Origin of the sequence: Prevotella sp. AM23-5 (assembly GCF_003473645.1) — a bacterium.
Lineage (GTDB): Bacteria > Bacteroidota > Bacteroidia > Bacteroidales > Bacteroidaceae > Prevotella > Prevotella copri_A.
In genome coordinates this window covers 1-56,734 of sequence record NZ_QUCG01000020.1, presented here as the reverse complement: position 1 = coordinate 56,734, position 56,734 = coordinate 1, and the positions used below count along the sequence as shown (strand labels likewise).

Below are 56,734 nucleotides of genomic sequence, written 5' to 3'. Positions count from 1 at the left end.
CTTTAGACTAAGTTGCCTTCTCCTTATATATTAATAGTCTTTTCTGCAGATTATTATTGTTGTTTCTGAGAATTCTCCTTTCACACTTAAGTAGCTAACTATAAGCACACTACAACAATTGTGAAAGGAGAATGAGATTAGTATTTCATTTTGATGGTAATCACTGCTTTGTGCAATTTACCACCCTTATTATATACCATGGTAGGCTTGATGGTATAAGTTTTGCCCTTCTCTGTAGCACCAGGCTTATGACCTACAGTCAATCCATAAGCACCAGAATTATACTCGAAGTAAATCTTGGTACCATCGCCCCATGTACCTGCCGAACCATCTTCTGCTATCCAGAAACCGATACCGTTGGCAGAATAAGCATAAGAGATAGAGCCATTAGGATTGGTCAAGCCCACAGCTATCTTGCCCTCGGCAGGACCATTGAATCCATCAGCCTTTACTGTGGCATCATCCAAGGTGGCGGCAGCTATCTCTGATGGTTGCATCTTGAAGGCTACGGCTATCTTCTGCATCACACCCTCGTTCAAGAGATTGAAGGTATGCAGAGGATAGCTTTCGCTGCTTGCGTCAAGACTAACCTCAAGTGAAGTCTCCACGTCAGTAGGGTCGCCTTCCGGTATCGTCACGTTACCCAGCAAGTCTGTACCCGAGAACTTCACACGATAAGGCCATTGCTCATCATTGGTCTCATCATCATCCCAGGCATTGCGATTATACTTATCAGGAGCAGCCAGCACACAAAGGTACAAACGCTCGGTATTGACAGGAACTTCGTAGGTTGCCGTGCCTTTCTTGCCTGTATGCATCTCGCCATAATGCGACTTGCCATCCTTGGTGATAGCCACAAAACCATAACGATAATTCTGCTGAGTATTGCTCTGTGAATTATACTTGGTCACAGTACTCTTGGCATTACCATCTCCATCTACCACAGTACCAGGATCAGCAGCTGCCAAAGCAGAGCCAGGAGCCAAACCCTCAAGCGTAGCACTTACCTTGCCCGAAGCAGGAACATTCAGCGGGATGAGATTGAAACCTGTTGTACCCGGGCAGTTAGTATAAGCCACCTGATAATAGCCATCGTTCTTATACAGTTTGGTAGAATAGTTGATGGCAGCCTCCTTCTTATATTGATGCACAGCCTTGAAATCATAATCAGCACAATGAGCACTATACGCATACAAATCCTTGTAGAGTGCATCAAGACTATTGTTGCAATAGATACGCATATAAGTCTGGAGAGGATCCTCCGGATATTTGCTCTCTTTCCAGATACGGGCGTATGACTCGATGCCATGCTTTTCTGTAAACCAATACTGGAACCAATAGCTGGCATAGCGCATAAACTCATGATTAAAGTGGCGATGATGATTCTTCAGCCAAACAGCATAATGAGTATCCTGGTCGAAACACTCGTTAGGATAATCCTGGAACGACTGCCACTGAGCACATTGTTCCCAATAAGCACAACCGCCAGCACCATTTTCACCAAATCCATAACGGAAGCCAGCAGGCACAAGCTGAGAACCATCAGCTCTATCTATTGGCGTAGCCTCACCCGTGAAGAGCTTGTCGGCAGAAATCTGATATTGGAAAGAGTGTCCTATCTCATGACCGATGGTTGAACCAACCGGCTTGCAGGTAGATGGATTTACCCAAAGGGCACCGATTTTGTCATCATAGCCGGAACCAGTAGCAAGCCATTCTGTCTGATAAAGGAGATAAATCTGCATCTTATACTTATCGAGCACCGACTTACCTTCTCCGATGGTAGCCATGCCGAGCTTCTCCACATTGGTCTTATAGAACTGCTCTGCCTTCTGCAACAAGTCATCAATATCCACACGCAAAGCCTCCGGTACAGATTCTGCATTAGGATTATCTCCAAAGCCAGGCTCCCAGAACACGAAGAAGTGCTCGCTCTGCTTCATTCTCCACCACGACCATCTGGCATCGCTGCGGAGCATATAGTCAGGTCCCTTTTCAAATCCTTCATTCCATTTTGCAGGACAATGATACTTGTTATAATCAACAATCTTTGATTTATCCATCACTTTCACATCCGATGGTTTGGGATTTACAGGAGTATCAGTTCCTATGGAATCATTACTGGAACTGCAACTGCCGAATGATAATAAAAAGAACAATGACAATACTATCATTATCCCCGTTTTCAGTTTAGAATGTTTCATAATTTATGTTTTAAGTTGATTTTGATTAGATACAGAAATCAAAAGAGCTGAAAAAAAATCGCCCAATAGCTTATATGCTTTGCTATTGGGCGAATTATTCGTTATTTCAAAGGAATCGCATTACTGCTCTGCTGCTTCATCTGGTTCCATTGGCCAGTATGGATTCTGGTACAATGGAGAATCACCGTATGTCTTATGGTCAGGAGCCGTAAGCATAAACTGACGCAAAGGCATTGGCTGTAGGTACTGAGCCATAGACCATGTCATACCATTGTAAAGCATATTGGTAGAAACAATCTGGTAAGGACGGAAATACTCTGTCAACTTACGAGAAGATACTGTAGCTGTAACAGAACCATCATCTACCAACTGGTCTACTGTATACCATTTTTCCATTGGAGTATTCCAAAGATGGAAGCCCTCAAGCTGATAAGGCTGTTTCATCAACTGATCGAGTGAACGCCAGCGAATCAAATCCATCCAACGAAGACCTTCAGCCATCAACTCAGTACGACGCTCACGACGAATACTATACAAAGTAGGATCAGTCAATGCCTTGCCAGCTGAAAATGCGCCCCAATCATATTGTGTACCAGAACCATCGGTATAACCCTTTAACTCCTGTGCCATATCTGTGGCAGCAATAGTTGTCTGAGGGTCAGCAGCCTCACCAGTAAAGCCAGCAGCCTCACGGATAGCCTTCCAATATGAAATGCTCTTTGCATTCAAATGACGGTCGAGCATATATTGAGCTTCAATATAGTTGAGCAAAGCCTCTGTTGCACGGAATGTGATAGATGCTGTATAACCAGCCTGGTTTTCTGCCAAGTTCTGATTGAACGTACCACCCTTTCTAATCGCATAACCAGTAGTATAAGTTACGTCAAATGAGCGGGTAAACACTTGTGGAACTGGCTCGATAGGACGAACCTGCTCTGCTGCAATAGTATTATCCTCACCCTGAAGAACGTTCTTCTGACCAGGGCGTTTCAGGAAGATAAACAAACGAGGGTCACGATTGCGAACCACAGCATAAGTCGTTGTATCTTCATATACATATCCATCATGATGAGCATAAGTTGGTTTACCATCCTCCATTAGGAAGGCATCAATCATACCACGGGTAAAACCTGTATAGGTATTACCACGGTTTACAGCTACCTCAATGTTATCTGTCACACCTTTACCTTTATTATAGGCCTTCCAGAGAAGAACCTCAGGATAGGCAGACATATCGGTATTACCAAACTTATAGAAATAAGGATTGGTATCAGATAAAGACTGAGGTACGATACCTGTATTCTTATCCAATTTACCTACATAAGCATCACCAACAATGGCAGCCTCATCAACCGCCTTCTTGAAGAAGAACTGAGCTTCAGCCTCAACGCTACCTGTAGGATACTGATAATTGGCATTATAGTCTTTTGCCTTTCCTGGCCATCCCTCACCATTAGGAACGAACGGAGTACCAGCAAAGTTGGTCAACCAAGAACCCTCAAACAAGGCTACACGTGATGCAAACAGATGAGCAACTGCAGGAGAGATACGTGTGGTTGCTTCCCAACCATCAGGCTCCATATAGGTTACGGCAGAATCCAGGTCGGCAAGAATAAAACGAGCAACTTCGTTGCGAGGACTACGCTTATTAGCAGCTACAAGGATAGCCTCATTGTCAGGCATGGCCTCTGTCACAATAGGTAAGTCACCGAAGCTCTTGTACAGGCTGAAATAAGCATAGGCACGGAAGAAGTGTAACTCGCCAATATATTGACGAATTTTATTTTCATCACCCGCAATCAATCCATTCTCATAGTTAGACTGTGCCATATTCAACTGATAGTTGATATCACGAATATTGTTCCAACTCCATGAAGAGTTGTCGTTACTAGTCTTCCAACTACCTTTCTTATACTTAGAATCGCCATTAGAACCGGTCTGATTATCTGTACCATTATCGTATGCGAATGTACCATAGCCTGCACCACTATGATATGGCAATACAGTCTGATAGAAAGCATTAGCTACGGCTTGAAGCTGAGTAGCATCCTTGTAATAGTCGGTAGGAGTAATTTCTGTAAGAGGCTCTTGCTTCAGAAAATCATTACAAGAAGCCATCAACATACCGCATGCCAACAAAGGAAGAACCTTTAAAGATATATTGAATTTCATATCATTCTAATATTTATAATGTTAAACTTAAACCAAAAGAGAAGGTTGTGTTCAATGGATATCCATTGCCATACCATGTACCGATGGTCTCTGGGTCATACTGCTTGCGGAGAGATGTTCCTGTCCAGAGGTTCTCACCCGAGAAGTAAACACGAAGTTTCTCAATAGAAATCTTACGTGTCAAATTCTGTGGCAAGGTATAACCAATCTGAAGGTTCTTCAAACGAATGTAAGAAGCATCCTGCAGATACTTTGTCTGAACCTGCTCATTCTTGGCGCTATAGGCTGCACGTGGCAAGTAAGCATCCTTGTTTGTCTCCTGGAATCCATTGACAACAGACCAAGAGTTCTCGTCACGATAATAGTCTTGCAAACCATCCAGGCAGACCTGATACCAACGACCATATTCGAAAGTACCAAAGAAATAACGTGTACTAGCCCAATACTCACGCTTCATGACTCCCTGGAAGAAACAACGTACATCGAAGCCTTTCCAAGCAGCATTCAAGTCGATACCGAAGAGATAACGTGGTGTGGAATTACCAATCTTCTTAAGATCTCCATGATCTTCCAATGTATTGGCACCCCAGGAAATCTTACCATCATTATTGAGGTCACGATACATAATATCACCAGCACCCCACTTGTTATTGTCAATTGTACTCTGGTCAACCTTTGCGATATGAGCATCCATCTCTTCTTGACTCTTAGCTATACCGATGGTCTCAAAACCATAGATATCACCAATACGCTGTCCCTCAATATAGTTACCCAATGAATGAGAAGGGTTATTAGGATATCTTGTGATAGTAGCATAGGCATCAGAGAGATTGAAGCTGATTCCATACTGCAAGCCATTAGACAAGCGATCGTTCCAACCGATAGTCAACTCCCAACCATTAGTACGCAAGTCGGTATTGTTAGTAACAGGTACAGCCGTACCCAAGATGCTCGGAAGCTCAGGGGCATTACCTATCATATTTTTTGTCTTACGTACATACCAGTCAAATGATCCATGCAAGCGATCCTTCAAGAACGCAAAGTCAAGACCGACGTTGAAACTCTGGATGGTTTCCCATGTCAAATTCTGAGAAACCAGGCCTGGTGCCCAAGCTGTCATAGGTTTCAAACCATTCTGCAGCCATGTACCATTGTTGGCATATACACCAATCTTCTGATAAGTCTGGTAAGTACCAACATTCTGGTTACCCAAGTTACCATAAGATACACGAAGCTTCAACTGACCAATCCAATCATTTATTGGCTGCATAAAGTTCTCTTGTGCAATATTCCAACCTGCAGAAACAGATGGGAAGAACTTCCACTGATTTCCCGGACGGAATCTAGAAGAACCATCATATCGGCCATTAACCTCAAAGAGATACTTGCCCTGATAATCATAATTCAAACGACCAAAGAAACCACAAGTTGTCCAACGGCTCATGTTGCCAGACACAGATGGATCCACAGGATTACCATAAGCATCAATACCAGTTGTACCATCAATTTGAGGCTTATTACCTACGATGAGACCAGCTCTATCTGCATATTTGTACTTCATACGCTCATCCTCAGACTGGAAACCTGCCATAATATGGAAGTTATGCTTCTTCTGCAAATTGAACGAATACTCAGAATAGAGTTGGAAATTGGTATAATTATCCTTATAGTAGTCTTCACCTACATAAGTAAAATTATTCTGGTCGTAAGCCTCACCATTCAGATTATACAGATAAGTATGCTGCATATCTGTATGACTCTCATTATGGGATGTACGATAGTTGAAGATAGCATGGGTAATCCAATTCTTGATTGGTTCGATGTCCAAGCCTACCTGATGATTATACTCATCATTCTGATAACGATATGTACCACCATTAGTCATGGTATTTACCATCTCATTATAGAGATTACCATTTCTATCATACAAAGGAACACAAGGCCACTGTCCACCAAGATATTCATATACACCAGAACCCAAAGACTGAGGACGATGATAATCCTTGCGAATAAAACGGAGAGAGTAGTTAAACTTCATCCATTTCGTCCACTGTGAAGAAATCTTGGCAGTAGCAGTATATCGATTACTGCCTTCATCAGCAACCTTAATCAAACCATCCTGACCTAAATATCCAAAAGAAGCATAGTAGTTGAGTTTTTCATCACCACCGGTTGCACTTACATTGTGCTCCTGAGAGAATGTATGCTTTTTGTATATTGCATCATAGAAATCGGTAGAAGCATAACCATCGGTAAATCCACTCAACCAATAGCCATTAGCATCCGCATCCAAAGAATAAATCAAATTGCCATTTTTATCCTTACGGGTACCAGCATTAACATATTCGCCCTCTATCCAATCCTTCATACGCTGAACACGGTCTGGTGTAAAAAGCTGACCACCACCAATGTTCGTATTCGCATCATTCTGCATACATGCAAAATCAACAGAGTTCATGCTATGCTTCATACGAATAGGAGTACTGAAGCGGAAATTATTATTGTAGTTCACACTTACCTTGTCACGCTTGCCACCCGTCTTTGTAGTAATCAATATGACACCGAAAGGTGCACGAGAACCATAAATAGATGACGCAGCAGCATCCTTCAAAACAGATACACTGGCAATATCCTGAGGATTGATGGTATTGATATCACCCTCCATACCATCGATCAAGACCAACGGACTTCCGCTGGAACCCTGTCCAATTGTAGTTGTACCACGTACATTCAAGCTTGGAGTATCATCCAAACTACCTGCAGCCTGGGTAATCTGCAAACCAGCCACCATACCCTGCAGAGCCTGGGTTGCATTACTTACAGGACGGCTATCCAATTCCTCACCCGAAACAGCGGTCACAGCACCAGTAAGGTTTACCTTTTTCTGGGTACCGAAACCTACGACCACTACTTCATTCAGTTTAGTATCGTTGGCTTTCAAAACCACTTTTGAAGTTCCGGCAGGAACTACTTGGGTAGAATATCCCAAGTAAGAAATAGCCAACTGAGCATTACGCTTTACCTTAATAACATAGTTACCATCAATATCAGTAACCGTACCATTACGGGTTCCTTTTTCCATAATGGTAGCTCCGATGACTGGCTCACCGGCATCGTCAACAACTGTACCCTTTACGGTAATTTCACTCTGCTGAGCTTCCTCTACCTTAGGGTTTGATAAGGTCTCACTTGCAGCTAGAGTAGGTAATGCCCCCCCACATGCAAGGACCAAACACGCGATGGCTTTTACATAAGCTTGGCTATGTACAAAGCCTGAAATGATTTGTGTCTGTCTCATTTTCTATTTTTTCTAGGTTTATTATTGTTTAAATTTCGATTGCAAAGTAACACAAAAATTTGCATTTCGTGCCATATTATCGTCTAAAAGAGTGAAAATATCGTCCAAACCTGGCGATTTAGACGATATTTTCGTCTTTTAGCCGATTTTGCTACTCTTAAATGTTGTTTATTCTAAATGATGTCTTTGTTGTCTTTAATGCTTATTTGTTTTGTTGTTTCAATGTCTTTATTGTTTCATCGCCTTCTTCAGTTTTCCCACAGCGGCATGAATCATGTCGTGGGTTCCACTTCCGTCGGTCACGTATTTCTGAACCATTCTGCCATAACTGATAGCGTCCTTAAGTTCCTCGCTGGTGTTGTCATCCGGCCAACCGGCACGGCGAAGCAGACCGGAGAGTTCTCGGAGGTCTTCCATCTCGGCAAGGTTGCCAGGGCGCATCGTGTTGATGGCACGGTTCAGGATGGCTGTAGTACCTTCCAGTTCGTCCTGGGTTACCTTCTTCTTGCCCTTTGCCACCAGCTCCTGTGCCTGAGCCATTACCTTCTGCATGCGCTCATATCCGAACGGTGCCCATGGAGCATACTCCGGAACCTTCTGAGAGAGGGCATTCCACTTCTCCTGGTCAGCCTTGCGCTCTGCGGCAAGATTCAGGAGAGAATTCAATTCACTGAAATCTATCTTCACCTTCTTGCTCTTCTTGCTCTTGGCATCGGTCAGGTTGATGCGGTAGTAGTGGGTACTGTTGGCGTTGCGGTAATAATCAGGCTGGAATTCCTTACCATCCAGCTTCAGGGTAAGGAGATTGGCTCCTGCACCTGTTGTCACGCCGTTCGATTCGCCCACGGTGATATTACTCAACTTGGAGTCTATGTTCAGCGTAGCCTGGTTCCAGGTCTGTGCGCCTGTACCCGCCATCACCAATGGTCCGTACATCAGGGTTCCTACCCAGGATGTCTTCAGCGGAGTACCGTCCATACTTGCCACATCGCTCGAAAGCTTGTCGGCACCATATTCGATATGCTTGCTGAACGGCATGTCGATTTCCACGACATCGCCCACCTTCCAGTGCTTCTGCTCCAGGTCTACATAGGTGCTAGGCTGATAGCTCTTTGCCACTTCCTTGCCGTTCACCTTGATGGAGAAACCTTGAGTTGCCCAGTATGGCACACGGAGTTTCAGGGTGAAATTACCCTCGCCTTCCGTTATCTTGATGGCTGAATGCTGTGCCGGCCACAGGCAATCCTGCTTGATGGTCACACCCTTCTCCTTCCAGTGGAGGGTGGTTGGCATATAGAGTCCCACCCAGAGGGTATGATCGTTGGCAAAATAAGCCGACTGCTGGTACTTGGTATGGTTTTCAGAACCTGTACCACCGCAGCAAGAGCTCTGAGGAGTCTCGTTGCCGAACGGCTTGGTGGCATTCAGACCTACTGCATACTGATAGCAGGTTTGATACTGGTCCGGATTGAGCGAACCGATAATCTGATTATACAGCGTGCGCTCGATATAGTCGAGATACTGTGCATTATCAGGGTTATAACAGTTCAGATCCTTGCTCAGTTTGACGAGGTTATACGCGCAGCAGGTTTCGTTGATATCCGGATAAGCCTCAGATTCGCCTTCCTGCAGTCCGTTGGTTGCCATGCTCAGAATCTGGGTATATGGCTGGCGGAACATCTCTCCGTTGCCTACACCACCCATCGCATACATGTATCTGCCCTGCACCAGACTCCAGAAGTTCTGTGCCAGATTATAATAATATGGCTTCTGATTGCTCTTGTAACTGCGCAGCGCTCCGATAATCATCGGAATATGCTGGTTGGCATGGCGGGTGCGGATGTCATCGATGTTCTTGCTCAGCGGATCATAGAACTTAGGTGCGTCGAAACAGTTGGCTGCCTCGAGGAGTTTTGCCTTTTCATCCGGATTGGAAACCATCTCTGAAAGACGGGAGAGCGATTCACTCATACCTCCCACCTCACCGGCGATGTACATGTCCCACATCTCGTAGCGGTTGCCCGGCTTGGCTCTGCGCTCATCCTGGGTGCCGTCCTGTTTCACGTAAGTGCGGTAGTGCATGCGGTTCCATACCCAGAGTCCCATATCCTTGGCGATGAGGAGTGCCTTATCGCAGATTTCCTTATCATCAAAGTAGGTTGCAATGTCTATCAGACCGGCAAGCTGCTTGTGTACGCTGTAATAAGGTGCCCAAACCCAATCGGAGTTGTTGTAGGCACGATACATTTCTATCAGGGCGCAATGCTGAGCCGGAATAGCGTTGATGTAACCGTAACCATACAGTTCAGGGTGCTTCTTATACTCATCAAAGGCAGCCCAGGTGCCCTTCATCTCTCTGAGTTCTGCCTCAGGAGCGAAATCACGAGCCTCCCAGTTGCGCTTCAGTTCCTTATTATATACGAAGGTCATCTCCTGATACTGTCGCAACTCGTTCACCATTCGGGTGATGTTTTGGCGGAGGATGGCTTTCTGCTCTGGGTTAGTTGCCACGGCGTATGCCTGTGCGATAGCCGACATATAGTGACCTGATCCATGACCCTTGAGTTTGGTATCCGGCGAATCCCAGCCATCACTCTTGGTATAGCCCTCGGTACTGAGTCCGTAGGTATCGCGATAATTGTAGAGTTGCTGGGTAACATCCCAGGAACAGATTTCGCGGATAGCCTCATCGCGGTTGTGGGTGAGTCGGTTGTCACCATCTATGCTCACATCAGCGAGCGAGAAGGTATGAGCCACTTCCTTTTCAGGAGTCTGATAGCCTCCTGCCACCACCTTGATCTGTGCCTTGACAGGATAACCATTGTCGGTAGTCTCATCACCAATCACAAAACCACCTATCTCATATAGGCTTCCCGCAGGATGCTTCTGCGCATCAGCCTCAGCCTGTTCATCAGCAAGCGGAGAGTTAGCCCAGCGCACCTGCCGATATTCTGAGTAACCATCAGAATAGGTTACCCATACGAGATTAGGAAGTCGGGGAGCTGTGCCCTCCGGACAATCCACTGTTACCGCAGCCACCTTGGAGATGGTGCGATAAACAGTGGCTGCCGTTGCCAAGGATGGCAAACTGGCTACACCTATCAATAATGTAAACTGCTTTAAATCCATATCTTCTAGGTTTATTTTTGTTTCGTTTAATTTTCTGGCTGCAAAATAACAGAAAAAAAACGTGCTGTCGTAAAAGTATCGTGCACAAAGATAACAAAATCGTCTAGTTGCACCCCTCTGATACGATTTTTGCAGTCTTTTGGACTTTATTTCCATCAAATACCCGATTCTCTTAGTAATTTTGCAGCAGAAACGAAAGAGATTCGCCGAAAAGGCAAAAACGTTTCTCTGAATAATCAAATAACAAAAAAGACAAAACAAAATAAACCTAGAAAGTTATGGTAAAGAAACTCTTCTTCATCGCCACCTTATTATATATAGGGGCTACGGCATCAGCAGAAAGCTATCAGGTGAAATCGCCTGACGGAAAGATTGTGGCTGAACTGAGCACTGACAAAGCTCTCTCATTAAATTTTAAATACAACGGCTCCAAGCTCTTGCAGGAGTCTTCAATAGGTGTAGTGCTGAGCGATGGAATGGACTTGGGCAGAAACCCGAAGGTTGCGAGCCGAAAAATCTCCAACCACCGGGAGAACATCCAGGCGCCATTCTATCGCCAGCCAAGCATCGAAACCAGCTATCAGGAGCTGAACCTGAAACTGAAGAACGGTTTCGGCATCATCCTGAGAGCTTATGATGAGGGAGTTGCCTACCGCTTCTACACCCAGCGAAAAGGCAAGACCATCATCCTGAATGAAACTGCCGCCTACCAGTTCGGCAAGGACCGAAAGGCATGGCTGCCTTACACCACGACTCCAGAAAAGCCTTTTGCCATGGCTTTCCAGAATATCTATCACGAGACTCAGCTCGATACCGCTAAGCAGGATTTAGCCTTCCTGCCAGCTACCATAGATTGCGGAAAGGCAAAGGTCACCATCCTGGAAAGCGACCTGCAGAGCTATCCTGGCATGTGGCTGAAGGCTAACAGCAGCAAAGAGGATCAGGAGAAAGGAATTCTGAGAGCCGCCTTCGCTCCCTACCCTAAGGAGATGGCTTACTATCCTTGGCGCCACATGAGCCACGTAAAGAGCACCTGCGATTACATCGCAACCAGCACCGGCAAGCGCAATTATCCTTGGCGCATCTTCGCCATCACAGAGCACGATACCCAGATGCCAACCAACAACCTGGTGTACGCCCTGGCTGCTCCCAACAAGATAGGCGATACTTCCTGGATCAAACCGGGCAAGGTGGCTTGGGACTGGTGGAACGACTGGAATCTGAAAGGTGTGGACTTCAAGGCGGGCATCAATTTCGAAACTTACAAATATTACATAGATTTTGCTCATAATCACGGTTTGGAATACATCGTCCTCGATGAAGGATGGTACAACTCGAAAGAGGGAAGCATTCTGAAACCAATAGACGATATCCAGTTGCCTAAGCTCATAGAATATGGTAAGAGCAAGGGCGTGGATATCGTGCTATGGGCAGTCTTCAACGTGATGGACGAGAACCTGGAAACCATCTGCAAGACATATGCCGATATGGGCATCAAGGGATTCAAGGTGGATTTCATGGACCGCGACGACCAGACCGCCATCGAAATGGTGGAACGCCTGGCTGCCTGCACCGCCAAACATCATCTCATCCTCGACCTGCACGGCATCTACAAGCCACACGGCTTGAACCGCACCTATCCCAACATCCTCAACTACGAGAGTGTTTTCGGTATGGAAGAGTGCCGCTGGACGGAAGCCAAGAATGATATGCCGCTCTACGACGTCACCTTCCCATACATCCGAATGATGGCAGGACAGGTGGATTTCACACCGGGAGCGATGAGAAACGGAACCCGTGACAACTGGAAGGCAATCTACACCAAACCGATTTCGATGGGTACCCGATGCCACCAGGCTGCCTGCTACATCGTACAGGACAGTCCGTTTACGATGCTCGCCGACACTCCTACCAACTACGAGGCGGATGAGCCATACACCCGATACATCGCTTCATTGCCTGTAGTCTTCGACAAGACCATCGTGCCACAGGGCGAAATCGGAAAGTATATCGTTACCGCCAGAAAGAAGGGCAACGACTGGTATGTTGGCGGTCAGAGCAACTGGGATGAGCGCACGCTCACCCTGAAGTTTGATTTCCTCGCAGATGGAGATTACGAAGCAATCGTATTGAAGGATGGCATCAATGCCAACCACGATGCCGAGGATTACAAGATAGAGAACTCCATTATCAATCAGAAATCGGAAATGAAGATTCATCTTGCTTCGGGCGGTGGATTCGTCATCAAGGTTATCAAGAAATAAACATTATATAAAAAAAAGCTTTATGGTTAATAAAAATATAATTGTAACACTGTTCGTAACAGCAGCCGTGGCAGCACCTCAGACGGGTTCTGCCCAAAAGGCTGCCTACAACACTCCGGGAGCAGGCAACCCTATCCTGCCTGGTTATTTTGCCGACCCAACCATCAAGAAGTTTGGCGACACCTATTATATATATGCTACTACCGATGGTAGCGGAGCCGGTTTCGGACCGGCACAGCTCTGGTGCAGCAAGGATTTCAAGAACTGGACCCTGATGCCGATGAACTGGCCGGACAGTCACTGGATCTGGGCACCGGATGTCATGCAGAACGAAGCCGACGGCAAGTATTACTATCTCTACTGCCAGCCTTGCAAGCTCCATCTGGGTGTGGGCGATACCCCTCGCGGTCCTTGGAAGAATGTGCTGGGCGAGAGCGAAGCCGTGCTCGTACCGGATAGATTTGTGAAGAATGCCATCACCCTGGATGGTCAGACCTTCCGAGATGATGATGGTTCGGTCTATATGTATTGGGGCACCTGGGGCATCTACAAAGGCTTCGGTTGCGGAGCAGGTAAGCTGAATCCTGACATGAAATCGTTCAGCGAAACCAAGCTCATCCCGAACACCGAGGTTACTCACTTCTTCGAGGCTCCTTTCGTCTTCAAGCGCAACGGCATCTACTACTTCCTCTACTCCTGCGAGCATTGCGAGGATGCCAGTTATCGTGTAGACTATGCCACAGCTCAGCACCCACTCGGTCCTTATACCTACCACGGCACTATCCTCAAGACCAATGCCGATGGTACTGTACACGGACCGGGGCATAACTCGGTATTGCAGGAAGGCGACAACTACTACATCGTATATCATCGCCACGACAATCCGCACTCTAACCGTGGATTCCATCGCCAGGTAGCAATCGACAAACTCGAATTCAATGCCGACGGCACCATCAAGGAGGTCGTTCCAACCCACGAAGGTCTCGATCTGAAACCGGAGATGAAGGTGGCTAAGAACCTCGCCTTCGGTGCCAAAGTTACCGCATCCTCTTATTATGACAATGATTTCCGTCCGGAATATGCGGTTGATGACAACAACGGCACACTCTGGCGTCCTCGCACCACCGGACCGGCTTGGATTCAGATAGACCTGGGCAAGAAGCAGAGCATCAAGAGCATATGGACTCAGTTTGAATACGGAACACAGTTCTATCAGTATCTCATCGAGACATCGAATGATGGCAAGCACTGGCAGACCTTCTCCGACAAGCGACAGAACCGTCTGGCTGGTTCGCCAATGGTAGATTTCGGAAATGCCAAGGCACAGTACATCCGTCTCACCTATACCGGTGGACAGAAGAACGGTTTCGGTGGCGCCATCTGGAACATCAAGGTTTACGGTTCCGTAGAAGATTCTGCCCCACAGCAGTGGCTCGGTCTGACAGCAGCTGATTTCGATGGCACTAACTGGCATAACAACGAAGGAATGCTCGCCGGCAAGTTCTCACTTCTTCAGGGCACCGCCCTCAGAGAGCGTATGGCTGGCAAAGATGCCATCACCCTGCAACCGGGTGCCCAGCTGGCGATGACTCATCCGCAGCTCAACAAGGCACGCAAGCACACCCTCACCGCCCAGGCTTTCGACAACGGAAGCTGGCATCAGATAGATGAAAACGATCCTCGTCTGAATCTTTCTGAAGGAAAACTGGAAATTAGTTCAGGCGAAAAGCAATTTATCCTCACCAATCTCCGTTATTATAACTGGGAACAGGAGGCTGCTGAAAAGGCTTTCGATGCCCAGAGCAACATCGTGCGTGAGGCAGTAGCCGACAAGAACTGTCAGGGACTGGTGGTAGATATCAGCGCTGACTACTACAACGAGGGCGATACCATACCTTACATCAAGAACGGCAGTCCGCTGGATGTTCACCTCAAGGGCGAGTTTGAGACGCAGCACAATACTGCAGCCATCATCAAGACCATAGAGGGCAAGAAGGCATTCGCCTTTACCGGCAAGGAGAGTTACAGAAGCAACTTCATGCTCCCTGCCACCATCCGCGACAACGCTCCATACACCATCGAGGCATGGATTCTGAATCCGGAGATTGCCGAGAATGAATGCGTAGCCGATTTCACCTCTTCGCACGATGAACTGGAGAAGCTGATGCTGGTAAACGGCACCGAACCACGCTGCGGTGTGATGAATCACTATGGATGGTACGAGGATGCCGGCTACAAGGAGATGAAGACCCTGGAAGACAAGTGGCAGCACGTATATGTCTGCTTCGATGGCAGAATCGAAAGCATCTACATCAACGACAAGCTCATCAGCCAGAAGGATATTCAGCTTCTCGTCAAGCCATCGCAGTTTATGCTGCTGGGCAAGAACGCCGAAGAGGCATGGCCATTCTCCGGCTATCTGCACTCATTGAAACTCTGGGATGAATACATCCCTTACAAAAAACAAACAAAATAAACTAGCAATACATGAAAAAGATTTTGATGACATCAGCCTTGGCGGCATTGGCATTGATGCCTGCTTCGGCACAGAAGGTAAACAAGAGTTCGGGGGGCTACCCTATCACACCGGTGCCTTTCACCTCAGTGAAGGTTTGGAACAACTCGTTCTGGGGACAGCGTATCGAGACCTCTCGCAAGGTAACCATCCCACTGGCTTTCAGCAAGTGCGAGACAGAGGGCAGATACAAGAACTTTGAGCGCGCCGCTCACCCTAGCGACAGTTACGACGTGGGCAAGCTGATGCCTTACAGCTTCGATGATACCGACCCATACAAGACTATCGAGGGCGCTAGCTACATGCTCCAGACCTATCCAGACCAGAAACTCAAGGCTTATATCGACAGTGTGCTCAACATCATCGGTAAGGCTCAGGAGCCTGATGGATATCTCTACACAGCCCGCACCCAAAACCCAAAGCATCCTCACTTCTGGGCTGGCGACACTCGATGGAGCATGGAGGAAGACTTGAGCCATGAGCTCTACAACCTCGGCCATATGGTGGAGGGTGCCGTGGCTCACTGGCAGGCTACAGGTAGCCGCAAGTTCCTCGATATCGCCATCCGCTATGCCGACTGCGTGGTTAAGGAGGTAGGTCCTAAGGCAGGTCAGGCTTGCGTGGTACCAGGACACCAGATAGCAGAGATGGCTCTCTGCAAACTCTATCTCGCCACTGGCAACAAGAAATACCTGGACGAGGCTAAGTTCTTCCTCGACTATCGTGGCAAGACCAAGATTCAGACAGAATACTCACAGAGCCACAAACCTGTATTGGAGCAGGATGAGGCTGTGGGACATGCCGTACGTGCCACCTATATGTATGCCGGCATGGCAGATGTAGCCGCCCTCACTGGCGATACCGCTTATATCCACGCCATCGACCGCATCTGGGACAACATCGTAAGCAAGAAACTCTATATCACTGGCGGTATCGGAGCCACTAACAATGGTGAGGCTTTCGGACCTAACTATTATCTGCCAAACATGAGTGCTTACTGCGAGACTTGTGCTGCCATCGGTAATGTTTATGTCAACTACCGTCTCTTCCTCCTCCATGGCGAGAGCAAGTATTACGATGTTTTGGAGCGTACTCTCTACAATGGTCTCATCAGTGGTGTGAGCATGGACGGCGGCGGCTTCTTCTACCCTAACCCATTGGAGAGCATGGGGCAGCATCAGCGTCAGGCTTGGTTCGGCTGTGCCTGCTGCCCTAGCAACATCTGCCGCTTCCTGCCATCCCTCCCGGGCTATGTATATGCCGTAAAGGATAAGAATGTATATGTCAACCTCTTCCTCAGCAACTCTTCTTCTCTGAAGGTAGCCGGCAAGAAGGTTTCCCTGAGCCAGGATACACAGTACCCTTGGAACGGAGATATCGCTATCAAGGTGGATGACAACAAGGCTGGTCAGTTTGGCATGAAGATCCGCATCCCTGGATGGGTGAAGGGTCAGCCTGTACCATCTGATCTCTACTACTACAGCGACGGCAAGCGACTGGGCTATACCATCACCGTAAACGGCAAGAAAGTAGAGGGTAAGGTGACCGAGGATGGCTATTATACCATCAACCGCAAGTGGAAGAAGGGCGATGTGGTTCGCATTCACTTCGATATGGAGGCGCGCACCGTACGTGCCAACAATAAGGTAGAGGCAGACCGTGGCTGTATCAGCATCGAGCGTGGTCCTATCGTATATTGCGCAGAGTGGCCAGACAACCAGGGCTTCGACATCATGAGCATCCTGGAGAACCGCGAACCTCAGTTCGCTGAGGGCAAGCTCTCTTACGATGGCTTCATTGACTCAAAATACAAAAATGTACTGACACTCTACAAGGGTCAGAACATGGAGACCTTGACCGAGAACGTGCAGACCCTCGCCTACGACAAGAGCGGCAAGCTGAGTACCAAGGACCAGACTCTGACCCTCATCCCATATTTCGCCTGGGCTCATCGTGGCAACGGCAACATGAAGGTATGGTTACCACAGGATGTCAAAGCAGCAAAGCCATCAGCTCCTGCAACTCTCGCCGCACAGGCTAAGGTAGAATTCTCTTCTCCAGTGCCAGCAAAGAGCAGCATTACCGACGGACTGGTTCCTGCCGATGAGAATGACCGCTCTATCCCATACATCCACTGGTGGCCTAAGAAGAACACTACAGAGTGGATTACCTACACCTTCCCTGAGAGCAAGGAGATCAAGACCAGCACCGTATATTGGTACGACGACCAGCCATGGGGCGGTTGCAAGGTGCCAGACAGCTGGAAACTCTACTATCAGGACGAGGCAGGCAACTGGAAGGAAGTTCCAGGAGCCGATGCTTATCCATGCAAGCGTGGTGTAGCCTGCATCGTGAATTTCGACCCAGTGAAGACCAAGGCTGTGAAGCTCGAACTGAAACAGCCGGAAACCCATTCCTGCGGTCTCTTCGAATGGAGTGTGAAGTAAGAAGAAAAAGCAAAGAAGCAAGGAGCAAGGGGGCAGCAAGCAGCAAGCTTGCCTCCGTTCCAAGCGATTCCATCGCTTGGTCCCCCCTAGAACAGGAAAGCTTCCCCAAAACCATGCCGAGCCATCTTTTTCAAGATGCGCCCGGCATTTTTTTCTTTCATCCGATAGCGATTTCAAAAAATATCCGCATCTTGACGCCTGACTTCCCAGCCCTCAAGAAAGGCACATAGACGGTGCTTGACTTCTGGATAACTTATACATCATATCATTCAATATTTTCGTTTTGAATTTCTCTAAAGTGACCCACAGAATCTGTTGCTAGAAAAATACGGCATGGAGTGGCATCTCCCTCCGTAGCATTTATCACTTCATAATGGCAATTAGGTGCATAAACATAATGTAGCAAATGTTGAGGTACAAGACTATCATTTTTCGTGTAAAACAGTTCTCCATATTTAATTTTATGAAGATTTAATGTGCTTTTATGTCGACCTTTACGATAAATCAAATAAGACATGTTTTGTGTGTCATTATCAACATAAACCCATCGTAAATCATAGCCATCAGCAGACACCAAACATTGGGTAGGCTCATCAAAATACATCTGATTATTTTGGCAACTCTCCCAAAGACATGCTCCTATCAATATTGATATATAACTATTTCTTTTCATTTTCTCTATACTCATATAGCCATTGTTTTAAAGTTTCTATTATAAGTGTTTCAGACTGTTCGTTTTGAAATAATTTTTCCAAAGCATTTTTCCCATAGTTTTTGTTCACGTATTTCCAAAAGCTTTTAAAACTATTAAACTTATTAATCGCTTCTTTTTCTCTAGGTGTATTATCATGTCCATATCTTAGATAATCTAAGCCAAAACTTAGAATATATCTTCCTTTTCCATTGCTGTTCTTGATATGGTCTAAATGTTTCACTTCATGGCTTAACAGCCCTATCCAATTATAAAGATCTTGACCATAACCATTGTTGTTATATGCCGTAGGATTATCTTCAAAATAATTCTCTGTCAAATAAATCGCAGCAGAATATGGACCATCCCCCAATGTTATGGCACCACCGCCCTGATTCGTATCGTATAGTGGTATATATTTGCCAAAACCACGTTTTATTATATTTACATTTTTAATATACTCACTATTTACCCCTGATATTTCTGAAAGCAAATATGCTGCAGATGGTCTTAATGTATAATAGTCAGATCTAAAGAATCCTGCTTTATGAAATTTAAGCAAAAACTTAGGATACAATCCGTCTATATCTATTGCTATCAGTGGATTGTTTAAACAGTAAGCATATTGTCCATACGGATAATATTTTTCATTCAATTTATCCACTCCATTCCAATACCCTATAGCAGCATCATACATTCTTGCACCATAGTCATACCAATCCAATCCGTGCATACGGTCTAGCTCCTTACTATTGTACTTGTATAATTGCAGGTCTTCATTTGTATCAACATCACCAAAAATGGCACCAAAGGGATAATAATGGACGGCTTGCTCCAACGCCCCACCCTCATTTGCCACTACTCGAACATTGCCTAAGTGGTCGAGGCTATAATAATGGAACTGCGGTGTATTTCCGCTAAATGTACAATAGCCACCATCGAACAGAAGTTTGTCCAAACTTCCGTTCTTTAAGATATAAGAGCCTATGTAATCCGTCGTACTTGTCGTTCCGGAAAGCACATGCTTCACTTGCAGCTTCTCTCCCAAGGCAGAGAAGTTGTAACTGATAGTTTTTCCTTTCCCGAAGTCCATTAACTTCGGTATGTTGTTATTGTCGTAAGTGATGAACAAGCCCTTGTTCGCATCCTTGGTCATAGAACCATTTGCATCATAGGTATATTCTACGCTTTGGTTTGCATTGTCCTTGAAATCAAAACTACCGCTATAAGCCAAGGCTGTTGCCGAGTCCGAGATTTTTATCGGGCGATTGCCATCCAAGATATAGCTCAGATTGTCTATTAGGCCGAAGCTGCCACTATTCATCTTGCCATTGCGATGCAAGGACAGGATTGATCCATTGGCATTGTACTTTCCTATGCTCTCATCATAGAGATTCTTGTTGTCCGACAAGGAAGCTCCTTCGCCATAAGTAGCAGAAATTAGACGGTTCAAGACATCGTACTTAAAGTCATACCCACGAAGCATAGTTTCATTGCCTGTCTTCCATTGCTGGCGAGCTATATTACCATTATAGCATGGAGTTGCCGCACCATCCACATAATATAGCTTCTCGGTGAAAAGGTGAGAGGATATTTCCGTGAGCCAGTTACGAACATTATAGGCATAACTCTCTGTGCCAACGGAGGAAGGTCTTGACTTGCTGGTATTCCTGCCAACAGCATCATAGCCATATTGTGCGACCGTTTGGCTCTTGCCTCCGCTAGAAAGCGTCACGCTCTGAAGTTGGTCTGCATAATTGTCATATACATAGCTCAAAGTGCTGCTGGTAGTCATTCCTTTATATTGGACACTAGTCGTAATTGTACTTGGCTTTTTCGTGAAAGTATAGCTTGTCGTGGTAGCAAGGAAGTGACCACCCGGATAGGAGCGGTGAGAATCCACCACCTGACCAAACTTGTCATAATACAACACCTCATAAAGATTGCCACCATCGGTTGCCTTTGACACACTGCCGGTCAGCAAACCTATGGCAGAGACAGACCCACTCTTGGAAAGTTGGCTGATATTGTTGCAACCCTTCAACAGGGGAGAGGACAGAAAGTCGTAGGTGTCATAATAATAAACAACTTCCAAGGTTGCATTGCTCAATGCGCTTGATTCCAATAACGTATATCCTGTATTACACAAGCCACTTAGAGAAGCCGAGAAGCTTACCGTTGCCGAGCGATTGCCTAGGTCGAAGGATGTGCAGGTACCCTGAAGACAAAGACGGGAGACATCATCATAGAGCATGAATCGCCATAGCCCCTTGGAACGCAATACACCGTCCTGAATCTTGGCGAGGCGGTCGCCCTTGTCATACGCATAGCTCACATAATCACAGCCTGGCACTTTCTTATAAAACATTCTGCCACGATCGTCGTAGCGATACTCATAGGCATCGCTATCCACCATCCCACCATCCTGATAACCTGGGGGAAGAACAAACCTCAGTTCACCATAATCATTATATACATAATATGTGTCGTTATTGCCTTCTCTGCGCTCCAAGACCTTCCGACCTTGCAAGTCTATGAACACTTGCAAGGTATGCCCATCCTCATCTTTTGTTTCCTCGCAGAAGAGGCTGGCAGACTTATAGCAACCATTTTCCACTAGACTGTTGCTCTCGGTGGGAGCCTCATAGCAAATCACGGAGTTGGCTGAGTTTGAAATATAAGACTTTTTAATTTTCTTACCCATCTTATACCAAGTGTCACCAGGACCAGTCTGTCCTATCACTCTACCTAGCGCATCATACTCATAGCGAGTGTAAGGCGATGGGTCGGAATAGAACGACTTGGCGGAAGAGGAGATTGAGTTGGTTGGCTGATAGCTCTCAGTGGAATATCCAACAGGCTGCCATGCCTCCAATAATCGGCCTTCGTTGCCATAAACTGCTAGAGTATGGGTGTAACCTCCTGCTGTCGTACTTGACGCCGCAACTATCTTCTTACCTATGCCATTGTAATAATCCGTACTTATGGCACAAAAACGGCCAGAGGCATCAAGGTAGGTTGATGTCTTGATATAGTTGGCAGTTTGGGACAATGACAGCTTTGGGACAAAAAGTAATATCCCGAACAACAGATTATACTTCTTCTTCATAAGCATCTATTTATTTAACCTGTAATAATCGAACTTGAGAACGGTCTTGCCATCCATGTTGCCTACTTCTTGAAGGCGTTGCTCATCATCATACTTGTAGCTTTCCACTTCCCCATTTGGCTTTGTCACTCTCAAAAGACCGACATAAGGATTATAGTTATATAAGGTAGTCTGAGAACCTTCTTTCACTGAAGCTGGATACATGCCGTTCCATGTTACAGTGGTCGTGTTTACGACATTGTATATGATGGTTGTAGGATTTCCATTCGTATCATAATTTCCAAACTTAATCTTGTTGACAAAAGCACCAGTTCCCTTGCTTAGGAACACAGAGGTTGGCACTACAAGATTCGACCGTAGCATTTTATAGCCGTAAAGTTTACTCCAAATTGTTTTTTCATTACCTGAGGAATTTGCATGCACGAGGTCTTGCTCTATTATTGAAGATACCATGTTACCATTCTGCAAAGACTGGATACCGTTTTGTTCTTCACTTGTAAGTGCAGCCTTACCTCGGATGGAAGAGAGCTCAAACGGATAATAATACCTTTCCGTATAACTTCCATTCCTGCTATCACTTTGCGTCTTGTCGGCCAGGAGATATGGATAAGAAGACTTGTAACCCAACTGTTCCTTTTGTACGATAGAGCCTTGCGGTGTATAAGTGGTGGTGGCTGTGGACACAAGATTGTTAATACCACCATAAAGGTAGTAAGTACCAAAGGCAAAAGGTTCTCCAAAGTAACTTGCGTAAGTGGTGCTGTTGACGATGATTTGCAAAGCATTTGAGTTGCCATCGCAGGAAGAGCCTGGAACTTGCACATAATGGAGGTATGGAACTACATACCTACCAATATAAGTGACAGGGGCAAATGTCTCATACTGGTAGTCTTTTCTTATCAAGATATTACCATCTATGCTACTTGTTTCCTCTTGTACCAACAAAGGTTCCGTATTCACACAATGATTGATAGTCGTTGGGTAGTATCCCTTGACATCACCACCCAAGCTTGTCAAACTATAACTCAAAACATCACCATTGTAAGTATAATGATAGGTGGTTATATGTCCATTCACCGTCTCTTGTACCTTACCATAGTACACAGGAGTGCTACTCATGTTGATGACTGATGAGAACGTACTGATATTTCGGCAACGAACTGTATTATAGCTTACCCCCATAGGTAGAGTTCCTGAAATAACAAAATGTTTGGCGTAACATAACTTTGTCGTGGTTATGAGATTCTTAAAGTCATTCAACGAAGAGAAGAAATGAGGTTCTGAATATGTATATGATTTCACTGTCGTAGTATTTTGAACAGGATCGTAGTTCTCTGTTGATTTTACACGCAATCCACCACGAATGTTACCAGCATCATCCTTGTTTGCCTCATAATTTATGGTATAGATGCCACCTGTGGGATATTTTATCTTTATCAAAGACTTTGCCACCATACAACTTTCTTTCGACTCACGATTGGCTGCATGCCCAAAGCTAAATTTGGCTGATGTGCCATTAGATACTTCTTTTTTCACCAAGTCCAACGAAACTGATGGAAGATTACTAGTTTGGTTTATTGTACCATTGAAATACCCCCACCAATCTATTGCCTTTGGCTTGGTATCACCATCTTGACGGTTGTAAGTAAAGTCATAATAACCTTCACCTGACACGAACAGGCGGTCTAAGAACTTATTGTCTGAGCCATGAACAAACGAAATCTGCTTGACTATTGTAGGAGACACGTCCTTGTTTTTTATTGTGATAGAAGCAATTACGCCATTAGTATAAGCAAAGCTGCAAGAAAACATAGGATTGTCTATGCCACTCAATAACTTGACATTGTAAGTCGCAGGATGTTCGTTATAGTAGGATACGCTATAAGACTGGTTGTTAGTCAAGTCCTTGTAGTCCATGACACCACTATGTCCACTGCTGGTGCCATTATCTAGCAAGGTACCACATTCCTGAACAAAAGATGAGTTGTATGTATAATCAGCGTACCTGAAAGTGGTGTTACCCTGAGGTGACTCTATTTTCCGCAACATCCAACTTGATACGGCTGGTAACATTTCTGTATTGGTATATTCCTCATAATCGAGTCTTTGGCGACCACTGTATTCTTCGCTGCCAAAGTAATATACATTACCTTGGTCATCCAACACTTTAAAGCCAAGTAATGTTAATTCGCGATTACGTAGTATTTGAAGAGGCATAATCTTCAAAGCGCATGAGTTTAGCATTTTTACAGAATAACTGAAACCTGTATTCTCTAGTATAAAACTAGCTGATACTTTAGGAATACTTATGCTAAAAATGTCAGGTTGTACATCATAGCGCACAGTGTCAAAATCATAACCGCTTCCACCATTGTCACAGACAGATGCAGGGACTGCACTTTGAATCTTCGTAGTCAGAGGACTGTTAACACCAACATTGCCTACAATTTCTTGCGTTATACGACATGATACATCGTCTGGCTTTCCCATAACAATGCGTGAAATGCGATAGCCAGGTTGAAGAGTCCAGCCATAGCCAACCATCCCTGGTTCGTCTTGGATTCTGATGCCAGAGGAATGGTAAGTCAAGTTGAAAGGCAGGGACAGTTTAAAGAAATCCAAATTAAAAAGAGGAATATTGATGTCAACCAGTCCCGTGGCTGGAGACACGGGATACCCATTATATTCACCAAGTTTCTGAGCTTCTGGAGAAGGCAATGTCACATTGGGCTTGTTAATGCTATATGGATCGAATACACCATTATCATAAGTTGCTATTCGATCAGAAGACAATGTGTCTATAACAATAACATCATCGTTATCACTTGCCGAAGAAAGCACAGGACACATCAGCGCCACGCTGATTAATACAATATACGCCAAAAGAGTTTTCATATTTTTCTCCTTATCTATTTAACTACAAACTTTTTACTAACCATATCGCCACCGACCTCTATACTTATGGTATATTGACCGAGAGAGAAACCTGAGCAATCGACCAAGATTTCGTTTTGCAGCGAGGACTGACACTGCCAAGTTTTCCTACGCAACAACATTCCACTCAAGGTAGATACAATGACGGTAGCCTGCGAAAACTGCTTCACACCTAAAGTTACCTTGACTTGGTTATTCTCATCACAAGAAATATCGCATTCCGAAATTACCCGATATTTATGCCCATCCTCCACTCCACTTGCATTCTGCTTTTGCACCTTGGCTATCTCTTCATTTATGTTGGGAGAGAGGCGCAACACTAAAAACTTGCGGTCTTGGGAAACGATTTGACCATCTTGCAAAACCGTCTGTTTTTTAGACAACAATAGAGGAAATGGAAATCCTACTATTTTCCATTGGTAGTTTTCTTCCATACAACTCATTCTAGCAGGAGTGGAACTTATGGCAGAGTCATTGTAAACCAACATATCCGAAGATAGTTGCTCGTGCTGAAGAAAAACATTTTGCAAAGTATCCTCCTCTGATAAAACCAAGGTTCCCGCTGCTACAACAGAACATATGTACTTTCCTGCCTGGTTTATTGCATACTTGCCACTGTAAACACCTCTCGAAGAGAATGTACAACTATCAGACTGCCATAGGTCAGCTCGTCCCTCACACATGGATATTGGAGAAGAGTAAGCTAGCCACCAAGTCGGCTGTTCACTACGCAACAGTTCCAAGCAAGAACCATTCTCCTTATATTTATATATGCTGCCGTCAAAAACATCGACTATAGTTGAATCATTTCTGAAGATTCTCTCATAAGACAATGTTTTAAGCTTGTCCATATTGCAGAGATTCCATAGATGTCCCTTTCCCTCGGACAAGTCTAAAGGAGAGACCAACACTTGCTCATAGTTCAAGCGAACAACCTGCATACTTGAATCTTGTACTCCTGCCTTAGTCAACATGCAAATCAAAAGCAGAATTATTAATAAACTACATTTCATATCAATCTATATTTTCGTTTTTAACTTCTCTTAAATATCCAAGAGAATCTGTCTCTAGAAAAATTATATATGGAGCAGCATCACCCTCCGTGAAATTAATTATTTTAAACTTGCAAGAAGGGAAAAAGATTTGTAGGATATTTTCATAAGGAACAAGACTGTCATTTTCCTCATAAAACACCTCACCATATTTCATTTTTTTTCAAACATAGTTTATCGGAGCTATTTTCCTTTAGTTCAATAGAATAATAAATATCTTTTGTTTTGTTAAAAAATAACAAATTACGCAATTTGTAGTCATTTAGAGATACTAAGCTTTGAGATTGCTCATCAAAATACATTTTATTATCTCTACAGCTCGCAAGGATAAAAATGCTAATTAGTAAAAATGTAAGAATGTTATTTGTTTTCATATTCCCTATACTCGTTTAACCATTTCATTAAAGTTTTCTTTATAACAGCCTCAGATGACTCATGCTTAAAAAGGTTTTCTAAAGCATTTTTTCCATATACATTGTTTATATATGTATCCAAAATTTTTCAAAATCACCGAAAATGCCACCAAAGGGATAATAGTGGATGGCTTGTTCCAACGCTCCACTCTCATTTGCCACAACTCGAACATTGCCTAAGTGGTCGAGGCTATAATAATGGAACTGCGGTGTATTTCCGCTAAATGTACAATAGCCACCATCGAACAGAAGTTTGTCCAAACTTCCGTTCTTTAAGATATAAGAGCCTATGTAATCCGTCGTACTTGAAACAGAAGCTATCTTCTTTCCAATGCCATTGCAATAATCCGCACTTATGGCACGAGAAATACCTGAGGCATCAAGGTAGGTTGATGTCTTGATATAGTTGGCGGTTTGAGCCAATGAGAGCTTGGAAACAAGAAGCAAAGATGATCCAAGCAGTATTTTAATATAATATCTTTCCATAAGCACTAAGGTTTTTGGCTTTAAATAAAAGATAAACATCTTACTGCACCACAAATTTAAAGAAAAATCGATAACCTTGTTACTCTCTTGTTGCTTTTTTACACTTTTTTAGCAGAAAACGTGCTTAATCGGTATTGTTGGTGCTCCAGATCTTGCCATACCTCGAAAATTGAAGGCAGGAATAAGCATGTAGAATGCATATGGTTTTCTTGTGCAGACGAGGGATCGATTCCCTCCAGCTCCACCCTAAGAAACAATGCCGGGCCATCTTTTTCAAGATGCACCCGGCATTTTTTCTTTCATCCGATAGCGAATTCAAAAAAATATCCGTATCTTTGCAGCAGTTTTTAAATACAAAGAAAAATGAAAAAAGCAATATTCTCTTTGCTCCTCATGGCAGCATCTGTCATCGGAGCCAGCGCTCAGGGCAGCGCAACAACAGCCCAGAACCCACAGGATGTGGATGTACTCTATGCCAAGAATCTCCTGGCTGTAGGAACAGAGGCCCCAGCCTTCCCTGCTCTCAAGAAGGGAACATGGACGGTATTGGATTTCTGGGCTACCTGGTGTCCTGATTGCCGCAGAGAGATTCCTACCGTCAAGGAGATGTTCCAAAAGTACGGCACCCGTGCCAAGTTCATCGGTGTATCCATGGATACCGACAAGCAGAAGCTCGACAACTACACCCAGGCAAACGGCGTGGAATGGGAGCAGTACAGCGAGTTCAAGAAGTGGAAGGAAACCCAGATTTCCAAGGATTACAAGATTTCATGGCTCCCTACCATGTATCTCATCAACCCAGAGGGCAAGGTAGTATATACCACCGTACTCGCAGAGCGCATGGCAAAGAAACTGGCAGAAATCTTCCCAGAGAAGTAAGAAAGAAAAATGGCAACCGAATTATTTCCGGTTGCCATTTTTCTTGAGATAGCATAGCAAAACGCTATTTCTTCCTCAAACTTTCACGATATTTCAATGGCGACATGTGGAGATGCTCTCTCACATACTTGCCAAAGAAAGATGTGTTGGAGAAACCAAGAATGCCCGAAATCTCCTTGATGGTCTTCGAGGTGGAACGGAGGAAATAAGTGATGTCGGCAAGCGTATATTCCGTAATCCACTCTATCGCCGTCTTGCCCGAATGGCGCTTGCAGATGATGGAGAGATACTTCGGAGTGATGCAGAGCTTGCGGGCGAAATTCTCCACCGGCTGATGCTTCACCTCCGCCTGCTGCAACAGCTCCAGGAACTGATCGAAAAGTTCGCTAGAACTGGAATTCAGCTCCTCCTTCGGCATATCCTCCAGCAGCATGTTGCTCACCGCCAGGAGCGCACTCTTCAAGAGCGTCTCCACAATCTCTCGGCGATAAGGCTTCCACGAAGTGCGCTCGCAGAACGACGGATCCAGGCACAGACGCACCAGATCGGTGAACTTGGCATAGAATACCATATCCACCTCGTTCATCTTCAGCACAGACACCTTGCTCACATACATCGCCCGATTCCATACCGAAATATGAGAACGAAGGATATTCAGCATGCCGTGATTGCTCACACACATCGCCGTGCACGCAAAATCGCCCGACACTTCCACGATGTCGAGTGTAGAGTTGGGAGGACAGATAAAGATATCGCCCTTCTCTACCAAGAGGATATTGCCATTATACTCTACTTTCAGACTGCCACGCAAGCAGGATGCAACCATGTTCATCTGCAATCTCACGGGGTCTGGATTCTGCAACACCTTGACATTGTCTATGATCAGGATGTCTTCGTCGAGATAACTGGCAGAAATCTCTGCGCTCTGTGCAAATTCGCCTTCCTCTACGCGCTGTTTAAAATCCTTCAGTTCCTGTTTTGCCATAATTTTTATTTTATATCCACTCCGGAAACCATGGTTTCTAGAATGCCTCACGATACTTATTCTCGTCCTTATCTTCGAGCATAGAGAGATAGCTCTGATAGCGGCTGGCAGCAATATAATGCTCCTCCACAGCCTTGATGACGGCACAGCCCGGTTCGTGGGTGTGGGTACAGTCGGAGAACTTGCAATTCTGCGAAAACTTGAAAATTTCCTTGAAATAGCTGGTGAGTTCCTCCTTCTCGATATCAAAGGTACCGAAGCCCTTGATGCCCGGAGTATCAATGAGATAGCCTCCTTCCGGCAGTTCCAGCATCTCGCTGAAGGTGGTGGTATGCATACCGCTGTTATGCGCCTCGCTGATTTCGGCGGTGCGCTGTCCGGCATCCGGAATGAGCTGGTTGATGAGGGTTGACTTGCCTACGCCACTGTTGCCGCTGAGCAGCGACTTCTTGTCTCGGATGAGCGGACGCAACTCATCTACGCCCTCACCGGTAGCAGCCGAAATCTCTACACACTGGTAACCAATGGTCTCATAGAGGGTGCGCATCATTTTCTCGTAGCGCAGCTCTTCTTCGGTTAGAAGGTCGCACTTGTTGAACACGATGATGACGGGCACTCTGTATGCCTCGGCTCCAGCCAGGAATCTGTCGATGAAGGTGGTGGAAGTCTCAGGGTAATTCACAGTAACCACAAGCAGTGCCTGATCGAGATTAGCCGCAAGGATGTGACTCTGCTTGCTGAGGTTGGGTGATTTACGGATAATATAGTTCTGGCGGTCTTCGATGGAAGAGATGAACGCCGTGCCCTCCTGGTTGGTGATGAGCTGCACATAGTCGCCCACCGCCACAGGATTGGTGCTGCGGATGCCCTTTAATCGGAAATTGCCCTTGATTTTACTTTCAATCAGCTGGCCATCGTCAGTCTTGACGGTGTACCAGCTGCCTGTATTCTTAATAACGAGTCCTCTCATTATCACATATTAATAATGTAAGTCTGAAAAACATGACGTCTTTCTAGACTGTCATGATTTCCTTTTCCTTCTCGTCCATCAAACTTTCGAGCTGCTTGATGTACTTATCGTGAAGCTTCTGCAAATCGTTCTCTGCATCCTTCTCCAAGTCCTCTGAAAGACCATCCTTGATAGCCTTCTTCAGCTTCTCCTTGATTTCCTGACGCACGTTGCGAACCTCAATCTTGGCACGCTCAGCAATCTTGTTGCATTGCTTGACCAGCTCCTTACGGCGCTCACCGGTAGGCTGAGGGATACCGAGACGTACAATCTCACCGTTGTTCTCCGGTGTGATACCCACTCCGCTGTCCATGATAGCCTTCTCGATATCCTTGATAGCCTTCTTGTCCCAAGGGCGGATGGCGATGGTGCGGGCATCAGGAGTGGTTACGGTAGCCACCTGGTTCAATGGAACCATACTGCCATAGCTGTTAACACGCACGCCGTCGAGGATAGCCACATTAGCACGACCTGCACGAACATGAGAGAGCTCTTCTGCGAGATACATTGCTGCCATCTCCATACGCTCTGCTGCTGAATTCAAAGTTTCTTTTACGTCGATCATAGTCTGTATATATTTTTTTGTTTATTATTTTATTAATTCCAATCGTTTCAGTTCTTCGCCCACATAGTTGGTGAGTTCCACAAACTGCTGGATGCAGAGCTGCTCAGGGCGCTTGGTCATGATGTCGGTGGTGTAGAAATCCTCACGTGGGGTTACACCCGGGAACATCTGCTTGAGGCTTACTCGGAGCATCTTGCGGCGCTGGTTGAACACGGTCTTCACCAGTCGCTTGAAGAGTTTCTCATCACATCCCAGATCGGTCACCTCGTTACGGGTCATACGGATGACGGCACTCTTCACCTTTGGCGGTGGATTGAACACGCCCTCATCTACGGTGAAGAGATACTCCACATCATACCATGCCTGGATGAGTACGCTGAGGATACCATACGCCTTGTTGCCCGGCTCGGAAGCCATGCGCAAAGCCACCTCTCGCTGAATCATACCCGTGCAGCAAGGAATGAGATCCTTGTAATCGAGCATCTTGAAGAAGATCTGCGAAGAGATATCGTATGGATAGTTGCCCGTGAGCACGAACTGCTTTCCATCGAATATCTGATTGAGATCCATCCTCAGGAAATCCTCTCCGATAATGTTATCCTTCAGTGTCGGGAAATTCTCGTGGAGATATGCTACCGACTCAGAATCGATTTCCACCGCCTTTACCGGGCGAGGCTTCTCTACGAGATATTGGGTAAGAACGCCCATACCCGGTCCAATTTCAAGAACAGGTATATCAGGGCAGGCATCCACCGTGTCGGCGATGCGCTTGGCTATGTTGAGGTCAGTAAGGAAGTGCTGACCTAGATTTTTCTTTGGCTTTACAGCTTTCATACGTTCTATACGATATTGATATATTTATTTTGCAAAAATACGATTATTTTTCGAGAAATCACCCCTTGAATGCTTTTTTTTTCATCTTTTATATAAAAAAGAGGAAATAAAAAGGAGTCTAACCGTTTATTTATGCTAAAAATATGCGAAAGTAGTGCCATATAAGCGATAAAAGTGTTACCTTTGCAGCTATGATGGAAAAGAAAAAGATAGCAAACAATATTTGGCAGGTGGCACTCTCCTTGTTTCTGGGCGGTGCCATCCTCTATTGGATGTATCGCGGATTCGATTTCAAGCAGGTGGAGGAGGTACTGCTCCACAAGATGAGCTGGACCTGGATGCTGCTGTCGTTCCCCTTCGGTATCTCGGCACAACTCTTCAGAGGATGGAGATGGAAGCAGGCGCTGGAGCCCATCGGCGAAAAGTCGCGCAGCAGCGTAAGCATCAACTCCATATTCCTCTCGTATGCCCTGAGCCTCGTCATCCCCCGCTCGGGTGAATTTGCAAGATGTGCCGTACTGAAGAGATGGGACGGCGTTTCGTTTCCGAAAGCACTGGGCACCGTGGTGACTGAGAGAGCCATCGACTCGCTGCTCGTACTACTCATCGCAGGACTGGTGTTCCTGATGCAAATACCCGTCTTCCTAAACTTCTTCGACAAGACGGGCACGAGCATGGACAGCATACTGGGCAACTTCACAGCCACCGGATACCTGGTTACCGCCATCTGCGGCATCGCCGTACTCTTCCTGGCTCACATGCTGCTCAAGAAACTGGCTATATATAATAAGGTGAAAGCTACGCTGAACGGACTCTGGCAGGGAGTAATCTCGCTGAAGGGCGTGAGAAACGTACCGCTCTACATCGCCTTCACCCTGGGCATCTGGCTGAGCTACTTCCTGCACTACTATCTCACCTTCCAGTGCTTTGAATCTACGAGCCATCTCAATCTGATGTGCGGACTGGTGACCTTCATCGTGGGAAGCATAGCTGTAATCGTACCTACACCCAATGGAGCGGGTCCATGGCATTTTGCAGTGAAGACAATGCTTATCCTCTATGGCATCCAGCAGAACGACGCCCTCTACTTCGTGCTCATCGTTCACTCCGTACAGACCCTGCTCGTCATCCTGTTGGGCATCTACGGATGGATAGCACTAGCGTTTACGAAGAAGCATAACATTCAAAAACAAAAAGAACATTAACATTTAAAATAAAGATATTATGGCTGACATTAAGAATCTTAGTCCAGTGGAAATCTGGCGTAATTTCGACAAGTTGACACAAGTTCCACGTCCATCAGGACATTTGGAGAAAATTCAGGCTTATTTGCTCGACTGGGCAAAGGAAGCTGGCGTAGAGGCTTTCCAGGATGCTGCCGGAAACATCGTGATGCGCAAACCTGCTACTCCAGGCATGGAGAACAGAAAGGGTGTTATCATGCAGGCACACATGGATATGGTGCCTCAGAAGGCTCCTGAAAGCAACCACGACTTCGAGAACGACCCAATCGAGACCATCATCGACGGTGACTGGGTACGTGCCAACAAGACCACCCTGGGTAGCGACGACGGTCTGGGTGTAGCTACCATCATGGCTGTGATGGAGGCTAAGGACCTGCAGCACGGACCAGTAGAGGGTCTGATCACTGCTGATGAGGAGACAGGCATGTTTGGTGCCAACGGTCTTCCTGAGGGCGAGTTGAACGGTGACATTCTCCTGAACCTCGATACAGAGGTATGGGGTGAGTTCGTAATCGGCAGCGCCGGCGGTATCGACATTACAGCAACACTCGACTATAAAGAGGTAGAGACAGACAAGGAAGATGCAGCCGTGAAGGTTACCTTGAAGGGACTGAAGGGCGGTCACTCCGGTATCGAGATCAACGAAGGTAGAGCCAACGCCAACAAGTGCATGGTTCGCTTCGTACGCGAGGCTATCTCTGAGCTCGATGCACGTCTGGCTTCATGGCAGGGCGGCAACATGCGCAATGCCATCCCATTCCAGGCACAGGTAGTACTCACCCTGCCAAAGGAGAACGTAGAGGCACTGAACGACATGGTAGCCGACTGGAAGGACGAGATCTGCGATGAGTTCAACGGCATCGAAAACATCGAGAACATTGAATTCTTCACCGAGAACGTAGAGACTCCAGCTACAGAGGTTCCTGCAGAGATTCAGGACAACCTGGTAGATGCCATCTATGCCTGCCACGACGGCGTATTGCGTATGGCTCCATCTATGCCAGGCATCGTAGAGACATCTTCCAACCTCGCCATCATCGAGATTGGCGGCGGCAAGGCAGCCATCAAGATTCTGGCCCGTTCCAGCCACGAGTACTACAAGATGTATCTCGCTACCATGATGGAGAGCTGCTTCAACATGGCTGGCATGAAGGTAGAGTTCAGCGGTGCTTACGGCGGCTGGAACCCTAACCCTAAGAGCGACATTCTGGAGCATGTGCTGAAGGTTTACAAGGAGCAGAACGGCAAGGACGGCGTAGTGCAGGCTGTTCACGCTGGTTTGGAGTGCTCTATCATCCTGGGCAAGTATCCTCACCTCGATGTAGTTTCATTTGGTCCTACATTGCTCAGCCCTCACACAGCCAATGAGCGTTGCCAGATTAGCTGCGTAGCTCCTTTCTGGAACCTGATGAAGCAGCTCCTGGCTGAGATTCCTGCTAAATAAGAAACAAGAAATTACAAAATGATGAAAAAAGAAAGCCGAGAAAGAAAATTCTCGGCTTTTTTGTTCCTTTTCTCAATTAAAATCATTACCTTTGCAGGCGATTTGGCAAGAACTGTAAAATCTGATCAGAACAGAATGCAGAAAAGCTTGCAGATGTTTCATTAAATAACAACCAAAATGGACGATTATCACGCGGAGAACAATAACGAATTGTAAGGCGTGGAGATTCAGCAACCGTAAGCCCACAAGAAGGGCGCAACCCAATGCTCATCTCCATACCCAAACCTTTTATTATTTGGAGATTAGCAAACAATGAAGACTTTCTGGAATATCGATAAGAATCTGACTGCACTCAATGAGTGGCAGCCAAACTGTTGGGTACAGGTAACATGTCCAACCGATGAAGACCAGCGACTGCTGGAAGAAGAATTCAAGATCCCTGATTATTTCCTTTCGGATATCAGCGATACCGATGAGCGTGCCCGCTACGAATACGACGACGGTTGGATGCTCATCATCCTCCGTATCCCTTACGTCAAGGAAATACGCAGCCGCACCCCATATACCACAGTGCCGCTAGGCATCATCCACAAGCGCGACGTAACCATTACCGTATGCTTCTACGAAACCAATATGATGATAGACTTCGTAAGCTATCAACAGAAACGCGGCGAAGGATTCACCGACTATGTGGATATGATATTCCGACTCTTCCTCTCTTCTGCCGTATGGTATCTGAAACGACTCAAACAGATCAATTCACTTATCGAGAAGGCAAAGAGAAATCTTGACCACGGCGTGAACAACGAGAGCCTGATAGGCCTGAGCCGCCTGCAAGACTCCCTCACCTACTTCACCACCTCTATCCGCGGCAACGAAACCCTGCTCTCTAAACTGAAGTTCAAGCTGCAGGTGGATGAGCTGGATGCTGACCTGATCGAGGACGTAAACATCGAGATGACGCAGGCTAGGGAAACCACCAGTATCTACTCCGACATTCTGGAATCTACGATGGATACCTACTCGAGCATCATCAACAACAATATGAACACCACGATGCGTACCCTCACCAGTATCAGTATCGTCATGATGTTGCCAACGCTGATTTCATCCTTGTTCGGTATGAACCTGATCAACGGCATGGAAGAGAGTCCTTACGGATTCGCCTTCGCCCTGATACTCTCGTTCATCGTCTCAGGCTTAAGCTGGGGCTTCTTGAGATACAAGCGACTGTTATAAATATTGGAACAATTATAGCTGGAAAATGCAGCCCTAAGGGCTTCTATTGTTATAAAAGTATAAAAAATCGAATATCTTGACTAGATATTCGATTTTTTTGTTTAAGTTTGCAGAATTAATATAATAAATATTTTTGTGGGTCGAATCGTCTGAGACGACTACCGGCCAAAGAAACTCGAATCATAAACTAAACAAAGTGACATGATGGACTCTCAAGAAAACGCTCTGTTGCAGCAGAGCACCCTGGATCCTGCCAAGAAGGCATACGCCACCAAGCAGGAAGTACTCGAAAGAGTAAAAGAAATTGCTCATAGTGCAGAAGTTCCTAACAAAGAGGAGCTTGATATGCTGAAGACAATTTTCTACAAGATTCATCTCGCAGAAAGAGATGCGCAGACAAAAGAGTATCTCGCAGCAGGTGGTGATCCTGAAAAGTATGTTCTCTTACCAGATGACACAGAAGAAGCCTTCAAGGCCGAAATGCAGATTATCAAGGAAAAGAGAGCCAAGATCTTCCTTCAGCAGGAAGAGGAAAAGCAGGAAAACCTTGCGAAGAAACTTGAGATTATCGAAAAGATCAAAGCAATGACCACTTCGCCAGAAGAGGCCAACAAATCATATCAGGAATTCAAGACCCTGCAGCAGGAATGGAAGGAAATCAAGACTATCCCTGCTGACAAGGCAAATGAGGTATGGAAGAACTACCAGCTCTACGTGGAGCAGTTCTACGACCTCCTGAAACTCAACAACGAGGCTCGCGAATACGACTTCAAGAAGAATCTTGAGGCAAAGACTAAGCTCTGCGAGGCTGCCGAGAAGCTCGCAGAAGAGCCAGATGTAATCTCAGCCTTCCACCAGTTGCAAGACCTGCACCAGGAATACCGCGAAATCGGTCCTGTAGCAAAGGAGCTGCGCGAGGAAATCTGGACCCGCTTCAAGAACGCAAGTACCGTAATCAACAAGAAGCACCAGCAGCACTTCGAGGATCTGCGTGCCAAGGAGGAGGAGAATCTTGCCAACAAGACTGCCCTCTGCGAAAAGATTGAGGCTATCAATCTGAAGGAGAAGAAGCAGGCTTCCGATTGGGAAGATGCTACCAAGGCTATCATCGAGATTCAGGGTGAATGGAAGAAGATAGGCTTTGCTCCTCAGAAGATGAACGTGAAAATCTTCGAGCGCTTCCGAATCGCCAACGACGAATTCTTCAGCAAGAAGGCTGAATTCTTCAAGAATATCAAGAGCCAGTATGCAGAGAATCTCGAGAAGAAACAGAAACTCGTGGAGAAGGCTAAGCAGTTGGCAGATAGCACTGAGTGGAAGAAGACCGGCGACAAGCTGATCCAGATGCAGAGAGAATGGAAAAACATCGGCTACGTGCCTCGCAAGCAGGGCGACCAGCTCTGGAAGGAATTCCTCGGCGCATGCAACAAGTTCTTCGATGCACGCAACAAGCTGAACGCCGGTGCACGCAGCGAGGAGCATGCCAACCTGGACAAGAAGCGTGAGATCATCGCTAAGCTCAACGAGTTGGTTGAGAACGCCGGCGAGCACTTGCAGAAGAATATGCAGGACCTCATCGCAGAGTACAACGCTGTAGGTCACGTACCATTCAAGGAGAAAGACAAGGTTTACCAGGAGTATCACGAGGTGATGGACAAGCTCTACAAGACCTTGCGTTCCAACAATGCCAAGCGCCATATCCACAACTTCAAGAACAACCTCAAGAATGTTGCCGAGAAAGGTGTCAACGCATTAGACAACGAACGTGGCAGACTGCTGCGCCGCTACGATCAGCTGCGCGCTGAGATTACAACCTACGAGAACAACCTCGGCTTCCTCAATGCTGCCAGCAAGAAGGGTAACAGCCTGGTAGAGGAAATGAACCGTAAGGTAGAAAAGCTCAAAGAAGACTTGAAGCTCGTAAAAGAGAAAATCAAGGCCATTGATGCAGAGAACAAATAAAAGATGTTATTGAAATCAAATAAGAGGGTGTGCCATAAGTCCATGACACACCCTCTTTTCTTTTGAAGAACATAGTAGAATGCAAAGTTCTCCCTCAATCTCCAAAAGGTAAATATACGAAAAAAGCATCTTTCGAAATGAAAGATGCTCTCTAGTTGGGATACCCGGACTCGAACCAGGAATGACAGGACCAGAATCTGTAGTGTTACCATTACACCATATCCCAATTTTACCTTTAAGAAGAATGCCTGAATGGATGAAGTTGGGATACCCGGACTCGAACCAGGAATGACAGGACCAGAATCTGTAGTGTTACCATTACACCATATCCCAATATCATTGCAATCTCAAGCATATTGTTTCTCAATTGCGGGTGCAAAGGTACAACATTTTTTTGAATCACCAAAATTTTTCAGCACTTTTTTCTAAAAAATCTCAATTTTTTCTGTTTTCTATGGCTTTTTCGGGTATTTAGCGTATCTTTGTACCATAATTACATATAATAAGGTAGTAAATAAAGAAAATAAAAAAATAAAGAAAGATTAAATGAACACAGTTAAACAACTCGTAGAGACTATTAAGGAAGGAATACAGGAGAAAAAAGGTCAAGACATCGTTATCGCTGACCTCAGTGAAATGGATGGCACCATAGCCAAATATTTCATCATCTGTCAGGGTGGATCACCTACACAGGTAGAAGCCATCGCAGAATCAGTGGGCGATATGTGCCGCAAGAACCTTGGCGAAAAGCCGGTGAATGTGGCAGGTCTGGGCAACGACCAGTGGGTGGCTATGGACTTTGTGGATGTTCTCGTTCACATCTTCCTGCCAGAGGTACGCGCCTATTACGACTTGGAGCATCTCTGGGCAGACGCCAAGCTTACCCATATTCCGAATCTCGACTAATTCCCAAGAATGCCGAACATGGCAGCAGACTCTACAGATGCTTCAAGAACGGCATTAAGAAAGATGATGCACTAAAACAGCGCATCAAGAGAGAAAAAAAGAGCATACATCAAATAGAAATAAACAATAACAATGGAACAAAGCAACAACTTCAATAATCCTGGCGGAGGAAAAGGTCCGAAGATGCCTAGGTTTAACATGAATTGGCTCTACACCATTATCCTCATCGCCCTCATCGCTTTGTTTTTCAGTGGCGGTGGTGATGCCTTGGGCGGAAGCGCAGCCAAGGAAGCCACCTATACCGAATTCAAACAATATGTAGATAAGGGATACGTGCTGAGCGTAGTAGCCAACAAGACGGAAAGTACTCTCAAGATATATATCAACCCGAAATATACGAGAGATGTCTATAAAATGAGCGCCCAGAGCGTAGGACCGAATCCTTACGTCAAGGTACAGTTCGGATCGATCGACGAGGTAGATCGCTACGCCAACGAAATGGTGAAGGAGAAGAAAATCCGTTCCTTCAGTTACGATAACCAGAAGAGCAATGATTTCTGGAATCTCGTAATGAGCGTTGCCCCTCTCCTCCTCTTCTTCCTCTTCATCTACTGGATGTCGGGCAGAATGGGAAGCGGCATGAGTAACATGGGCGGCGGCATCTTCAATGTAGGTAAGAGCAAGGCAAAGATGTACGAGAAGGGAAATTCCCTGGGAATCACCTTCAAGGATGTTGCCGGACAGGAAGGTGCCAAGCAGGAAGTAGAGGAAATCGTGGAATTTCTCAAGAATCCGCAGAAATATACCGATCTGGGTGGTAAGATTCCTAAGGGCGCATTGCTCGTTGGTCCTCCAGGAACCGGTAAGACTCTCCTGGCAAAGGCTGTAGCTGGCGAAGCTGGCGTACCATTCTTCTCCATGAGCGGTTCAGACTTTGTAGAGATGTTCGTCGGCGTGGGTGCATCGCGCGTACGCGACCTCTTCCGCCAGGCAAAGGAGAAGGCTCCTTGCATCATCTTCATCGATGAGATCGATGCTGTGGGCCGTGCCCGCAGCAAGAACCCGGCAATGGGCGGAAACGACGAGCGAGAGAACACGCTCAACGCCCTGCTTACAGAGATGGACGGTTTCGGTACCAATAGTGGTGTCATCATTCTGGCAGCTACCAACCGTGTAGATATGCTCGACAGCGCCCTGCTCCGTGCCGGCCGTTTTGACCGAGAAATCCACGTAGATCTCCCAGGCTTGAACGAGCGTAAGGCAATCTTCCTGGTTCACCTCAAGCCTATCAAGATAGATGACACTGTAGACGTGGACCTCCTGGCTCGCCAGACCCCTGGCTTTTCGGGTGCTGATATTGCAAATGTATGTAACGAGGCTGCCCTTATCGCTGCCCGCCACGACAAGAAGGCGGTATGCAAGCAGGATTTCCTTGATGCCGTAGATAGAATCGTAGGCGGACTGGAGAAGAAGACCAAGGTGATGACTGCCGATGAGAAACGAAGCATCGCACTCCATGAGGCAGGCCATGCAACCATTTCCTGGTTCTGTCAGTATGCCAATCCACTCATCAAGGTTACGATCGTGCCTCGTGGTCAGGCACTCGGAGCAGCCTGGTATCTCCCTGAGGAGCGACAGATTACCACCAAGGAGCAGATGCTCGATGAGATGTGCTCGCTGATGGGTGGACGTGCAGCCGAGGAACTTTTCACCGGTCATATTTCTTCCGGTGCGATGAACGATCTGGAACGCGCGACCAAGAGTGCGTACGGAATGGTGGCTTATCTGGGTATGAGCAAGACTTTGCCAAATATCTGCTATTACAACCAGAACGAGTATTCATTCCAGCGTCCATACTCAGAGACTACAGCCCGCGAGATAGACAAGGAGGTTCTGCAGATGGTGAACGAGCAATACACCCGTGCCAAGAACATCCTGATGGAGCACAAGGAGGGTCACAACGCCCTTGCCGAGCTGCTGATTCAAAAAGAGGTGATTATGGCCGAAGACGTGGAGCACATCTTCGGCAAGCGTCCTTGGCTGAGCCGTTCTCAGGAAATCATGGAGGACGAACAGCCTAAGATTGATGATGCCGTAAAGGATATGCCTGAAGTTCAGGCAGCCATCAAGGAGCATGAAGAGGCAAAGAAAGCTTCGAAGGAGGAGGCTGAAGAGAATACTTCAGAGAAAGCTCCCGCAAAGGTTTCTGAGGATGCAGAAGAGAAGGGTTCCGAGAAGACTTCAGATGATGCTTCAGAGAAGGGGTACGAGAAAACTTCTGGAAACAAGAAAAATAACGAATAAAAAGCAAGACCATGACTGAGAAACAAAAAAATCTAGTAATTAGATCCATCACAGGCGTACTCTTCGTTGTGTGTATGGTATCTTGCTTCCTGAATCCTAGGGCGATGGTATTCCTGTTCGCCCTGATTACAGGCCTAAGCATCTGGGAGTACTGCGGACTGGTGAACCAAAAGGAAGACGTAACCGTCAACCGATTCATTACCACCGTGGCAGGAGTATATTTCTTCCTTGCCGTAGCTGGATTCCGCACAGGTATCGTGGGCAACTTCGTGGTATTCGTACCATACTTGCTCACCATCATCTACCTCTTCATCGGAGGGCTCTATACAGCTAACAAGAACGCCATCAACGACTGGGCTTACACCATGCTTTCGCAAATGTACATTGCCCTTCCATTCTCGATGATCAACGTGTTGGCATTTGAGACTTCGGCATTCGATGGTCAGATTCATTACGACATGCTCTTGCCTCTGAGCGTATTCATCTTCCTCTGGACCAATGATACAGGTGCTTATTGCAGCGGTTCGCTTTTCGGCAAGCATAAGCTGTTTCCTCGCATCAGTCCGGCGAAGAGTTGGGAAGGTAGCATCGGTGGTGGTATCTTCGTAATTATCGCAGCCATCATCATCGGTTACATTGCCAACGATGGCGAGGCTCACCGCCTCAGCATTCTCGGATGGGTAGGTTTAGGAGTAGTTGTAGCGGTTTTCGGAACCTGGGGCGATTTGGTAGAAAGTCTCTTCAAGCGCACCCTGGGAGTAAAGGATAGTGGTAATATCCTGCCGGGCCATGGCGGAATGCTCGACCGCTTCGATTCATCACTCATGGCAATTCCAGCTGCCGTGATTTATCTCTACACCCTCCAGCTTTTCGGATAGACCTTCATTCAGAAAAAGTACAATAAGAAAAAAATCCAAGCCAGATTCATTCTAGCTTGGATTTTTTACGTTTATAATGGTTACAACTCATGGAGCAGCTATTTCAATTTCTCCTGCTGCGACTCATTGAGCTGCTCTTCTGCCCTTCTGGCTCTTTCGGCTTCTTCATCAGCCAGTCTTCTAGCCTCTTCCGCCTTTCTTCTTGCCTTTTCGGCTTCCTCTTCCGCTCTTTTTCTTGCAGCCTCAGCCTGTTGTTCCGCTTTCTTTTTTGCAGCTTCAGCTTCGGCCAGGGCTTTCAATCGGGCACGCTCGGCAGCTTCGGCAGCAGCCTTGGCTTCAGCTTCGGCTCTCTCCTTGGCAAGTCTAACCAGCATTTCACGACGCTTGACCAAAAGATCTAACATAATGGCAGCAGCCTCATCAGGAGCAACCTGGTTACCCAGACGTTCTCTCACCTCACGATATTCAGAAAGCATACGCTCCCTGCCCTCCTTGCCTGGCAAAATCCGATAAAGCTGGTCGGCGATGGCATCCACTTGAAAACGGTCGGCAAACATCTCCTGCACCACTTCCTTGTCGGCAATCAGATTCACCAGCGAAATATACTTGCACGACATCACATGCTTAAACGCAAGGCGAACCAGATGCGGCAATGGAGTCTCATAGCAAACCACCTGCGGAACCTCGAACAGCGCCGTCTCCAAAGTAGCCGTACCACTCGTTACCAAAGCCGCCGTACTGTGACTCAGGAGCGGATAGGTCTTATTGCGCACCATCTTGACAGGCGTACCCTTCAGGAACTTCTCATAATAAGAATCCTCGATGGAAGGAGCTCCTGCAAGCACCATTTGGTAATCCTCAAACCGCTCTGCCACCTCAATCATGGCAGGCAGATTATCCTTAATCTCCTGCAAACGGCTTCCGGCAAGCAAAGCAATAATCGGGCGATGCCTGTCCAGATTATTCTCTTCACAAAACTCCACGAAATTCTGATGATATTCCGACCGAAACTCATTCACCTCTTCTGCCGTAGGATTACCTACATAATGGATAGGATAACGGTGCTTTTTCTCGAAGAAAGGCACCTCGAAAGGCAGGATGGAGAAAAGTTCGGCGATATCACGCTTGATACTACGGATTCGCCATTCCTTCCACGCCCAGATTTTAGGAGAGATATAATAGTATGCCGGAATATTAGTCTTCTTTTTCAAGAACTTAGCGATATTCAGATTAAATCCAGGATAATCTACAAGGATTACCACATCCGGTTTCCATTTCACAATATCTTCCTTGCATCTTTTCATATTAGAAAAGATGGTACCCAGATGCATCAGCACAGGAACAAAGCCCATATAGGCAAGCTCCTTGTAATGCTTGACACGAGTGCCACCTTCGGCAGCCATCAAGTCGCCACCGAAGAACCTAAATTCCGCAAACTCGTCAACATTTTTTAGCGAACGCATCAATCTGCTGGCATGCAAATCACCACTCGCCTCTCCTACAATCAAATAATACTTCATAATTCAAAGTTCTTGATCCAATCATAATCCGTGATATCAATCTTGGTCGGCGTGATGGCAATATAGCCATGATTCACCGCCCATTGATCTGTATCCGCAGCATCCGGTTCGTCATTGCGATAATCGCCCACCATCCAATAGTATTCATACCCATGAGGGTGCGTACGATGTTCCACCTCGTTGATCCACGAACCATGTGCCATTCTGCAAGCCTTGAAGCCCTTGAACGGAGGCTGTGCCGGGAAGTTGACATTCAGGCAGGTATATTTCGGCAAGCCCTTCTCCAGAACCATCTTCACCACCCGGGTTACACCATCTCGCAAAGGCGAGAGATCGGCATTCTCATCATAGTTACAACTGCTGAAGGCAATGCTAGGAATGTGCTGCATACATCCCTCCTTGGCTACGCCCATCGTACCTGAATAGTGATTGTTCACACTGGAATTATCACCATGGTTGATACCGCCGATTACGAGATCAGGGCGACGGTCCTTGTAAAACTGGTCGAGCGCCAGTTTGACACAATCCACCGGCGTACCGCTGCACGACCAAACCTCCACATCTTCGCCCATATTATGACGGCGCTTCAGTCGCAGCGGAGTTGTAGCCGAGAAGGCACAGGCGAATCCGGAGCGGGCACTTTCGGGAGCCACAACGAGTACGTCGCACCAGTCTTTCAGAAAGCGCACGAGGGTCTTGATACCATTGGCATGATAGCCATCATCATTTGAAATTAACACTAAAGGTCTCTTATTTTCCATAAAAATATCTTTCTTTTTGGTGCAAAAGTACGAAAAAACCTTTAAAGAAACATATTTCTCGCATATTTTTTGTATCTTTGCCGAAAATTTCTGTGCGCAAAAGCCATTTTAGACTCGCAGGCGCACACTTCAGGTTATTATATAGACTTTAAAAATGGGAAAAATCATTGCATTAGCTAATCAGAAAGGTGGCGTCGGAAAGACAACAACCACCATCAACCTGGCTGCATCGCTTGCTACCCTGGAGAAAACGGTACTCGTCATCGATGCCGACCCTCAGGCAAACGCATCCAGCGGTCTGGGTGTGGACATCAGCGAGGTAGATTGTTCACTCTATGAGTGCATCATCAACCATGCAGATGTGCGTGATGCCATCTACACTACCGACATCGACGGACTCGACATCGTGCCGAGCCACATCGATCTTGTAGGAGCTGAGATAGAAATGCTCAACCTTAAGAATCGCGAGAAAGTAATCAAGAAACTGCTCGACCCCATCCGCGAAGAATACGATTATATTCTCATCGACTGTTCCCCATCGCTGGGTTTGATAACAGTGAACTCGCTTACCGCCGCAGACAGCGTGATCATCCCAGTGCAGTGTGAATACTTTGCACTGGAAGGAATCAGCAAGCTGCTCAACACCATCAAGATCATCAAGAGCAAACTGAATCCGAAGCTCGAAATAGAAGGTTTCCTGCTGACGATGTACGACAGCCGTCTCCGACTCGCCAACCAGATTTACGACGAGGTGAAACGCCACTTCCAGGAATTGGTATTCAAGACTGTCATCCAGCGCAACGTGAAATTGAGCGAGAGTCCGAGCCACGGTCTCCCAGTCATTCTCTACGATGCAGAATCAAATGGTGCCAAGAACCACCTGGCACTGGCAAAGGAAATTATCAACAAGAATAGATAAGATTTGGAAATTGAACCCATCAGAAAAGTTCAATGTTCAAAATTCAAAGTTCAAAGCAAAAATGGCAGTACATAAGAAATTCAATAACGGCATAAGAAACAACGCCCTGGGCCGCGGACTCGACGCCCTCATCTCGACAGAGGGAGTACGTACTCAGGGCAGCAGCACCATCAACGAGATACCTCTCGATCAGATCGAGGCAAACCCAAACCAGCCACGACGGGAGTTTGACGAAGAGGCGCTGCGCGAACTCGCCGATAGCATCAGTGCCATCGGCATCATCCAGCCTATCACCCTGCGACAGATTTCGGAAAACCGATTCCAAATTATTGCGGGAGAAAGACGATGGAGAGCTTCACAACTAGCTGGACTCATGGCAATACCTGCCTACATCCGCACCATCAGCGATGAAAACGTGATGGAGATGGCGCTCGTGGAGAACATCCAGCGCCAGGACCTCAACGCAATAGAGATTGCACTTGCATACGAACATCTTCTGGAAAACGAGGGAATGACTCAGGAAAAAATTTCCGAGCGTGTGGGCAAAAGCCGTGCTGCCATTGCCAACTATCTCCGACTTCTGAAGCTGCCGGCACAGGTGCAGATGGCTCTCCAGAAGAAAGAAATCGATATGGGACATTGCAGAGCGCTCCTAGCACTCGACAGTCCGTCGCTTCAGATCAAGCTCTTCAAGGAAATCCAGAAGAACGGTTACTCCGTGAGAAAAGTGGAAGAGATGGTACAGCGACTGAAAAGCGGTGAAGACGTGGAAAGCGGCAAGAAAACCATCACTGCCAAGACACAGATACCCGAGGAATTCACCATGCTTAGAGAAAAGCTCTCCAAATTCCTCAATACCAAGGTGCAATTCACCTGCTCTGCCAAGGGCAAGGGAAAAATCAGCATCCCATTCAGCAATGAAGAGGAACTGGAGCACATCATGAACGTTTTCGATAAACTGAAACAGGAATAAATCTTGTTTTATATAGAAAGAAATAGATTATTTCGATAAACAGGAACAGCTTCATCTGTTCCGAATAAGATATAGAAGAATAAAAAAGTGAATTTAAGTTTATCACATATTTGCATTTCGGCTTTACTGCTGGCAACCTCGCTCCAAGTTTCGGCTCAGAAACAGAAGGCGAAGGCAGAAGTAGCCGTTCCTGACTTCGCTGCTGCCGACTCGGCAAGGATGGCGACAGAAACGGCAAAGACTTCGGTAGATTCTGCCATCACAGCCAAGGACAGCATGAATCTGGCTAAACTCAACAGTTCGCTCAGGCCGATGCAGAAGAAGAAGCGCGATTGGGCTACCTGGCGACCAGATGCCAAGCGCGCCATGTGGCTTGCACTGGTTTTGCCCGGAGCAGGACAGATCTACAACCGCAAATACTGGAAACTACCTATTATATATGGTGGTTTCGTAGGCTGCGCTTACGCCATCACCTGGAACAACCAGATGTATCACGACTACTCGCAGGCCTACCTCGACATTATGGATGATGACCCGAACACGCAGAGCTACAACCAGTTTCTGCATTTGGGAGCCACAATCGATGCCTCTAACATAGAACGCTACAAGGAAATCTTCCGTAAGCGTAAAGACAAATTCCGCCGCTGGAGAGATATGGGAACCTTCGTGATGATTGGCATCTACGCCTTCTCCGTCATCGATGCGTATGTAGATGCATCGCTCTCAGAATTCGACATCTCCGACGACCTCAGCCTCAGAGTGGAGCCTGCCGTGCTCAATAACGGCAGATACAACAACCCGCTGCGTTCAGGCGCACTCGGACTGCAATGCTCACTCACATTCTAAAAGTAACCATCAGAAAACAAAACGAGAAAGAAGCATATAATTAAAATAGAAAACAATAGACATTAGATAATGAAGAAAATAATCATCATGGCAGCAGCGATGCTGTTTAGCTGGCAGGGCATTCAAGCCCAAAACGACAATAAAGAAGACAATGACGAGGTGATTACCGTGACCGACAAGGACGGTAAGCAGGAGGAAATCGAAGTTCCTGAAGGTTTGGAAGACAACCTCGACAGCCTTCTTCACCTCTACAATACACAGGCTTACATGATGGCCGACACCTCTTGCAAATACCGTGATGTGAATCCGGTTTTCGAAACACAGGTATATATCGACCGATTGAAGCGACTCCCTACACTTATTGAAATGCCATACAATGAGGTAGTACAGAAGTTCATCGACCGCTACAGCGGCAAACTTCGTCGCTCTGTAAGCTTCATGCTAGGTGCCAGCAACTTCTACATGCCTATCTTCGAAGAGGCATTGGAAGCATACAACCTGCCACTGGAACTGAAATATCTGCCGGTTATCGAGTCGGCACTCAACCCCAAGGCAGTTTCCCGCGTAGGAGCCACAGGTCTCTGGCAGTTCATGCTGAGCACAGGCAAGCGCTACGGTCTGGAGGTGAATACCCTCTACGATGAGCGCCGCGACCCAGTAAAGGCATCTTATGCCGCAGCCCACTACCTGCGCGATCTCTATAAGATCTTCGACGACTGGAACCTCGTTATCGCAGCCTACAATTGCGGACCAGCCAAGGTAAACAAGGCAATCCATCGTGCCAAGGGCGAGACTGACTACTGGAAGATTTATCCATACCTGCCAAAGGAAACACGTGGATATGTACCAGCTTTCATCGCAGCCAACTATATTATGAACTATTACTGCGACCACAACATCTGTCCGATGGTAACCGAGTTGCCAACCAAGACAGATACTGTGGAAGTAAACCAGGATGTTCATATTGAGCAGATTGCGAAGGTTCTCAACATCGATGCCGAGCATCTTCGCAACCTGAACCCACAATATCGCCGCGACATCATCAACGGCAGTCACAAGCCTATGCCTGTGCGTTTGCCGGAATCACTCATCGGAGCCTTTATCGACAATAAGGATTCTATCTTCAGTTACCGTGCAGATGAGCTTCTGCAGAAGCGTGATGTAGTAGATGTCAACGACGATGAGCCAAGCTACAGCCGCTCCCGCAGCAGCCGTTCACGCAGCAGCGTATCATCTTCACGTAGCAGCCGAAGCAAGTCTTCACGCTACAGCCGCGGCAAGAAGAGAAAGAACTCTAGAGGCAAGAGCGTAACTATCAAGAGCGGAGATACACTCTCGGAGATTGCAGCTCGCCACGGAACAACCGTGAAGAAGCTCAAGAAGCTGAACAAGATTTCGGGCAACAGCATTCGTGCCGGAAAGAAGATCAAAGTGAAATAAAAAAATAAAATCTATATACTGATGCCCACGCCCAGGATCGTGGGCTTCAGTAATATATCATTAATCATATTATAAATAGGAGGGTACAGCTATGGATGACCAGAACTTGAAAGACCTAGAAAGAGAGCAGGCCGACAACAAACTGATCGGTGATGCCTTTCAGCATTTACTCGACACCTACCTCAGCTCGCGACACCGCAAGAAGGTAGATATCGTGACAAAAGCCTTCAACTTCGCCCGTCAGGCGCACAAGGGCGTGCGCCGATTGTCTGGCGAACCGTATATCATGCACCCTATCGCCGTGGCACAGATTGCCTGTGAGGAAATGGGATTGGGTTCTACCAGCATCTGCGCAGCACTGCTCCATGATGTGGTAGAAGATACAGACTATACGGTAGAAGACATCTCCAACATCTTCGGTGCCAAGGTGGCACAGATCGTGGATGGACTCACAAAAATCAGTGGTGGCATCTTTGGAGACCAGGCTTCTGCACAGGCAGAAAACTTCAAGAAGTTGTTGCTCACCATGAGCGATGACATCCGAGTGATTCTCATCAAAATCTGCGACCGACTGCACAACATGCGCACCCTGGAATCGCAACCAGCCAACAAACAATACAAGATTGCCGGCGAGACCTTATATATATATGCACCACTCGCCAACCGACTCGGACTCAACAAAATCAAGACCGAACTGGAAAACCTCAGCTTCCGCTACGACCATCCACAGGAGTATGCCAACATTGAGCATAAGCTTGCAGATACCGAATCGCAGCGCGACACCCTCTTTGCACAATTCACCGCTCCTATCCGTGAGGAACTGGATAAGCTGGGGGTGGATTACAAGATCAAGGCACGCGTCAAGAGCCCTTATTCCATTTGGAACAAGATGCAGAACAAACACGTTTCCTTTGATGAAATCTACGATATTCTTGCAGTTCGCATCATCGTGACTCCAAAGAGCAGAACCAACGAGGTGAACGAATGCTTCAATGTCTATGTAGCCATCAGCAAAATATACAAGAGCCATCCCGACCGTCTGCGCGACTGGCTGAACCATCCGAAAGCTAACGGATACCAGGCTCTCCACGTTACCCTGATGAGTAAGCAGGGACGCTGGATAGAGGTACAGATCCGCTCCGACCGCATGGACGAGGTGGCAGAAAAGGGATTTGCAGCCCACTGGAAATACAAGGAGGGTGGCGAATATACTGAGGATGAAAACGAGTTGAACGACTGGCTGAGCACCATCAAGGAGATTCTGGACGATCCGCAGCCAGATGCGATGGACTTTCTCGATGCCATCAAGCTCAACCTCTATGCATCCGAAATCTTCGTCTTCACCCCGAAGGGAGAAATCATCACGATGCCTGCCGGATGTACTGCACTCGACTTCGCCTTCCAAATACATACCTTCCTGGGAAGCCACTGCATCGGAGCCAAGGTAAACCACAAGCTGGTGCCTCTGAGCCACAAGCTGAACAGCGGCGACCAGGTGGAAATCCTCACATCCAAGAGTCAGCACGTGCAGCCTGCATGGGTGAACTTCGTAAGCACTGCCAAGGCAAAGAGCAAGATCATGGCGATATTACGCCGTGACTCCCGCGAAGTGCAGAAGAAGGGTGAGAGCATCCTCACCGAATGGCTGCAGAAAAACAACTTAGAGATGACCAACTCGGTAGTGGACAAGCTCTGCGAATTCCACAACATACAGAAGCGCGACAACTTCTTCCAGTCGCTGGGCGAGCACTGCATCCTGCTCGGAGAGAAAGACCTCGATGAGCTGCAGGGCAAGACCAAGAAGCAGAAACAATCATCGAGCTGGCGCGACTATATCCCATTCCTGGGCAAGAACAAGCAGAAAGAGGAAACGGGCGGCATCGTAAAGCCACAGGAACTCTTTGTGGTAGGCAAGGACTTCAACAAGAAGAAGCCGCTCATCCTGACCGAAGAAAACATCAATCAGTTTATCTTCCCTTCCTGCTGCCACGCCATTCCGGGCGACGACGTGATGGGATTCATCGATAACAAGAACCGCATCGAGATTCACAAGCGTTCGTGCAATGTAGCTGCCAAGCTGAAATCAAGCTATGGCAACCGCATCGTGGATGCCAAGTGGGATATGCACAAGCAGATGCTCTTCGATGCAACCATCGAAATCAAGGGTATCGACCGCAAGGGCATGCTCCTCGATGTGAGCAAGATTATCAGCGACCAGCTGGGCATCAACATCCACAAGCTTACCATCAGCAGCGACAATGGTATCTTCGACGGAACCATCGAACTTCGTATTCATGACCGTGATGAAGTGAAGATCATCATGGATAAGCTCAAGACGATTGAGGATCTGCAGGAAGTGCAGAGAATCTTATAATCTGAAAAGAACAGAGATGGTATCATCATCAAAAAAGAACAAAGATGATATCATTTGAAATCTGGAGCTGGAAGCCTACTGCTTCCGGCTCCAGAATTTCATCAAGCCAAATAAACTACAATCATTAAAACAAAAACAAACAAAACAATGAGTTGATAAGGTATATTTGGGTCGTCCTTGGCGCCCATACGCCAAGACCCTCTTCATGGCCTGGAGCCATCAGCTCAGCAAGAAAGAGGCCAGCAAGATTACCATCGCCGAGGTTTTCGGCGAAGAATGCTGGTAATCCCCTACACTTTACTAATCATAAAGTTCAAAGCTCAATGTTCCAAGTTCAAAGTATTAAACCAGTCCGTCTAGCTGTTTCTTGAGTTCCTTGAGCTGATCTCTTACAGAAATGAGGGTGTCGAGAACGTCAGACGATTTCTCGGCACCCGTTCTGTTTTGACTCAGATACTTACGTGCCGCAGCAATCTTGAATCCCTTCACCTTGATCAGGTTATAGATGAGTTTCACCTGCTCAATATCCTTGTCAGAATATTGACGCACCTTGTTCACACCCACCTTAGGCCTGAGGAAAGGAAACTCCTTTTCCCAATAACGGAGAGTTGACTCAGTTACACCCACTTCCTCAGCCACTTCCTTGATGGAAGAGTACAATTTTACGTTTTTATCTGTATTTAAAGCCATTTTTCCAAACTTTAATTTCAAAAATAATTAATTTTGTTGCAAAATTAAGCAATTCTTCTTATCTTTGCAAAGTTTTTCGGAAGAAAATGCCCTTAAGGGCAAAAAATAATCAAAACAGAGGAGAAATACAGCCTCTGAAACAATATTTGAGAATTAAAAAAGATTAATATAAAAGATAATATGATGACAGCTAATGAAGTGCGCGAATCCTTCAAGAAATTCTTCGAAGGTAAGGGCCACAAGATTGTTCCATCAGCACCTATGGTTATCAAGGATGACCCAACGCTGATGTTTACAAACGCTGGTATGAACCAGTGGAAAGACATCATCCTCGGTACAAAAGACCCAGGCAAGGATGTTCGTCGTGTTGATACTCAAAAATGTCTCCGTGTAAGCGGTAAGCACAACGACCTCGAAGAGGTAGGTCATGATACTTACCACCACACCATGTTCGAGATGCTCGGTAACTGGAGCTTCGGCGACTACTTCAAGGAGGGTGCCATTGATATGGCATGGGAGTATCTTACTGAAGTTTTGAAGCTCAACCCTGCCGACCTCTACGTTACCGTGTTCGAGGGTAGCAAGGAGGAAGGTCTGGAACGCGACAACGAGGCTGCAGGTTACTGGGCTAAGCACGTGCCAGCCGACCACATCATCAACGGTAACAAGCACGACAACTTCTGGGAGATGGGCGATACAGGTCCTTGCGGTCCTTGCTCAGAGATTCACGTGGATTCTCGTACTCCAGAGGAGAAGGCTCAGGTGCCAGGCCGTGAATTGGTTAACAAGGATAACCCTCAGGTCATCGAAATCTGGAACATCGTATTCATGCAGTACAACCGCAAGGCTGACGGTTCTCTCGAACCACTCCCAATGCACGTTATCGATACAGGTATGGGCTTCGAGCGCTTGGTTCGCATGTTGCAGGACAAGCACTCTAACTATGATACTGATATCTTCCAGCCAATCATCAAGGAAATCGAGGCTATCTCTGGCAAGAAGTATGGCTTCACTACTCCTACTGGTGAGAATGGTGAGGGTAAGGATGAGCAGGAGAAGATTGACATCGCTATGCGTGTCTGCGCCGACCACCTCCGTGCCGTAGCCTTCTCTATCGCCGATGGTCAGTTGCCAAGCAACGCCAAGGCAGGTTACGTAATCCGACGCATCTTGCGCCGTGCCGTACGTTACGCTTACACATTCCTCGGTCAGAAGCAGGCATTCATGTACAAGCTCGTCAATGTTTTGGTAGAGCAGATGGGTGCAGCCTTCCCTGAGTTGCCAGCTCAGCAGGAGCTCATCACCCGCGTGATGAAAGAGGAAGAGGATTCATTCCTCCGCACCTTGGAGAAGGGTATCAACCTCCTCAATGGCGATATGGACGAGCTCAAGGCTCATGGCGAGACTCAGCTTGATGGCGTAAGCGCATTCCGCCTCTTCGATACATACGGTTTCCCTCTCGACCTTACAGAGCTCATCTGCCGTGAGAATGGTTACACCGTAGATGCTGCAGGCTTCGACGAGGAGATGAAGAAGCAGAAAGAGCGTGCCCGCAATGCTGCAGCCGTAGAGAACGGCGACTGGGAGGTTTTGAAGGAAGGCGACCAGAACTTCGTGGGTTACGACTATACAGAATATGAGTGCCACATCCTGCGCTACCGCAAGGTGACTCAGAAAAAGAACTCTTTCTATGAGTTGGTACTCGACAACACTCCATTCTATGGTGAGATGGGTGGACAGGTTGGCGACAAGGGTGTACTCGTTAGCGAGGATGAGACTATCCAGGTTATCGACACCAAGCGTGAGAACAACCAGAGTATCCACATCGTAAAGGAGTTGCCAAAGGATGTAAACGCTGATTTCATGGCTTGCGTTGATATCGAAAGCCGCGAGGGAAGCGCTGCCAACCATACAGCTACTCACTTGCTCGACTACTGCCTGAAGCAGGTTTTGGGCGAGCACGTAGAGCAGAAGGGTTCTTATGTAGATAAGGATACATTGCGTTTCGACTTCTCTCACTTCCAGAAGGTAACTGATGAGGAGCTCCGCAAGGTAGAGCACATGGTAAACGAGATGATCCGTGCCGACTACGCCCTGGATGAGCACCGCGATACTCCTATCGAGGAGGCTAAGGAGCTTGGCGCTATCGCCCTCTTCGGCGAGAAGTATGGCGACAAGGTTCGTGTGGTTCGCTTCGGTCCATCTGCTGAGTTCTGTGGTGGTATTCACGCCAAGAGCACCGGTAAGATTGGTTTCTTCAAGATTATCTCTGAAAGCAGCGTAGCAGCCGGCATCCGCCGTATCGAGGCTTTGACAGGCAAGGCTTGCGAGGAGGCTATCTACGGCTTGCAGGATACCATCGTAGCCTTGAAGGGCTTGTTCAACAACGCCAAGGATCTCGAGGGTGTTATCAGAAAGTACATCGACGAGCACGATGCCCTGAAGAAGGATGTTGAGAAGTTCCAGGCTCAGGCTGTGGAGCGTGCCAAGGATAAGCTTGTAGAGAATGCAAGAGAAATCAACGGCGTGAAGGTTGTTACAGCCGTATTGCCAATGGAGCCAGCAGCTGCCAAGGATTTGGTATTCAAGGTTCGCGAGGCTTTGCCAGAGAACATGATCTGCGTAGTAGGTTCTGTTTATAACGACAAGCCTATGCTCAGCGTGATGTTCAGCGATGATATGGTTAAGGATCACGGTTTGAACGCAGGTAAGATGATTCGCGAAGCTGCCAAGTTGATTCAGGGCGGCGGTGGCGGTCAGCCTCACTATGCTCAGGCTGGCGGTAAGAACAAGGACGGCTTGAGCGCTGCTGTAGATAAGGTTGTAGAGTTGGCTCAGCTGTAATAAGCTTCCACATTTGAATATATGATAGAGTTATCTTAACTCTTATATATAATTAAGGTATAAAGGGTTGCAATCCATCTTTTCGAGGATTGCAACCCTTTTTCTATTGACATTAGAGGAGTATCCATGTCATAATTATCAATTTATGATAATCATCAAATGATAAAATTCCTTATTTCATTATCATTTTATGATAATCACTTTATGATAATCGGAATAAAAGTTGTATCTTTGCAGAAGATAAGCTGCACTCGGCAATTTGTAAGCAAGCTTACATTGCGCTCGTTTGCATTATCTTTGCAAAAGAATTGCAAACGTAGAATATATTATAAGGTATAAATATGGTAATGAAGAATCCTTTTGTCACGAATGGTTACGCCGGTCCGGAATACTTCTGCGACCGTGTGGAAGAAACCCAGCACATCACAGAGATGCTGACCAATGAGAATAATATGGCTCTGATTTCCCCTCGACGTATCGGAAAGACAGAGCTGATTCACCATTGCTTTGCCCAGCCAGTCATCCAAAAAGATTATTATACTTTTATCATAGACATCTATTCAACCAATTCCGTCAGCGATTTGGTCAATATGTTCGGCAAAGCCATCATTGACGAACTTCGTCCTAAAGGCATCGGCAACATGGTGAATCCGGAAATTACGCTTGATGAGATATTCGCTTATCTCAACCAAGCCGACAAGCCATGTCTTGTTGCCATCGACGAGTTTCAGCAAATCACCAACTATGCCGACAATCGCATAGAGGCATTGCTCCGTACCTATATCCAGCGATGCACCAATGCCCACTTCATCTTCTCGGGCTCTCATCGCCATCTGATGGCAGAAATGTTTACATCTCCTGTCCGCCCTTTCTATCAGAGCGTAACACTGATGAACCTGAAGCCGCTGGATGTTGAGAAATACAAGGAATTTGCCACTGCCAAGTTCGAGGAGCGCAACAAACATCTGGATACTGCCATTATCAAAGAACTCTTCACCCATTTCGGTGGTGTCACCTCATACATCCAACGAGTAATGAATGTCCTCTTCCTCAAGACTCCCGAGCAGGGTACCTGTACTCTGGATATGGTAGATGACGCCATCAACTACAATCTCAACATGGCATCAGACACCTACGAGACCCTTCTGCGCCAGATGCCGGAAAAGCAGCGCAATGTCTTCATCGCCATCTCTGCAGAGGGCGAAGCCAGAAGCGTAAAGAGCGGAGCCTTCGCAAAGAAATATCATCTCCCGTCGCCAAGCTCTGTAAATTCCGCCCTGAAGGGATTGCTGGAGAAGGATTTCATCACCCAGCAGGATGATGCCTACGTGGTATATGACAAGTTCTTCGATTTGTGGCTGAAGAAGTATCTGAAATAGTATAAGGTGATTCCAATATTTTTTGTTACCTTTGCACCCAAATTTAAATATATATTCAATATGGCTATAATAAAGACAGTAGAGGGAAAGACTCCCCGATGGGGAAAGAATTGTTTTATCGCTGAGAACGCAGTGCTGACCGGTGACTGTATTCTTGGTGATGACTGTAGCATCTGGTATAGTGCAGTATTGCGCTCTGACGTGGATGCCATCAGATGTGGAAACAGAGTGAATGTACAGGATTGCGCCTGCATCCATCAAACCGGTACGATGCCTTGCATTTTGGAGGATGATGTATCTGTGGGACATGGTGCCATCGTCCACGGAGCGACAGTTAGAAAAGGGGCACTCATCGGCATGAATGCCACCGTGCTAGACAAGGCAGACATTGGCGAAGGAGCTATCATTGCTGCAGGAGCTGTGGTTACCCATGGCACCAAGGTTCCTGCACATGAGATTTGGGCAGGTATTCCAGCCAGGAAAGTAAAGGTCTGCGCTCCTGGACAAGCCGAGGAGTTTGCCAAGCATTATTCCGGGTACATCAAAGACTGGTATCTGAAGGAATATAAATAATCACTTTATGATTATCATAAAATGAGAATAAAACGCCATTTTTTATCTTTTATAGAAGATAAAAGCAAAATATTTAGGATTTTCATCCATTATAAAAGATAAAAATCGTATATTTGCAGAAAATTTCATTTATAAGTGATAAAAATATGGCAACTATTATTCGTCAATCATATATCGACAAGATAGAAAAGTATCTTGGAAAGGAGACTATCATCGTATTAGTTGGTCAACGTCGTGTAGGTAAAAGCTGCATGATGAAAATGATTCGTGACCGTAAGAAGGCAGATGACTGCAACAATATCATCTTTATAGATAAGGAGAAAAGAGAGTTTGACAACATTCAGACCTATCAGAATCTCAACGACTATATCGGAGAGCACTTTTTATCTGATAAACATAACTATATCCTTATCGATGAGATACAAGACATCAGGGAATTTGAACGCTCCATCCGAAGTTTTCGCACAGAACCCAACACCGACATTATCATCACAGGTAGCAATGCTCGCATGCTGAGCAATGAACTGAGCACACTCATCGGTGGCAGATATAAGGAAATCTATATCCAATCGCTGAGCTATAACGAGTTTCTGGAATTTCATCAACTATCAGATAATGACGAAGCACTTGCTCTGTACATTCAGTATGGTGGCCTGCCTGGTCTGGCAAAGATAGGTCTTGAAGAGGATGATGCACGTGAATATCAAATGGATATTTACCATACCGTCTTACTTAAGGATGTCATTATGCGCAACCAGATAAGAAACGTGCCATTCTTAGAGAATTTAGTACGTTTCCTCGCAGACAACACCGGTAAGTTGATTTCCGCCAACAGTATCGCCAAATATATGAAATCACAAGGCGAATCTATAACGTCCACGGCTATCATCAATTACATCTCCTTCCTTTGCGAAGCTTATATCCTGCACAAGGTGAACCGCTATGATATCCACGGCAAACGCATCTTTGAAACCAACGATAAGTTTTATTTCGAAGACAACGGCATCAGAAATGCTATCGCCGGAGGAACACGTGAAGGAGACATTGAGAAAGTGATAGAGAATATCATCTATCAGAACCTCATACGCTTGGGCTATCAAGTTTATGTAGGACAACTGCAAGCTGGAGAAATCGACTTTGTATGCACCAGACCAGGCGGCGAACGCATCTACGTGCAAGCTTCCTATATCATAGCCGACGATGCAACCAGAGAGCGTGAGTTTGGCAATCTCCGTGCCATCAAGGACAACTACCCGAAGTACGTTATCTCCATGACCCCTCTGCTCACCAAAAATGATGATGACGGCATCACGCACCTGCATCTTCGCAAATTCCTCACAGAAGGAATATAAATAACAGGAATTTCTCAGATTGGGCACACAGTGTATTCCCAATCTGAGGATTCTTTTATTCCTCCCCATTCGGGGGTGTAATTTAAACTGTGTCAAGGCT

At 46.4% G+C, this 56,734-nt stretch carries 37 protein-coding genes, 2 tRNA genes and 2 pseudogenes; 22 read left to right on the top strand and 19 right to left on the bottom strand.

All coding sequences use genetic code 11. The features are described 5' to 3' along the window. Positions 1-137: 137 nt before the first annotated feature. The 4 genes from DW657_RS06910 to DW657_RS06895 form a co-directional block, all read right to left on the bottom strand. Positions 138-2,204 carry a DUF4859 domain-containing protein gene (locus DW657_RS06910; RefSeq protein ID WP_233546641.1) on the bottom strand — a complete coding sequence of 689 codons (2,067 nt, stop codon included), beginning with the start codon at positions 2,202-2,204 and terminating at the stop codon, positions 138-140. Between the two features lie 120 nt (positions 2,205-2,324). Next, the gene (locus tag DW657_RS06905) at positions 2,325-4,376 is read right to left on the bottom strand and encodes a RagB/SusD family nutrient uptake outer membrane protein (RefSeq protein WP_118311923.1); all 2,052 of its coding nucleotides are present in this window, start codon (positions 4,374-4,376) and stop codon (positions 2,325-2,327) included. A 13-nt stretch (positions 4,377-4,389) separates the two neighbouring features. After that, a complete protein-coding gene (locus DW657_RS06900; RefSeq protein WP_118311922.1) occupies positions 4,390-7,674 on the bottom strand; it encodes a TonB-dependent receptor in 3,285 nt (1,094 codons plus the stop codon). Between the two features lie 228 nt (positions 7,675-7,902). Then, complete coding sequence (locus DW657_RS06895; RefSeq protein ID WP_118311921.1) at positions 7,903-10,803, bottom strand: beta-L-arabinofuranosidase domain-containing protein; 2,901 nt, start codon at positions 10,801-10,803, stop codon at positions 7,903-7,905. A gap of 278 nt (positions 10,804-11,081) precedes the next feature. Here DW657_RS06895 and DW657_RS06890 point away from each other — a divergent pair, with 278 nt between their 5' ends. From DW657_RS06890 to DW657_RS06875, 4 genes are read left to right on the top strand one after another with little or no spacing between them, the layout of a single operon-like run. Continuing rightward, a complete protein-coding gene (locus tag DW657_RS06890; protein WP_118311920.1) occupies positions 11,082-13,067 on the top strand; it encodes a glycoside hydrolase family 97 protein in 1,986 nt (661 codons plus the stop codon). Between the two features lie 22 nt (positions 13,068-13,089). Beyond that, positions 13,090-15,543 carry a family 43 glycosylhydrolase gene (locus tag DW657_RS06885; RefSeq protein WP_118311919.1) on the top strand — a complete coding sequence of 818 codons (2,454 nt, stop codon included), beginning with the start codon at positions 13,090-13,092 and terminating at the stop codon, positions 15,541-15,543. 11 nt (positions 15,544-15,554) lie between these two features. After that, positions 15,555-18,029 (top strand): glycoside hydrolase family 127 protein, encoded by a 2,475-nt coding sequence (locus tag DW657_RS06880; protein ID WP_118311918.1) that lies wholly within the window; start codon positions 15,555-15,557, stop codon positions 18,027-18,029. Beyond that, positions 18,014-18,259, top strand: coding sequence for a hypothetical protein (locus tag DW657_RS06875; protein ID WP_118311917.1), 246 nt, complete (start codon positions 18,014-18,016; stop codon positions 18,257-18,259). The genes DW657_RS06880 and DW657_RS06875 overlap by 16 nt, the downstream gene beginning before the upstream one ends. Positions 18,260-18,294: 35 nt before the next feature. On the opposite strand, the gene DW657_RS06870 is transcribed toward DW657_RS06875, so the two are convergent. From DW657_RS06870 to DW657_RS06840, 6 genes are all read right to left on the bottom strand, one after another. Then, complete coding sequence (locus DW657_RS06870; protein WP_158577328.1) at positions 18,295-18,702, bottom strand: hypothetical protein; 408 nt, start codon at positions 18,700-18,702, stop codon at positions 18,295-18,297. Further along, positions 18,689-21,829 carry an RHS repeat-associated core domain-containing protein gene (locus DW657_RS06865; RefSeq protein WP_158577327.1) on the bottom strand — a complete coding sequence of 1,047 codons (3,141 nt, stop codon included), beginning with the start codon at positions 21,827-21,829 and terminating at the stop codon, positions 18,689-18,691. Before DW657_RS06865 ends, DW657_RS06870 begins: the two co-directional genes overlap by 14 nt. A gap of 6 nt (positions 21,830-21,835) precedes the next feature. Then, positions 21,836-23,992, bottom strand: coding sequence for a hypothetical protein (locus tag DW657_RS06860; protein ID WP_147381899.1), 2,157 nt, complete (start codon positions 23,990-23,992; stop codon positions 21,836-21,838). 746 nt (positions 23,993-24,738) lie between these two features. Beyond that, positions 24,739-25,614, bottom strand: a complete 876-nt coding sequence (locus DW657_RS06855; protein ID WP_147381898.1) for a hypothetical protein — start codon at positions 25,612-25,614, stop codon at positions 24,739-24,741. A gap of 163 nt (positions 25,615-25,777) precedes the next feature. Continuing rightward, complete coding sequence (locus DW657_RS06850) at positions 25,778-25,972, bottom strand: hypothetical protein (RefSeq protein ID WP_118311912.1); 195 nt, start codon at positions 25,970-25,972, stop codon at positions 25,778-25,780. A 322-nt stretch (positions 25,973-26,294) separates the two neighbouring features. Then, positions 26,295-26,714: a hypothetical protein gene (locus tag DW657_RS06840; RefSeq protein WP_147381897.1), complete on the bottom strand. Its 420-nt coding sequence runs from the start codon at positions 26,712-26,714 to the stop codon at positions 26,295-26,297. A 363-nt stretch (positions 26,715-27,077) separates the two neighbouring features. On the opposite strand from DW657_RS06840, the gene DW657_RS06835 reads away from it, so the two are divergent. Next, complete coding sequence (locus DW657_RS06835; RefSeq protein WP_117661452.1) at positions 27,078-27,593, top strand: TlpA disulfide reductase family protein; 516 nt, start codon at positions 27,078-27,080, stop codon at positions 27,591-27,593. A 64-nt stretch (positions 27,594-27,657) separates the two neighbouring features. Here DW657_RS06835 and DW657_RS06830 read toward each other — a convergent pair whose 3' ends face one another. Genes DW657_RS06830 through rsmA form a run of 4 tightly spaced genes read right to left on the bottom strand, consistent with a single transcriptional unit; the run spans position 27,658 to position 30,986 of the window. After that, a complete protein-coding gene (locus tag DW657_RS06830) occupies positions 27,658-28,578 on the bottom strand; it encodes an AraC family transcriptional regulator (protein WP_118311909.1) in 921 nt (306 codons plus the stop codon). Between the two features lie 37 nt (positions 28,579-28,615). Then, entirely contained in the window at positions 28,616-29,548 is a 933-nt protein-coding gene (gene rsgA / locus DW657_RS06825) for a ribosome small subunit-dependent GTPase A (protein ID WP_089544857.1), read from the bottom strand. Between the two features lie 43 nt (positions 29,549-29,591). Beyond that, positions 29,592-30,152: a ribosome recycling factor gene (gene frr / locus DW657_RS06820; protein ID WP_118311908.1), complete on the bottom strand. Its 561-nt coding sequence runs from the start codon at positions 30,150-30,152 to the stop codon at positions 29,592-29,594. A gap of 24 nt (positions 30,153-30,176) precedes the next feature. After that, on the bottom strand, positions 30,177-30,986 hold the full coding sequence (rsmA, locus tag DW657_RS06815) for a 16S rRNA (adenine(1518)-N(6)/adenine(1519)-N(6))-dimethyltransferase RsmA (RefSeq protein ID WP_118311907.1): 810 nt from the start codon (positions 30,984-30,986) through the stop codon (positions 30,177-30,179). Between the two features lie 194 nt (positions 30,987-31,180). On the opposite strand from rsmA, the gene DW657_RS06810 reads away from it, so the two are divergent. From DW657_RS06810 to DW657_RS06795, 4 genes are all read left to right on the top strand, one after another. Beyond that, positions 31,181-32,191, top strand: coding sequence for a lysylphosphatidylglycerol synthase transmembrane domain-containing protein (locus DW657_RS06810; protein ID WP_118311926.1), 1,011 nt, complete (start codon positions 31,181-31,183; stop codon positions 32,189-32,191). 19 nt (positions 32,192-32,210) lie between these two features. Further along, positions 32,211-33,674 carry an aminoacyl-histidine dipeptidase gene (locus DW657_RS06805; protein WP_089544860.1) on the top strand — a complete coding sequence of 488 codons (1,464 nt, stop codon included), beginning with the start codon at positions 32,211-32,213 and terminating at the stop codon, positions 33,672-33,674. A gap of 312 nt (positions 33,675-33,986) precedes the next feature. Further along, positions 33,987-34,913 (top strand): magnesium transporter CorA family protein, encoded by a 927-nt coding sequence (locus DW657_RS06800; protein WP_117661450.1) that lies wholly within the window; start codon positions 33,987-33,989, stop codon positions 34,911-34,913. A gap of 201 nt (positions 34,914-35,114) precedes the next feature. Beyond that, complete coding sequence (locus DW657_RS06795; RefSeq protein WP_117661449.1) at positions 35,115-36,875, top strand: DUF349 domain-containing protein; 1,761 nt, start codon at positions 35,115-35,117, stop codon at positions 36,873-36,875. A 155-nt stretch (positions 36,876-37,030) separates the two neighbouring features. Here the strand turns inward: DW657_RS06795 and DW657_RS06790 are convergent. Beyond that, positions 37,031-37,101 (bottom strand) — tRNA-Gln (locus tag DW657_RS06790). A 36-nt stretch (positions 37,102-37,137) separates the two neighbouring features. Next, a tRNA-Gln gene (locus DW657_RS06785) sits at positions 37,138-37,208 on the bottom strand. 213 nt (positions 37,209-37,421) lie between these two features. Between DW657_RS06785 and rsfS the strand changes: the two genes are divergently transcribed. The 3 genes from rsfS (at position 37,422) to DW657_RS06770 (ending at position 40,963) form a co-directional block, all read left to right on the top strand. Further along, positions 37,422-37,781 (top strand): ribosome silencing factor, encoded by a 360-nt coding sequence (gene rsfS / locus DW657_RS06780; RefSeq protein ID WP_089544864.1) that lies wholly within the window; start codon positions 37,422-37,424, stop codon positions 37,779-37,781. A gap of 132 nt (positions 37,782-37,913) precedes the next feature. Beyond that, positions 37,914-40,085, top strand: coding sequence for an ATP-dependent zinc metalloprotease FtsH (ftsH, locus tag DW657_RS06775; RefSeq protein WP_233546640.1), 2,172 nt, complete (start codon positions 37,914-37,916; stop codon positions 40,083-40,085). 11 nt (positions 40,086-40,096) lie between these two features. Next, entirely contained in the window at positions 40,097-40,963 is an 867-nt protein-coding gene (locus DW657_RS06770; protein ID WP_089544865.1) for a phosphatidate cytidylyltransferase, read from the top strand. 380 nt (positions 40,964-41,343) lie between these two features. Here the strand turns inward: DW657_RS06770 and lpxB are convergent. Together lpxB and surE are read right to left on the bottom strand one after the other, a co-directional pair. Further along, positions 41,344-42,483: pseudogene (gene lpxB, locus DW657_RS06765) on the bottom strand (lipid-A-disaccharide synthase); the annotation flags it as partial. Next, the gene (gene surE, locus DW657_RS06760; RefSeq protein ID WP_176425608.1) at positions 42,480-43,244 is read right to left on the bottom strand and encodes a 5'/3'-nucleotidase SurE; all 765 of its coding nucleotides are present in this window, start codon (positions 43,242-43,244) and stop codon (positions 42,480-42,482) included. The gene surE and the pseudogene lpxB, both read right to left, overlap by 4 nt. A 154-nt stretch (positions 43,245-43,398) precedes the next feature. On the opposite strand from surE, the gene DW657_RS06755 reads away from it, so the two are divergent. The 6 genes and pseudogenes from DW657_RS06755 to DW657_RS06730 form a co-directional block, all read left to right on the top strand. Next, positions 43,399-44,163, top strand: a complete 765-nt coding sequence (locus DW657_RS06755) for a ParA family protein (protein ID WP_089544868.1) — start codon at positions 43,399-43,401, stop codon at positions 44,161-44,163. 61 nt (positions 44,164-44,224) lie between these two features. After that, positions 44,225-45,136 (top strand): ParB/RepB/Spo0J family partition protein, encoded by a 912-nt coding sequence (locus tag DW657_RS06750; protein ID WP_089544894.1) that lies wholly within the window; start codon positions 44,225-44,227, stop codon positions 45,134-45,136. Positions 45,137-45,223: 87 nt separating this feature from the next. Next, a complete protein-coding gene (locus DW657_RS06745; RefSeq protein WP_187360411.1) occupies positions 45,224-45,982 on the top strand; it encodes a DUF5683 domain-containing protein in 759 nt (252 codons plus the stop codon). A 69-nt stretch (positions 45,983-46,051) separates the two neighbouring features. After that, complete coding sequence (locus DW657_RS06740) at positions 46,052-47,422, top strand: lytic transglycosylase domain-containing protein (protein ID WP_118311906.1); 1,371 nt, start codon at positions 46,052-46,054, stop codon at positions 47,420-47,422. A gap of 91 nt (positions 47,423-47,513) precedes the next feature. Next, positions 47,514-49,796, top strand: a complete 2,283-nt coding sequence (locus DW657_RS06735; protein ID WP_118311905.1) for a bifunctional (p)ppGpp synthetase/guanosine-3',5'-bis(diphosphate) 3'-pyrophosphohydrolase — start codon at positions 47,514-47,516, stop codon at positions 49,794-49,796. A 151-nt stretch (positions 49,797-49,947) separates the two neighbouring features. Next, a pseudogene (locus DW657_RS06730) lies at positions 49,948-50,082 on the top strand (pectin esterase); the annotation flags it as partial. A 56-nt stretch (positions 50,083-50,138) separates the two neighbouring features. Here the strand turns inward: DW657_RS06730 and DW657_RS06725 are convergent. Beyond that, entirely contained in the window at positions 50,139-50,486 is a 348-nt protein-coding gene (locus tag DW657_RS06725) for a MerR family transcriptional regulator (RefSeq protein WP_118311904.1), read from the bottom strand. Positions 50,487-50,666: 180 nt separating this feature from the next. On the opposite strand from DW657_RS06725, the gene alaS reads away from it, so the two are divergent. The 4 genes from alaS to DW657_RS06705 all read left to right on the top strand — a co-directional run bounded on the left by alaS (position 50,667) and on the right by DW657_RS06705 (position 56,634). Beyond that, a complete protein-coding gene (gene alaS, locus DW657_RS06720; RefSeq protein WP_118311903.1) occupies positions 50,667-53,330 on the top strand; it encodes an alanine--tRNA ligase in 2,664 nt (887 codons plus the stop codon). Between the two features lie 347 nt (positions 53,331-53,677). Then, a complete protein-coding gene (locus DW657_RS06715) occupies positions 53,678-54,709 on the top strand; it encodes an ATP-binding protein (protein WP_118311925.1) in 1,032 nt (343 codons plus the stop codon). Positions 54,710-54,769: 60 nt separating this feature from the next. Then, positions 54,770-55,282: a gamma carbonic anhydrase family protein gene (locus DW657_RS06710; protein ID WP_117661439.1), complete on the top strand. Its 513-nt coding sequence runs from the start codon at positions 54,770-54,772 to the stop codon at positions 55,280-55,282. Between the two features lie 146 nt (positions 55,283-55,428). After that, the gene (locus tag DW657_RS06705) at positions 55,429-56,634 is read left to right on the top strand and encodes an ATP-binding protein (protein ID WP_117661438.1); all 1,206 of its coding nucleotides are present in this window, start codon (positions 55,429-55,431) and stop codon (positions 56,632-56,634) included. Positions 56,635-56,734: the final 100 nt, after the last annotated feature.

What these genes read in the sequence shown, in the direction of transcription:
- DW657_RS06910 (WP_233546641.1), bottom strand. Translation starts at nt 2,204, where the DNA reads ATGAAACATTCTAAACTGAAAACGGGGATAATGATAGTATTGTCATTG.
- DW657_RS06905 (WP_118311923.1), bottom strand. Translation starts at nt 4,376, where the DNA reads ATGAAATTCAATATATCTTTAAAGGTTCTTCCTTTGTTGGCATGCGGT.
- DW657_RS06900 (WP_118311922.1), bottom strand. Translation starts at nt 7,674, where the DNA reads ATGAGACAGACACAAATCATTTCAGGCTTTGTACATAGCCAAGCTTAT.
- DW657_RS06895 (WP_118311921.1), bottom strand. Translation starts at nt 10,803, where the DNA reads ATGGATTTAAAGCAGTTTACATTATTGATAGGTGTAGCCAGTTTGCCA.
- DW657_RS06890 (WP_118311920.1), top strand. Translation starts at nt 11,082, where the DNA reads ATGGTAAAGAAACTCTTCTTCATCGCCACCTTATTATATATAGGGGCT.
- DW657_RS06885 (WP_118311919.1), top strand. Translation starts at nt 13,090, where the DNA reads ATGGTTAATAAAAATATAATTGTAACACTGTTCGTAACAGCAGCCGTG.
- DW657_RS06880 (WP_118311918.1), top strand. Translation starts at nt 15,555, where the DNA reads ATGAAAAAGATTTTGATGACATCAGCCTTGGCGGCATTGGCATTGATG.
- DW657_RS06875 (WP_118311917.1), top strand. Translation starts at nt 18,014, where the DNA reads ATGGAGTGTGAAGTAAGAAGAAAAAGCAAAGAAGCAAGGAGCAAGGGG.
- DW657_RS06870 (WP_158577328.1), bottom strand. Translation starts at nt 18,702, where the DNA reads ATGAAAAGAAATAGTTATATATCAATATTGATAGGAGCATGTCTTTGG.
- DW657_RS06865 (WP_158577327.1), bottom strand. Translation starts at nt 21,829, where the DNA reads ATGAAGAAGAAGTATAATCTGTTGTTCGGGATATTACTTTTTGTCCCA.
- DW657_RS06855 (WP_147381898.1), bottom strand. Translation starts at nt 25,614, where the DNA reads ATGGACAAGCTTAAAACATTGTCTTATGAGAGAATCTTCAGAAATGAT.
- DW657_RS06850 (WP_118311912.1), bottom strand. Translation starts at nt 25,972, where the DNA reads ATGAAATATGGTGAGGTGTTTTATGAGGAAAATGACAGTCTTGTTCCT.
- DW657_RS06840 (WP_147381897.1), bottom strand. Translation starts at nt 26,714, where the DNA reads ATGGAAAGATATTATATTAAAATACTGCTTGGATCATCTTTGCTTCTT.
- DW657_RS06835 (WP_117661452.1), top strand. Translation starts at nt 27,078, where the DNA reads ATGAAAAAAGCAATATTCTCTTTGCTCCTCATGGCAGCATCTGTCATC.
- DW657_RS06830 (WP_118311909.1), bottom strand. Translation starts at nt 28,578, where the DNA reads ATGGCAAAACAGGAACTGAAGGATTTTAAACAGCGCGTAGAGGAAGGC.
- rsgA (WP_089544857.1), bottom strand. Translation starts at nt 29,548, where the DNA reads ATGAGAGGACTCGTTATTAAGAATACAGGCAGCTGGTACACCGTCAAG.
- frr (WP_118311908.1), bottom strand. Translation starts at nt 30,152, where the DNA reads ATGATCGACGTAAAAGAAACTTTGAATTCAGCAGCAGAGCGTATGGAG.
- rsmA (WP_118311907.1), bottom strand. Translation starts at nt 30,986, where the DNA reads ATGAAAGCTGTAAAGCCAAAGAAAAATCTAGGTCAGCACTTCCTTACT.
- DW657_RS06810 (WP_118311926.1), top strand. Translation starts at nt 31,181, where the DNA reads ATGGAAAAGAAAAAGATAGCAAACAATATTTGGCAGGTGGCACTCTCC.
- DW657_RS06805 (WP_089544860.1), top strand. Translation starts at nt 32,211, where the DNA reads ATGGCTGACATTAAGAATCTTAGTCCAGTGGAAATCTGGCGTAATTTC.
- DW657_RS06800 (WP_117661450.1), top strand. Translation starts at nt 33,987, where the DNA reads ATGAAGACTTTCTGGAATATCGATAAGAATCTGACTGCACTCAATGAG.
- DW657_RS06795 (WP_117661449.1), top strand. Translation starts at nt 35,115, where the DNA reads ATGATGGACTCTCAAGAAAACGCTCTGTTGCAGCAGAGCACCCTGGAT.
- rsfS (WP_089544864.1), top strand. Translation starts at nt 37,422, where the DNA reads ATGAACACAGTTAAACAACTCGTAGAGACTATTAAGGAAGGAATACAG.
- ftsH (WP_233546640.1), top strand. Translation starts at nt 37,914, where the DNA reads ATGGAACAAAGCAACAACTTCAATAATCCTGGCGGAGGAAAAGGTCCG.
- DW657_RS06770 (WP_089544865.1), top strand. Translation starts at nt 40,097, where the DNA reads ATGACTGAGAAACAAAAAAATCTAGTAATTAGATCCATCACAGGCGTA.
- surE (WP_176425608.1), bottom strand. Translation starts at nt 43,244, where the DNA reads ATGGAAAATAAGAGACCTTTAGTGTTAATTTCAAATGATGATGGCTAT.
- DW657_RS06755 (WP_089544868.1), top strand. Translation starts at nt 43,399, where the DNA reads ATGGGAAAAATCATTGCATTAGCTAATCAGAAAGGTGGCGTCGGAAAG.
- DW657_RS06750 (WP_089544894.1), top strand. Translation starts at nt 44,225, where the DNA reads ATGGCAGTACATAAGAAATTCAATAACGGCATAAGAAACAACGCCCTG.
- DW657_RS06740 (WP_118311906.1), top strand. Translation starts at nt 46,052, where the DNA reads ATGAAGAAAATAATCATCATGGCAGCAGCGATGCTGTTTAGCTGGCAG.
- DW657_RS06735 (WP_118311905.1), top strand. Translation starts at nt 47,514, where the DNA reads ATGGATGACCAGAACTTGAAAGACCTAGAAAGAGAGCAGGCCGACAAC.
- DW657_RS06725 (WP_118311904.1), bottom strand. Translation starts at nt 50,486, where the DNA reads ATGGCTTTAAATACAGATAAAAACGTAAAATTGTACTCTTCCATCAAG.
- alaS (WP_118311903.1), top strand. Translation starts at nt 50,667, where the DNA reads ATGATGACAGCTAATGAAGTGCGCGAATCCTTCAAGAAATTCTTCGAA.
- DW657_RS06715 (WP_118311925.1), top strand. Translation starts at nt 53,678, where the DNA reads ATGAAGAATCCTTTTGTCACGAATGGTTACGCCGGTCCGGAATACTTC.
- DW657_RS06710 (WP_117661439.1), top strand. Translation starts at nt 54,770, where the DNA reads ATGGCTATAATAAAGACAGTAGAGGGAAAGACTCCCCGATGGGGAAAG.
- DW657_RS06705 (WP_117661438.1), top strand. Translation starts at nt 55,429, where the DNA reads ATGGCAACTATTATTCGTCAATCATATATCGACAAGATAGAAAAGTAT.